The organism is Spirillospora sp. NPDC049024 (assembly GCF_040649235.1).
Classification (GTDB): domain Bacteria; phylum Actinomycetota; class Actinomycetes; order Streptosporangiales; family Streptosporangiaceae; genus Spirillospora.
Window position 1 is genome coordinate 228347 of the sequence record NZ_JBEZFD010000012.1, and the last position, 53577, is coordinate 281923.

Consider the following 53577-nt stretch of genomic DNA (forward strand, 5'->3'; position numbering starts at 1 on the left):
ATGCGGGGGAGGGGGCTGATGGGGTTGTTGCAGGAAGAAGTGGTGCGGAGCGGGACTTTTCACTGCCGAGAGTAGGAAACAATGGAAGATGTGACCCGCATCGTGATCATCGGAGGAGGCCCGGGCGGTTACGAGGCCGCGCTCGTCGCGGCGCAGCTCGGCGCCGACGTGACCGTCATCGAACGGGACGGTCCGGGCGGCGCGTGCGTGCTCACCGACTGCGTGCCCTCCAAGACGCTCATCGCCACCTCGACCCGCATCGCGGTCATGTCGGAGTCGGCCGGCCTCGGACTGCGCTTCAACGGCGGCCCGGACGGCATCGTCGGCGCCCTCGAGGCCGACATGGCCACCGTCAACAAGCGCGTGAAGGACCTCGCGCGGGCCCAGTCGTTCGACGTCGCCGAACGGCTCGCCTACGAGGAGGTCAAGATCGTCCGCGGCGAGGCGCGGCTGGTGGAGCCGCATGTCGTGGCGGTCGGCGAGCGCCGCATCCGCGCCGACATCGTGCTCATCGCGACCGGCGCGACGCCGCGCGTGCTGCCCGGCGCGGAGCCGGACGGCGAGCGCATCCTGAACTGGCGGCAGCTCTACGACCTGCCGGAGCTGCCCGAGGAGCTGATCGTGGTCGGCTCCGGCGTGACGGGCGCCGAGCTGGCCGGGGCGTACCTGTCGCTCGGCTCGAAGGTGACGCTGGTGTCGTCGCGGGACCGGATCCTGCCGACGGAGGACGCCGACGCCGCGGCCGTCCTGCAGGAGGTGTTCCTGCGGCGCGGCATGAACGTCATGTCGCGGTCCCGGGCGGCGGCCGTGGAGCGGTCGGGCAACGGCGTGATCGTCACGCTGGAGGACGGGACGAAGGTCGAGGGCACGCACTGCCTGATGACCGTCGGGATGGTCCCGAACACCAAGGGCATCGGCCTGGAGGAGGTCGGCGTGCGGTGCGACGCGCGCGGCTTCGTCGAGGTCGACAAGGTCTCGCGGACGTCCGTCCCGCACATCTACGCGTCCGGCGACTGCACGGGCGTGCTCATGCTGGCGTCCGTCGCGGGCATGCAGGGCCGCATCGCGATGTGGCACGCGCTGGGCGAGGCCGTGCAGCCGCTGAAGCTGGGCTGGGTCGCCTCCAACATCTTCACCGATCCCGAGGTCGCGTCGGTCGGCGTGACGCAGCACATGGTCGACTCCGGGGACGTCAACGCCCGGACGGTCATGCTGCCGCTGTTCACCAACGCGCGCGCCAAGATGCAGGGCTTCGAGGACGGCTTCGTGAAGCTGTTCTGCCGCCCGTCCACGGGGATCGTGCTCGGCGGCGTCATCGTGGCCCCGCGGGCGAGCGAACTGATCCTGGGCGTGTCGATCGCCGTCCAGCAGCACCTCACGGTCGACCAGGTGGCGCACACGTTCGCGGTGTACCCGTCGCTGTCGGGCAGCGTCACCGAGGCGTCCCGGCGGCTGATGTCCGAGCACGCCTACTGAGAGATCCGCCGCACGGACGCGGAGCCCGGTCCTGGGCCGTCACCGCATCGGACGTCCTCCTGTCCATGCGTGGCACGCCGCGCCCCGCCTGCATGGGTGACCCGAGCGCGCAGTTGCTCCGCCAGGGCGGGCCGGGGACGCCGGGGGAACCCGGCCATGGGGGCGCCCTTCAGTAGTGGCCGCCGTGCCCGCCCCCACCGAAGTCGCCGCCGTGCCCGCCGTGGCCTCCGCCTCCGTGGCCTCCGCCTCCGTAGTGCCCGCCGTGCCCGCCGCCTCCATAGTCGTGGCCTCCGCCCCCGCCGCTCCCGCCGGAGCCCGCCGTCACGTCGAAATCTGCCCCAAGCGCCGCGTCGGTGGCCGAGTCCCTCCCGGCGGAGTCGGAGGAACCGCGCGCGTTGGGAGAGGCGGGGGCTCCGGCGTTTCGGGAAGGCCGCCGTCCTCCGGGCCTCGGGATCACAGGGGCGTCCAGAGCGGCGCCACTTAGGACGGCCTCGGCGTCGGCTGCGCATGCCGGGACAGAGCGGACGGTGCCGCCGGGCGGTGCCCACACCACGTTCTGGACGGAGGGTCCGTGCTCGGGGTCGAAGAAGCAGGGCGCGCGCTCGGGCACCGGTTCCCCGGCGAGCCGGGCCCGGATCGCGGTCATGTAGTAGTGGCTGTCCTCCGCCGCGCTGACGACCTCCTCCATGTCCTCCAGGTCGGCGGCGCGCTCGGCCGCCTCCTTGGCCCGGTCGTAGCAGCTCATAGCGCGCTCGTAGTCGGCGCGCACGTCGGGATTCAGATCGCCGTCCGCCACGTCCAGGTCGAGGCGGGCGAGGTCCTCGCCGAGGTGCGCAACGGCCGCCTGGAGGTCGGCCATCTCGCGGGCCGCTCGTTTCCGCTGCTCTCTGCGGCGTTTGAGCCGGCCCCGCCCCCTGGACGCCGCTATCGGCCCCCCGAACAGCAAGAGCCCCGCGAACACCGCGAACAGCACGGCGAAAACGACGCCCTCGGCCGTGCCGTCGGGCTCGGGGACCAACGGGAGCACCGCCCGGATCGCCCGGGTCTCGGGGTTCATTTCCTCAGCATGCCTGCGCGGGCGCGCCCATGCCCGCCGGACGGCTTTGCGGACACCCTCGAACGGACGTCGCATCCCATCCGCTCCCGGAACCTCGTGGCTTACCGGTCGGGTGGGCGGAGGCCGCGGCGTCGCAGGCGGGAGCGGCGCAGTTCCTCGGCGCTGATCACGACCGTCGGGGCGCGCACCTCAGAAGCCGCCGAAGTCGCCACCTCCGCCCCCGCCGAAGTCGCCCCCGCCGCCGAAGTCTCCGCCGCCGAAGTCCCAGCCGCCGCCGATGTCGCCGTCGCCTCCGCCGCCGAAGTCTCCGCCTCCGCCGAAGCCGCCGCCCCAGCCGCCGCCCCACATCGAGCCGAGGGCGGTGCCGATCAGCATGCCGCTGAGCAGGTCCATCCCGCCGTAGCCGTAGTAGTAGCCGCCGGCGTAGGGCGCATAGGCGGGGCCGGCGTTCCAGTACGGCCGGCGTTCCCCGCCCACCGGGACCATGCGGACGTCCGGGTCGCCCCCGCGCAGGACGGCCTCGGCGTCGGCCGCGCACGCCGGGACGGAGCGGGCGACGCCGCCGGGCGGCGCCCACGTCACGTCCTGGACGGAGGGTCCGTGCTGCGGGTTGAAGAAGCACGGCGCGCGCCGCTCGGGCACCGGTTCCCCGGCGAGCCGGGCGCGGGTCGCGGTCATGTAGTAGCGGCCGTCCTCCAGCGCGGTCGTGACCTGCTGCATGTCCTGCGGGCGGGTGGCGCGCTCGGTCGCGGCCTTGGCCTGGTCGTAGGAGTTCATCGCGCGCTCGTAGTCGGCGCGGGTGTCGGGATCGAGGCCGGTGTCCATGACGTTCAGGTCGAGGCGGGCGATGTCCTCGCCGAGGAGCGTGACGTCCTCCTGCACGCCCGCCTTGAGGTCGGCCATCTCGCGGGCCGCGCGTTCCCGCCGCTTCTTGCGGACGCTGAGCATGACGCCCACGACCGCCGCCGCCACGAGCACCAGCAGGCCGAGCAGCACGTATCCGGCCGTCGCGCTGGACTTGGAGGCGCTGTCGACCTTCTTCTCGGCGAGGCCGCCGAACTGGATCAGCCGCTGCTTCAGCGGCGCGCCCTCGGTGCGGGTGACCAGCTGGTTGATCTCCGCGCGGTCCAGCTTCTTGGAGATCGCGCCCATCCGGGCGCCGTCGGCGGTGATCGCGACATAGGTCGCGCCCTTGCCGACGCGCTCGGCGACGGCCGGGAGCAGCTGCCTGACCTGGGCCGCCGTGATGTCGTTGCGGACGACGACGGCGCGGATGTCGGCGTCGCCGTCACCGCCCAGGGACGTCTCGATCTCGTTCCTGTCGGCGGGGGTCAGCGGGTTCCCGGCGCCGCTCGTCACGTAAAGGCGCGAGTCGATGAGGCCCTTGGCGATCTGGCCGACGGTGTCGTCGGCCGCCGCCCGCGGGACCGCGGCCTGCGCCCCGACCCGCACGGCCTCCCCCTGCACGGCCCCGGTCTGCGCCGTCGCGGTCCTCGGCGCCGTGGCCTGGGACGCGGCGGCGACCGCCGGGGCGGCGAGGGCGAACGCCGGCGCGGCGACGGCGACGGCGACCGCCGTTACGGCCCCGCCGCGAGCCGCCCGATTTGCCCGCTTCTCGGTGCTCATTCTCTCAGTCTGCCCACGTGGACGCGGCGATGCCTCGTTCGCGGGACGGATTTGGGACATCCCGAACGGGGACCGGGCCCCATCTGCTCCCATGGGTCCCCGTCTCGGGAGCGCCGAGGCCCGGCGGCGCCCTCGTCCCTACACCGGCCGAGGGCGCCGTACCGCCGGGCGGCGCGCGGTCAGGAGTCCTTGATCTCGCAGATCACCGCGCCCGCGGACACCGTCTGGCCCACCTCGGCGGACAGGCCGGTGAGCGTCCCCGCCTTGTGCGCGGTCAGCGGCTGCTCCATCTTCATGGCCTCCAGGACCACGATGGTGTCGCCGGCCGCCACGGTCGCGCCCTCCTCGACGAGGAGCTTGACGATCGTGCCCTGCATCGGGCTGACCAGGGAGTCGCCGGACACCTGCGCGGCGCCGCCCTTCTTGGCGCCGCGCCGCTTGGCGGGCGCCGCGCCGCCCGCGGCGGGGGCCGCGGAGGCGCCGAGCCCGGCGGGCAGCACGACCTCGATGCGGCGGCCGCCGACCTCGACGGTGACGTGCTCGCGCTCGCCCTCGGCCTCCTCGCCGGCCGGGGGAGCCTCGTAGGGCGGGATCTGGTTGTCGAACTCCGTCTCGATCCACCGGGTGTGGACGCTGAACGGGGTCTCGTCGTCCGCCGGGACGAACGCCGGGTCGTCCAGCACCGCCCGGTGGAACGGCAGGACGGTCGGCATGCCGTCGATGACGAACTCGGCGAGGGCGCGGCGGGACCGCTCGACGGCCTGCCGCCGCGTCGCGCCCGTCACGATCAGCTTGGCGATGAGGGAGTCGAACGCCTGCGGGACGGTCTGCCCGGCCTCGTAGCCGGCGTCCAGCCGGACGCCGGGGCCCGTCGGGGGGTGCCAGGCGGTCAGGGTGCCGACGGCGGGCAGGAAGCCCCGCCCGGCGTCCTCGGCGTTCAGCCGGAACTCGATCGAGTGGCCGCGCAGCTCCGGGTCGCCGTAGCCGAGCTCCTCGCCGTCGGCGACGCGGAACATCTCGCGGACCAGGTCGACCCCGGCGACCTCCTCGGTGACGGGGTGCTCGACCTGGAGGCGCGTGTTGACCTCCAGGAACGAGATCGTGCCGTCCTGGCCGACGAGGAACTCGCACGTCCCGGCGCCGACGTAGCCGGCCTCCTTCAGGATCGCCTTGGACGAGGAGTACAGCAGCTCCAACTGCTCCTCGGACAGGAACGGCGCCGGCGCCTCCTCGACGAGCTTCTGGTGGCGCCGCTGGAGCGAGCAGTCGCGGGTGGACACGACGACCACGTTGCCGTGCTTGTCGGCCAGGCACTGCGTCTCGACGTGCCGGGGCTTGTCGAGGTACCGCTCGACGAAGCACTCGCCGCGCCCGAAGGCGCCGACGGCCTCGCGGACGGCCGAGTCGTACAGCTCGGGCACCTCCTCCAGCGTCCGGGCGACCTTCAGACCGCGCCCGCCGCCGCCGTACGCGGCCTTGATCGCGATGGGCAGGCCGTGCTCCTCGGCGAACGCGACGACCTCGTCCGCGCCGGACACCGGGTCCGGGGTGCCGGCGACCAGCGGCGCGCCGACCCGCTGCGCGATGTGCCGGGCCTGCACCTTGTCGCCGAGCGCGGTGATCGCGGCGGGCGGCGGGCCGATCCAGGTCAGCCCCGCGTTCTCCACCGCCGCGGCGAAGTCGGCGTTCTCCGCCAGGAACCCGTAGCCGGGGTGGACGGCGTCGGCGCCCGACTCCGCAGCGATCTTCAGCAGCTTCTCGATGTCCAGGTAGCTCTCGGCCGCCGTCTGCCCGCCCAGGGCGAACGCCTCGTCGGCGACCCGAACGTGCAGCGCCTCCAGATCCGGCTCGGCGTACACCGCCACACTGGCCAGCCCCGCGTCGCGGCAGGCACGGGCGATACGGACCGCGATCTCGCCGCGGTTGGCGATCAGGACTTTGCGCACGTGGGTCTCCTCCTTCAACCTCGCAGGCAGTCTAGATAACCGCGATCCCAGGTTTTCGTAAGCCCCTCCTTATTGGGGGCGCGGTCCCGGATAGCGGGAGGTTTCCCGAGAAAGCGGTACCCCCGCGGGGATCCCGGCGGACGTCCGCTCCGTCTGATCCACGAACCCGCGGAACGACCCCCGTGCGGGTGTGAGAGGAGCCACCGTGGCCGAGAAGAAGACGTCCGCCGCCAGGGAGCGGGCCGGTGCGAGCCGGCTCTCCGGGGTGCGAGCGCCCAGCAGGCGCACCGCCATCGTCGCCGCCGTGCTGCTGGTCGTCGTGGGATGGCCGGTGCTGAGCGCGCTGCTCGGCGGCTACGAGCGGACCGGCGGCGGCGAGATCGCCGTCGTCCGCAACGGCGGGTTCTTCGACAACAACAGGATCCGGCAGGTCATCGACCCCGGCTCCGGCCGCGTCTGGATCGGGCTCTACTCGCAGGTCCACAAGTACCCCGCCCAGCAGCGCTTCTACACGATCACCTCGGACGCCGGGAAGGGCGACGAGTCCGGCGTGGACGTCGTGACCGTGCCGAGCTCGGACGGCGTCAACATGGGCATCGAGGGGACGCTGTACTTCACGCTCAACCAGGACCACAGCACGCTCAGGCAGTTCGACGACAAGTACGGCACCCGCAAGTTCCGCAGCGCGAGCGGCGAGACCTACAACGTCTACGACGGCGACAAGGGCTGGTCGGCGTTCCTCGACCAGATCGTCCGGCCGGTGATCGACAACGACCTGCGCAGCCAGATCAACAGCTTCCGCTGCGCCGAACTCGTCTCCTCCTGCGCCCTCGTGCAGAACTCCTCCGCGCCGCGCAACGTCCAGGCCGCCGGTCAGCAGGCGCAGAGCAACAACGGCAACATCGCCAAGGTGCAGAACGCGATCAACACGAGCCTGGCCGCGGACCTCAAGCAGACGCTCGGCGGCGAGTTCGTCACCAACATCCACTTCAACCTGGTGCGGATCACCCTGCCGTCCAAGGTGCAGGACGCGGTGGACCGCGCCCAGGCCGCGTTCGCGCAGATCAGCGAGGCGCAGGCGAAGGTCGCCTCGGCCAAGGCGGAGGCCGCCGCCAACAAGGCCCGCCAGGACGGCTACAACAAATGCCCGACCTGCGCGAGGATCGAGGAGCTGAAGGCCCTCCCGCAGGGCATCACGGTCTACGCGCCCGGCAACCCGAACGGCTCCCTCCTGAGGGACTGAGCGGGCACCGGGGCGGGACGAGCGGGCACCGGGGACGGGCCCGCCCCTGAGAGCGGGAGGCGGCGCGGTGGACGCGGGACGGAGGCGGTCGTGCGGTTCCTGATCGTTCTGGCGGAGCTGGCGGTGGTGGCCGCGGCGGCCGTCCTGCTGCTGTACGCGTTCACCGGCCGCTCGTCGCGGAGCCGGGCGCAGTTGGAGAGCGGCGCCCGGTGGGAGACGCACACCGAGTCGTCGGACGGCGTCACCACGGTCGTCGTCCGGCGCGTCTCCCGCGGCGACGGGGGCGACGTGCTCGCGGAGACCGGCCGCCAGACGGTCGCGGCCATCCCGGACGCCGATCCGCAGTGGGAGGAGCGCTACCACGAGGCCATGGCCCAGGCCCGCTCCCGCGTCGCCGCGCTGGAAAGCGAAGTGGACTGATCCGGCGTTCCGCCCGGGGTCCGGCCGTGTAATCTCGGCTCGGATCTACCAGCCCCTGATCATCGGGAGACGCCGATGGTTCGCCCGCGGCCCCGGGCCGGACTGGCGGTCGTCCTGGCCGCCTGCCTGCTGGCGCCCTCGTCCGGCGTGCGCGGGCAGCCCCCCGCCGTGGAGGACTACGTCACCCGCCAGCTCACCGTCGCCGCGAGCGCCTACCTGGAGCGCCGCTCCGAGGCCCTCGTGCACAGGGGCGACCGGGAGCGGCGCGCCGCGCCCACGGAGGTCCTCGGCGTGCGGATCTCCCCGACGTTGGTGCGGTCGCAGGAAAGGGCCGTCCGGGAGCTGGAGACCCGCAACCGCGCCCCCGTGGAGGGCGGCCCCGCCTACACCGGCGCCCGCACCCGCCTGGACGAGGGCCGCGCCGTCCGCACCGGGGACCGGATCACGCTGGAGGCGGTCGAGCACACCGAGATGCGCTACGGCAGCGGGAAGGTCACCCAGTCGGTGCGGCGCCGGTTCGAGTTCCGCGCGACCGGCGAGCAGATCACCATGGTCGGCGAGCACGTTCTGGACCCGGGGGCGCACCCGGTGAACGACCCGCTCGGCGACGGCCGCTGACACGCCGGATTTCCCTTTCCGCCGGCATCGGGCATTCGGTCGCGGAAGCCGCTCTGAAACTCCCTTGACGGGTAGTAATTATGCTCGTCACAAGCCATGCGGCTTGGCGTTGCTGGCCACATCCGGACAGGCCAGGATGGCGGGAATGTGGCCGTTTCGACGAGGGATTCGCGGGGTGCCTCTGGCTCGATGTGATCGGTGGGGCGTAGGCTTGCGCCATTCCTGCGGCAGAGCGTGGAAACGTTCCAACCGATCAGCGAGGAAAGGGCCGGGGCGATGGGTGACAAGCGCGGCGCCAACCTGGGCGAGCTAGAGGAACTGTCCCGCATCTTCAGCAAGCACTCCCGCAACCTCGACGCCCTCATCAAGGACCTCAACGGCCGCACCGTGAGCAGCAGCGCCGCCTGGTGGGGCCCCGGCGCCGACCGCTTCCGCGCCGCCTGGGCCGAGGCCAAGACCGCGTTCGACAAGATGGCCGTCGCGCTCGAACAGGGCAGCCAGGACATCCGCAGGTCCCAGCAGAACATCGAGGCCGCCACGCGCTGACGCGCCTCCCGCGAGCCGCGGGTCCCGGCCCATCCCCCCGAGGCCGGGACCCGCCTCTTTTTTGCCCGGACCTTTTGGCGCGCTGCGCCTCCGGCTCTGCGCGCCCGGCGCTGCGCCTCCGGCTCTGCGCGTCGCCTCTCGCGTCCGGTGGTGTCGCGCTCGCCGCTCGCGGCTGGGGTCAGTCGGGTCAGGGTGCGGTGGCGTCGGTGCCGGCCGGCGGAGGGAGGGCCACCTGGATCCGGGTGGTGACGCCCGCGGCGACGAACAGGCCGCGGCCGGTGGGGCCGCCCAGCGGCGCGTTGCGGGGCAGGCGGAGGCCGAACAGGTCGCCGTCGTCCGGCGAGTCCACCGACAGCAGCACCCCGGAGCGGGAGCGGCGGGTGTCGGACAGGAAGCCCCGGTAGCCGCGGCCCAGATCGTCGGTGGTGCCGCCGATGACGACGGCGTGCTCCCCGTCGCGCGCCGAGCGCAGGACGGCGCTCAGGGCGTCGTCCAGCTCCGTCTCGTCCAGCAGTTCGGCGTCGTCCACGACTACGGCGTAGCGGTGCTCGTCGCCGATCGCGCGTTCGAGGTCGTCGGCGTCGGAGTCGGACGTCAGCACCCCGAGCACACCGGGCCGGCCCGCCAGCAGCCGCAGCGGGGAGCGGCGCGGCGTCACCAGGACGACCGGGACCAGCCCGCCGCCGACCGCGGGGTCGAGCAGCGAGTGGACGATCGTCCGCAGCGTCGTCGAGCGGCCCGAGCGGGGCGGTCCCGCGACGGCGAACCCCGGGCCCTCGTTGAGCAGGTCGATCCCGACGGGGGCGAGCGTGTCGCCGCCGACGCCGACCAGCGCCCACAGCGCCGACGGGGCGAGGAACTCCGGGTCGAGCGACATCGCCTCCCGGTAGGTGACGCGGACGGGCAGCTCGTCCACGTGCAGCGGGCCCCGGCGGCGCGGCAGCCGGCCGTAGCGGGACACGCAGGTCCGGGCGATCTCCTGGAGGGCCGCGACCTGGGCCGCGCCGGACGCGTCGTCCCCGAGGACCGCGATCTGCGACTCGCGGGGCGGCGCGCCCGGCCCGGCCGGTTCGAGGGCGCGGCCGGGCGGCATCTCGGCGGGGATCTGCTTGTCCTGCAGGCCGCCGTAGCCGTAGTCGTTCGGGTCGGCCATGCGGAGGATGAGGCGGCGGTCGAAGACGGTGGAGACCTGGCCGCCGAGGCCGGAGCGGTCGCCGGTGAACACGGCGCGCAGGCCGGCCGCGGCCCCCTCGCGCAGCAGCCGGACGACCTGGTCCACGAGGCGCCCGTAGTCGTAGTGCTCGAACGCGCCGAGGAAGCCCTCCCAGCGGTCGAGCAGCAGGACCATCCACGGGAGGCGGTCGGTGGCGGCGACGGCGGCGCGCTGCTCGGCCACGGAGGAGAACCCCGCCTCGGCGAGCACCTGCTGGCGGCGGGCGACCTCGGCGGTGAGCGCGGTGAGGAGCCGCTCGCAGCGGTCGAGCTGTTCGCGGGTCACGACGGCGCCGCAGTGCGGCAGGGAGACCAGCGGGAGCAGCGCGTTCGCGCCGCAGTCGATCGCGTGGAGGTGGGCGTCGTAGGGGGAGCAGGCGCCCGCCAGCGACCCGGCGATCGTGCGCAGCGCCGTGGACCGGCCCGACTGCGCCGACCCGGCGATGTAGAGGTGGCCGCCCGCGGTGAGGTCGAGCGTCAGCTCCTCGCGGGACTGGACGGCGGGCAGGTCCGTGACGCCGAACGGGATCGGCGGGACGTCCACGACGGAGCCGCCCGCGGCGGTGCGGGGCGCCAGCGAGACCCGCTCGGGCAGCGGGCTCAGCCACGGCGACGGCTGCCGCGCGATCCCGGCGCGGCGCGCGGCCTCGTCGACGGCCTGGACGAGGACGCCGAGGTCGGTGGCGAGCACCGCGTCGTCGGCGGCCTCGCGCGGCCCTGGCAGCGGGTGGCCGAGGCCCTGCCAGGGGAGCGGGTGGACGGTCGGGCCGGCGGAGCCGGTTCCGGCCCCGGGGCGGCGGCCCCCGATCCGCGCCGACTGCACGGCCTGCGGCGCCGCGGCCCCGGAGCGGACGTAGCAGCGCCCGGGGGTGGCCTTGGAGATCTGCGCCGCGTCCGGCGAGTCGAGGACGTCGGCGGACTCGTCCGGGTCCGTGACGCGCAGCGCGATGCGCAGGTTGGTGTTGGCGCGGATGTCGGCGGTCACGACCCCGGCGGGACGCTGCGTGGCGAGGATGAGGTGGACGCCGAGGGACCGTCCCCGGCGGCCGATGTCGACCAGCCCGGCGACGAAGTCGGGCAGCTCGGTGACCATGGCGGCGAACTCGTCGATGACCAGGACGAGCCGCGGCATGGCCGCCAGCCCCGGATCGGACGGGCGCAGGTCGTTGTAGTCGTCGATGTCCTTGGCGCCCGCGCCGAGGAGGATCTCCTCGCGGCGGCGGAGCTCGGCGGCGAGCGACTCCAGGGCGCGTTCGGTGGCGTGGCCGTCCAGGTCGGTGACCATGCCGACGGTGTGGGGGAGGTTCGCGCAGTCCTTGAACGCGGCGCCGCCCTTGTAGTCGATGAGGACGAACGTCATCTCGTCGGGGCGGTTCGCGGCGGCGAGCGACGCGATCAGGGTCTGGAGGAGCTCCGACTTGCCCGCGCCCGTGGTGCCGGCGATGAGGCCGTGGGGGCCGTCCGCGCGCAGGTCGATCTCGTAGCGGCCGCCCGAGGCGAGGCCGATGGGGACGCGGGTCGTCCGCCCGCCCGTCCTGCTCCACGACTGGAGGATGTGCTCGGCCGTGGGCTCCGGCATGTCGAGGACGTCCAGGAGCCGCACGTCGGCGGGGAGCGAGTCCTCGGCGTCCTCGCGGGACACGTCCCGGACGGGGGCCAGAGCGCGCGCCACCCGGTCGGTCCAGGTCGTGGACACCTGGTCGGCCAGGACGGAGCCGACGGCGTCCAGGCCCTGCCCTCGGAGCAGGAGCGTCGAGTGCCGGTGCGTGTCCCATGCGGCGACGACGCTGCACTCCTCGGGGAGCATGCGTTCCTCGTCGTCCACGCAGATGGCGTAGAGCCCGTACTCGGCGCCGCGCGACAGCAGCATCGGCATGCCCGGTATGCGGCGCAGCGCGCGGGCCCCGTCCAGGACGATCAGGATGTTGTACGGGACGGCGTCGGCCGCCCGCGCGCCCTGCCCGAAGAACGACGACTCGGCCTGCGCCGCCCGCCGCCGCTCGGTGACCCGGATCGCCAGTTCGGTGACGCGGTGCGCCGCCGATTCGGGGTCGGTGCCGACGAGGGCCACGCAGTCCTCGCCCTCGCGCGGCGCGCAGTGCGGCAGCCAGCGCACCCAGTTCCACTCGTCGCCGGCGTCCTGGTCGGCGGACAGCACGACGATGGCCAGGTCGCGGGGGCTGTGCAGGGCGGCGGCCTGCGCGACCATCCAGCGGGCCAGGGCACGGGACGCGTGCCGGGGACCGGTCAGCCCGACGACGCCGAGCTCGGTGAGCGGCAGCGCCACCGGGACCTGCCGGGCCGCCGGGACCCGGACCGCGTCGCCCGCGCGGGAGGGCGGCCCCTCGCGTCCCGCGGGCTCGGCTCCGGCGGTCGGCACGGCGTTTCCGGTGGGCACGGCGTTTCCGGTGGGCACGGCGTTTCCGGCCGGTGCGGCGTCCCCGGTCAGCTCGATGCGGGCGGGCAGGTCGGCGAGGCCCAGCCGCAGGTGGAGGACGTCGGGGTCGTCGCGGCGGCGCTCCCACAGGCGGCGCCGCGGTCCGGTCGCGGTCAGCAGCACCTCGGCGGGGTCGGGGTGCAGCGCGCGGCGCTCGGCCTCGTCCTCGCGCCGCAGCCGCTCCAGCTCGCCGTCGAACTCGCCCGCCTTCTGGTGGTACTCCCTCAGCGAGCGCTTGTAGGACTTGCGGCCGTGCATCCGGTCGCCGAGCCACTCGCCGAGCGTCATCACGGGCCAGGCCAGCGCGAACAGCGCCCACCACCACTGGCCGAGCCCGAACGCCATGGCGAGCCCGAACGCCGAGAACAGCAGCGCGCCGAAGAGCCGGAGCCGCTCGCGCGGGTTGCGCTCGGGACGCTTCGGGACCTCAAGCGTCCGCGTCCGCGGCGGCCGGTTCAGCCGCGGCGGCCGGTTGAACGCGAGGCCGCCCTCCGGCATCGGCTCCAGGTGGGTGTCGGGGGCGGCGCACGGCGCGAGGGTCAGCACGCTGGCCCCCACCGTCAGCAGCGCGCCCATCGGCCACACCGTCTTCGCGCCCAGGGGCGTCCCGTCCAGGACGGCGGCCCCCTGCATCGTCATGGCGGACGCCTCGACCTGGACGGACGTGCGCCCGACCGTGAGCCGCAGGGACCGGGCCGGGACGGACGGGTCGTCCAGCACCACGTCGACGTCGGTCCCGGACCCGATCGTGCTGACGCCGAGCCCCAGCCGGTGCACGGACCCGGCCGCCGGGCCGCCGGCGACGCGGACCTCGACCAGCCCGGTCGGTTCGGTGAGCACGGTCGCGGCGGCGCCGCGCCGCTCGACCGCCACGACGGCGCCGTCCCGCAGCTCCTTCACCGCGAGCGCCTGCGGGTCGAGCATGCGGCCGTCCATCCAGAGCGCCTTGCGCGCGCCCCTGGACCGCAGCGCGTCCTTGGAGAAGCGCGGCGCGGGGACGGCCGGGCGGCCCTCCAGCGTGGCGGCGAGCGTCTGGGCGACCCCGTCCACGGTGGCCTCGGAGTCGACGTTCAGCACGACGTCGCGGGGGCCTCCGCCGGTCAGCGCCGTGAACGAGATCCGCATCCGAGCCCTCCGACGTCCTCGGGACAACCGGGCCTAGCTTAATTACCCGCCCCCTCCGCCATCCGGGAAGCGGCCACGACCGCCTTCAGGGCGTCGTCCATCGGCGTCGGGGCCATCCCGAAAGCCGACTCGAACGCCGAAGAGTCCAGCACGTACGGCTTGTCGAACTGGTACCGGGTCTCCCGCAGCTCCCTGGCCATCGGCGAGAAGAACCCGGCCGCGTGGAAGACCGCGCGCGGCACCTCGTAGATCCGCGGCGCGGGCGCCCCGGCGATCTCGCACAGCCGCTCGCCGACCTCCCGCGTGGACACCGCGGGGCCGGTGGGGATGTGCCAGGGCCGCCCCCAGGCGCGCTCGTCGGTCCCGGCGATGGCGAGGGCCTGCGCGACGTCCGGCAGGTACGTCCAGGCGTGCGGGACGGACGGGTCGCTGAAGTACGGGACGCGCTTGCCCGCCAGCAGCGGCTTCACGAACCGCGTCTCGCCGATGTAGGCCTGGTCGGTGCTGCCCGGCCCGTAGTAGTCGGATCCGCGCAGTTCGGTGGCCCTGATCCGGCCCGCCTTGTGCGCGGCCAGGGCGTCCCGCCACATCTTCGCCCGGACGCGTCCCTTGGTGCCGGTCGCGGCGAGCGGCAGGTCCTCGGTCATCGGCCCGTCGACCGGGCCGTACCCGTACAGGCAGCTCAGCGTGACGAGGGCGGCCCCGGTGTCCTCGGCGGCGCCGAGGAAGGACGCGGCCATCGGCGGCCAGTCCCGCGCCCACCGGTGGTACCGCGGGTTGACGCAGTTGTAGAGGGCGTCGGCGCCCTTGGCGACCCGGGTGAGGTGCTCCCGGTCGGCGACGTCCGCCGCGACCCGCTCGGCCCCCTCCGGTCCCGATCCCGAACGCGTCACGACGACGACGTCGTGGCCCCGTGCGGTCAGCAGTCCGGCGAGGTGCGTCCCCACCTGCCCGGCTCCGACGATCACGTGCTTGCCCATGGTGCTCTCCTGACGCTGGTGTGCTGCGGTTCTGTGCTCTGCGGTGTTCGTGCTCGGCCCGTTTTCAGGGCCCGTGCTCAGGGGCCCGTGCTCAGGGGCCCGTGCTCAGGGGGCTCGCGCTCCGGCTCAGGCGGAGCCCTCGATGTGGCTCTTCAGGGCGGCGAGGCGCTTCTCGTGGCCCGCGCGGAGCTTGGGCTCCCCGTAGATCAGCCGGATCAGGGGACCGCTCAGGGACTCCTCCGTGGTCACGCGGGTCCGGCCCCCCTCCTCGGCCAGGACGAGGCGGTCCACGGCCCGGTAGACGGCCAGGAAGGTGCCCGTCCAGCTGAGTTCCCGCCCCGGGTCGACCACGGCGAAGCGGGACCGCAGGGGCGTGCCGGCCTGGCTCCAGCGGAACTCCTTGCCCGGCTCCACGGCGTCCAGCGCGCGCAGCCGGAAGTCGGGCGACCAGGCCTCCCAGCCGCGCAGGTCGGCGAGGACCTCCCAGACCAGCGCGGCCGGCGCGTCGATCAGGACGCTGGAGGCGCTGGTGACGGGCGCGGCCTCGTCGATGCGTCCGCGCAGTGCGTAGTCGTCGTGCAGGGTGGCGAGGCTCGGCATGGTCACTCCTTGGTCAGTGCTCCGTTTCGAGAGCAATGCTCTCCTTGGAGAGCAGTGTTGTCAAGAGCACTGCTCTCGAATTAGCGCGGCGCTCTGCTAACCTCCCGGAGACGGGAACAGACCGGGGCGCGCGACCGCCCCGGAGGGGAGGCGGGCATGAGCACGGGGCGGACGGCGCGCGAACGGGTCCGGGCGGAGCTGGTCCGGGAGATCACCGAGATCGCGAAGCGGCAGCTCGCCACCGAGGGCGCCGCGGGGCTGTCGCTGCGCGCGGTCGCCCGCGAGATGGGCATGGTGTCGTCGGCGATCTACCGGTACTTCCCGAGCCGCGACGACCTGCTGACCGCGCTGATCATCGACGGCTACAACGCCGTCGGCGAGGCCGTCGAGCGCGCCGACGCGAAGGCCCTGGCCGACGCGAAGACCGGGTACGCCGGGCGCTGGCTCGCCGTGTGCCGGGCCGTCCGGGAGTGGGCTCTGGCGCACCCGCACGAGTACGCGCTGCTCTACGGCTCGCCGGTGCCCGGCTACAAGGCCCCCGAGGACACCGTCGCCGCCGCCGTGCGCGACACCCTCGTCATGTCGCGGATCGTCTCCGAGGCGCACGCGGCCGGGGCGCTCGACCCCGCCGGGCCGTGCCCGCCGGCGCCGCCCGCCATCGCCGAGGACTTGGCCCGCGCCCGCGCGATGCTCCCCCTGGACGTCCCCGACGACGTCATCGCGCGGGCGTTCACCGCCTGGGCCGCTCTGTACGGGACGGTCAGTTTCGAATTGTTCGGCCAGTACAACAACGTGATCGAGGAACGCGCCGCCTATTTCGACCACACGGCGGCTCTGCTCGGACGCCTCATCGGCCTGCAACCGTGACCCGGCGGGGCCTGCGGGCCGCCCGGCACGGGGGTCAGTGACAGATGTGACTGGTGGTAAGTAGCCATGTGATCCGTGAATTCGCAGGTCATCGCCTTCCGCTCGGATATGGAGGGGCTCGGCTCCACCGAATCCATTGACGTGACCTCGCCGCCCCCGCGAGCATGGATCGCCCGATGACGCGGACTCCGGTGGGACGGGGCCGGCGTCCGGGCGGGAAGGAGCGCGTGAGCAGCGCGATGAAGGCCAACCAGTCGACCATCTCCGGCGGCGGCGCGGCGGGCTCGTCCGGCGGGACGGCGGGGCTCGGCCGGTCGGGGCTCGGCACCTCGGGAGGGCAGCGGCTCCCGGCGTCCCCGCGCGAGCGCAAGCCGGCGCTCGCCGCCCTCGCGGTGCTGCTGATCCTCGGCGGCGCCCTCGCCAGCGCCTACCTCGTGATGGCGAGCGGCGAGCGGGTCTCGGCGATCCGGATCGCGCAGCCGGTCGCGGCCGGGCAGCGGATCCCGGCGAGCGCCCTCGAGGAGGTGCAGATCGGCGACACCGGCATCCAGTACCTCAAGTGGTCCGAGCGGGCGAAGGTGAGCCGGTACTTCGCGGCGGTGCCGCTGGTGAAGGGCGCGCTGCTGACCAACTCCATGATCAGCCCCGCCGACGCCCCGGCCAGCGGCCGGCTCGTCGTCGGGCTCGCGCTCAAACCGGGCCAGATGCCCTCCGGCGACGTCACCCGCGGCGCGCACGTCACCCTGTTCGCGGTCGGCGGCGGCACGGGCGGCGGGCCGCGCGCCGGGACCGTTCTCGCGCGGGACGCGGTCGTCCTGAACGTGGGGAGCGGGGACGCCGGCGGCCCGACGCGGCTGCGGTCCGAGCAGACGAGCGTCGACGTCGCCGTCCTCCCGGCGGAGGCGGCGCGGGTGACGCAGGCGGCCTCCGCCGGGACGGTCGCGCTCGCCCTGATCCCGCCCGGCACGAACGCCTCCGTGCCGCCCGCGCCGGAGGGGGACGGCGGCGGTTCGGGCGTCCAGCCCGTCCCGGGATCCGGCGCCCCCGGCCCGGGCACGGGCGGCGGCACCCCGGGCCCGGGCGGTACTCCGGGGCCCGGCGGTACACCAGGCACGGGCGGTAACTGACGGTGGCACTCATCGCGCTCGCGGCCGACAAGGGGGCGCCGGGCGTCACGACCGCGGCGGTCGCGCTCGGCGCGGTGTGGCCGCGTCCCGTGCTCGTCGCCGAATGCGACCAGGCCGGCGGCGACCTCGTCTACCGGCTCCCGGCCGCCCAGCCGGACGGCGACGCCGACGGCGGCATGCTCAACCCCTCGCGCGGGCTGCTCAGCCTCGCCGCCACGGCCCGCCGCGGGCTGCGCCCCGACCAGGTCGCCGAGCACTGCCAGCGGCTCGTCGGCGGCCTCGACGTGCTCGTCGGCGTCACCAACGCCGAGCAGGCCCAGGCGATGACGTGGCTGTGGGGGCCGCTCGGCCGGGCGTTCGCCGGCCTCGCCCCCGTCGACGTGATCGCCGACTGCGGGCGGCTCGGCGCGGCCAGCCCGCTGATCGACCTGATGCACGAGGCCGACCTCGTCGTCCTGCTCACCAGGGCCACCCTGGAGCAGGTCGCCCACCTGCGCGAACGCGTCGCCGCGCTGACCGCGGAGCTGCGCGGCGGGCCGCCGGTCGGGGTGCTGGTGCTCGCCGACCCGCGCGACTTCCGCGGCTCCATCGCCGAGGTCGACCGGATCCTCGCGGGCGTCCGCGGCCGCGCCGCCGACGCCGCGCAGGGGCCCCCGCCGCCGGACGTCACCGTCCTCGGCGGCCTGGCCCTCGACCCGAAGGGCGCCGACCTGCTGTCGGGGAGCTGGGGCGGCCGGCTGGACCGGTCGCTGCTGATCCGCTCGGCACGCGAGGTCGCGGCCGACCTCGTCGGACGCCTCCCCGCCGCGCCGCCCGGACCGCAGCCCGCCCGGCAGGACGGCCCGCCCGCGCCGCGGCCTGCCGAGCAGCCGCCGCAGGCCCAGCAGCCGTCACAGCAGGCACCACAGCAGGCACCGCAGCAGGCGCAGCAGCAGGGGCCGCACGTGCCCGCGGGCGGCGGGCACGAGGAAGGGAGGCGCTAGATGGACCACGCACTCGTCAAACGCCTCCGCCAGGAGGTCGGCGACCGGCTGGCCCGGCAGCGCCGGCTGGACGCCGCGAACGGGCTGCCGCCGATGTCCGGCGAGGACGAGCGGCAGTTCGCCCGCGCGCTGATCGGCCAGGTGCTGGAGGAGTTCGCGCGCGGCGAGATCACCTCCGGGCGCCGCCCGCCGAACGCAGAAGAGGAGGAGGCCCTCGCCGCCGGGGTGCACGCGGCGCTGTTCGGCGTCGGCCGGCTCCAGCCGCTGCTGGAGGACCCCGAGATCGAGAACATCGACGTCAACGGCTGCGACCGCGTGTTCATCGGCTACGCCGACGGCCGCGAGGTGATGGGCGAGCCGGTCGCCGAGAGCGACGAGGAGCTGGTCGAGCTGATCCAGATCCTCGCCGCCTACAGCGGGCTGTCCTCGCGCCCGTTCGACACCGCGAACCCGCAGCTCGACCTGCGGCTCCCGGACGGGTCGCGGCTGTCGGCGGTGATGGACGTGACCGTCCGCCCCGCGCTGTCGATCCGCCGCGCCCGCCTCGGCAAGGTGTTCCTCGCCGACCTGGTCGGCAACGGCACGTTCACGCAGGAGCTCGGGCAGTTCTTCCGCGCCGCCGTGCACGCCCGCAAGAACATCATGATCGCCGGGGCGACGAACGCGGGGAAGACGACCCTGCTGCGCGCCGTCGCCAACGAGATCCCGCCGCACGAGCGGCTCATCACCGTCGAGCGCGCCCTCGAACTCGGCCTCGACGCGTTCCCCGAGCTGCACCCGAACTGCGTGGCGTTCGAGCAGCGGCTGCCGAACTCCGAGGGCCAGGGCGCGATCTCGATGGCCGAGCTGGTCCGCAGGTCGCTGCGGATGAACCCGTCCCGGGTGATCGTCGGCGAGGTGCTCGGCGACGAGATCGTCACGATGCTGAACGCGATGACGCAGGGCAACGACGGGTCGCTGTCCACGATCCACGCCAACTCCTCGGCCGAGGTGTTCAACCGCGTCGCCACCTACGCGATCCAGTCGGAGGAGCGGCTGCCGGTCGAGGCGACCCACATGCTGATCGCGGGCGCGATCGACTTCGTCGTGTTCATCGAGAAGCGCAACGACTACGCCTCAGGCGGCCGGCTGCGCCGCTACGTGGCCAGCGTCCGGGAGGTCACCGGCGTGGACGGGCGCGTCCTGTCCTCGGAGGTGTTCGCGCTCGGACCGGCCGGCTACGCCGTCCCCGCGGCGCCGATCGCCTGCATCGCCGACCTCGCCGAGCACGGCTACGACCCGTCCGCCGGGGGTGTCTGGTGACGCGCGGGGGAGGTGGATGATGTACGCGCCGGACGTGCTGCTCGCCGTCCTGACCGGCGCCGCGGTCGGCGGCGGCGTCCTGCTGCTGGTCGTCGCGCTGCGCGGGCTGCCGCCGAGCCGCCGGCCCGCCAGGGGCCGCAGCCGCGAGGACCTGGTCCGCACCCTCACCACCCGCACCGCCCTCGCCGTCATCACCGGCACCGTCGTGCTGATCGTGACGCGCTGGCCGATCGCCGCAGCCGGCACCGGCGCGCTCGTCCTCGCCTGGAACGGCCTGGCGGGCGGCGCCGCCGAGGAGCGCAGGGGCATGGCGCGCCTGGAGGCCCTCGCCGCCTGGACCGAGTCGCTGCGCGACACCATCGCCGGGGCCGTCGGGCTGGAGCAGGCCATCCCCGCCTCCCAGCGCGCCGCCGCGCCCGCCCTGCAGCAGCCGCTGCGCCACCTGGTCGACCGGCTGCACACCCGGGTCCCGATGCCCGAGGCGCTGCGCCGGTTCGCCGACGACCTGGACGACCCGTCCGCCGACCTGGTGATCGCCGCCCTCATCCTGAACGCCAAGCTGCGCGGCCCCGGCCTGCGCGACATGCTCAGCGCCCTCGCGAACTCGGCCCGCGCCGAACTGGACATGCGGCGCCGCGTGGAGGCCGACCGCCGCGCGACCCGGCGCAGCGTCCGGATCGTCGTCGCCGTCTCCGTCGGGACGGCCCTGGCGCTCGCCGTGTTCAACCACTCCTACGTCGAGCCGTACGACGACGTGCTCGGGCAGCTCGTCCTGTGCATCGTCGTCGCCCTGTACGGCGCCGCGTTCCTGTGGCTTCGCCGCCTCTCGCGGTACGAGCTGCCCGGCCGGTTCCTCAGCGAGCCGCGCAGGGCCGCGCAGCCGGGCGTGCCCGCCGAGGTGCCGAGCACCGTCGCGGGCTGGCAGGGCCGCGCCGCCGAGGGCGGTGGCGCCCCGTGAACGCCGCGATGATCGCCGGCGCCGTCGTCGGCCTCGGCCTGTACGTGCTGGTCCGGGCGCTGTTCCCGCCGCGTCCCGGCCTCGCCGCGCGGATGGCCGCGCTGGACGCCGCCCGCCGCCGAGACCTGGAGGCGCAGCGGGCCGGGACGGCGTCGCCGACGCTGGAGCGGGTCGGCGGGACCCGCGCGAAGATCGGCCGGGAGCTGGCGCGGTTCTGCGAGTCGCGCGGCTGGCGGCTGCGGTCCGTCCGCGCCGACCTCGCGATCACCGAGCGGTCGCTGGAGGCGTTCCTCGCGACGAAGTTCCTGCTGCCCGCCGCCGCGCTGCTGTTCATCCCGCTGATCGTCGCCTACTTCGCGCTGCTCGGGCTCGGCTCGTCCGTCGCCGTCCCGGTGTGGATCTGCGTGCTGTTCGCCGCCCTGTTCTTCTTCTTCCCCGACATGCAGCTCCGGCAGGAGGCGCAGGCGCGCCGGCAGGACTTCCGGCACGTCGTCGGCGCCTTCCTCGACCTGGTGTCGATGAACCTCGCGGGCGGCCGCGGCGTCCCCGAGGCGCTGATGACCGCCTCGAACGTCGGCGAGGGCTGGGCCATGCACCGCATCCGGGACGCCCTGTCCAACGCCCGCATCACCGGCCAGACCCCGTGGCAGGCGCTCGGCGGGCTCGGCGAGGAGCTCGACATCGCCGAGCTGCGCGATCTCGCCGGGGCGCTCGCGCTCGTCTCCGACGACGGCGCCCAGGTCCGCAAGTCCCTCGCCGCCCGCGCCGCGTCGATGCGCAGCCGCGAGCTGTCGGAGCTGGAGGGCAAGGCGGGCGAGCGCTCCCAGTCGATGCTGATCGCGCAGTTGTTCCTGTGCGCCGGCTTCCTGATCTTCCTCGCCTATCCGGCCCTGATGCGGGTGCTCGCCTCATGACCGCGACCCCGCCGGTCCCGGACCGCACACCGCGAACCGTCCCCGCCGTACGCCCCCTGGAGGTGTCACGATGAGTCCGCTCAACCCCCTGAACGACCCGGCCGTCGTCTACTTGCGCGCCCTGCTCGGCACCCGCCTGGCGCGGCTGCGGGACGAGGAGGAGCGCTGCCGGGGCGCGTCCGCGATCGAGTGGGCGATCATCACCGCGATCCTCGCGCTGATCGCGATCACGATCGGGGCGGTGATCCAGAAGAAGATCCAGGACAAGGCCGACAGCATCAACACGGGCTGACCGCCGTGCGGCCCCGGGAACCCGACGTCTCCTCCGACGCGGGTGCTTCGTCGATGGAGTGGGCGCTGCTCACCCCCGTCCTCATCCTGATGATGCTCGTCGCGGTGCAGTTCGCCATGGTCTTCCACGCCCGGCACGTCGCGCTGGCGGCGGCGCAGTCGGGCGCCCGTGTCGCCCGCACGTCGCCGGTCGGCGGCGGCTGGGAGGGCGCGGCGACCGCCAAGGCGGCCGGCAGCGTGCGCGAGATCGGCCCCGACCTGCTCAGCGGACTCCAGGTCCGGGCGGGGGAGGACAACGACGAGCGCTGGGTCGAGGTCAGCGGCGAGGCCGTCCAGGTCGTCCCGTTCATGACGTTCCACGTGTCGCAGCGCTCGCAGGGCCCGATCGAGTGCTTCCGCCCCGACGTCGGCTCCGGGACGGCCTGCCAGCGGGGAGCCGGGTGATGAGGGCCCGCGTCCAGCGTCCGTGCGCCGACGGGGGCTCCATGTCCCTGGAGATGGTCCTCGTCACGCCCGTCTTCGTCGCGTTCCTGCTGTTCCTCGCCGGCGCCGGACGGATGGTCGACGCCAAGAGCCAGGTAGACGGCGCCGCCCGGGACGCCGCCCGCGCCGCGTCCATCGCCCGCAGCGCGGGTTCCGCGCAGAGCCTCGCCGCCGAGACGGCGTCCGCCGGGCTGCGCGGCACCGCCTGGTGCTCGGGCGGCCCCACCGTGCAGACCGACGTGTCCCGCTGGGGGCCGGGCGGCAGCGTCGGCGTGACCATCACCTGCGACGTCGACCTCGGCGACCTCGCGTTCATCGGGCTGCCCGGCAGCAAGCGGCTCCAGGGCCGCGCGATCGCACCCGTCGACACCTTCACCTACCGCGGAACCGACGGCGACCAGCCGGAGGACGCGCCATGACAAGAGCACCTGCCGTGAACAGGACACGCGCCGGGGGAGACCGGGGCACGATCGCGATGTACACGGTGCTGTTCACGCCGATCGTCATCCTGCTGGCGGGGCTGCTCGTCGACGGCGGGCTCGCCATCCACGCCCGGCAGCGCGCCGCGGACATGGCCGAGCAGGCCGCCCGCGCCGGGGCGAACCAGATCGACACCGACGCGCTGCGCGAGACCGGCGAACCCGTCCTCGACCCGGGCCGGGCCCGGGCGGCGGCGTGCGACCTGATCGCCTCCTACAGCGACCAGGTCACCGGGTCCCAGTGCGACGCCGACGAGCAGGAGGTCGCGGTCAGCGTGCGGATCAGCGTCAAGCCGCAGCTGCTCGGGATCATCCCGGGCTTCGGCGAGTTCGAGATGACCTCCAGCGCGACCGCCCGCCCCGTCACGGGCGGACCGGGAGGAATCAACCCGTGAGCATCAGCGAGAACGCATCTACGATGAGGACGACGTCCGGAGACCGGCGAACGGCAGGGGCGCGATGGTGACGCGGCAGGGGCGCAGGACACCCGTCCGGGTGGGCAGGCACCGCAGCACGGGCGACGTACTGGCCGGGATCGGGGCGCTCGTCGCGCTCACCGCGCTGCTGGCCGGCGTACCGCTCGCGCTGCTCACGATCTTCGGTTCGCCGCTGCCGGACCATGTGCCGTCCGCGTCCGACCTCACGCACAAGGTGGGCCCCGGCTCGCTCATCGCGATCCTCGTCGTGCTGGTGTGGCTGGCCTGGATCCAGCTCGCGGCGTGCGTGGTCGTCGAGGTGTACGCGGGGATCCGCGGCGTCGGCGTGCCCGCGCGGGTGCCGCTCGCGGGCGGGACGCAGTCGCTCGTGCACCGGCTCGTCGTGGCCGCGCTGCTGCTGTTCACCGCCACCACCTCGATCATGCCGGCGCTGGCCGGCGGGCTGTCCCAGCGGCCGCCCGTGGTGCAGATGCAGATGCAGCCGCAGGCGCAGGAGTTCCACCAGGTTCCCGAGGCGCCGGAGCGCCCCGCCGCCGTTCCCGTCGCCGCCGTGGAGGACCTCGCCGAGCACCCGGCGGAGAAGGGCGCCACCACCAAGATCTACCGGGTGCACCCGCCGGACGGCCGGCACCACGAGTCCCTCTGGGAGATCGCCGAGAAGTGCCTCGGCGAGGGCCGCCGCTACAAGGAGATCTACTCCCTGAACAAGGGGCACATCCAGCCGGACGGGACGCGGCTGACGATCGCGAGCCTCATCCGCCCCGGCTGGATCCTGGAAATGCCCGCGGACGCCAAGCACGCGCAGGTCATCCCCGCCAAGGACCTCCACGACTACTTCCGGCACGGGCACGCCGTCCCCGACGCGCCCGCGAAGCCGCGGAACCCGGCCCCGCCCGCGACGCCGAAGCCCACCCCGCCCGCGCAGCAGACGCCGCCGCAGCAGCAGACCCCGCCGCAGCAGCAGACCCCGCCGACGCACGAGGCGCCGCCCACTCAGCCGCCCGCCTCCCAGGCGCCGCCGACCGCTCCGCAGCCGTCCGTCTCGCAGGCGCCGCCGACCGCTCCCCAGCCCTCGGTCTCGCAGAGCCCGGCGCCCAAGCCCAGCCATGAGCAGGCGCCCGCGCCGGAGAAGTCCGAGACCGCGCGGCCGCCCGCGCACGGCGGCGGGCCGTCCGGCGAGATGGGCGGCCACGCGGGCAGCGGCGGCGCCGAGGTCCCCGGCCAGGGCTCGGAGCACGAGGACGGCGGCGGCGCGTTCGACGTCGGCTGGCCGCACGGCCTCGCGGCGGCGTCGCTGCTCGCCGCCGGGCTGCTCGGCGCGCTCGGCCGGCGGCGCCGCACCCAGATGTGGAACCGCGCGTTCGGGCACATGATCGTCCGGCCGCGGGGGGAGGCAGCGGAGGCGGAGCGGGCGCTGCGGATCGGCGCCGACGACGACGCGGCGCGGCTGCTCGACCTCGGCCTGCGGCACATGTCCAAGTCGATGGCGGCGGGCGGGCGCGCCCTGCCGACCATCTACGGCGTGCACCTCGGGCACAGCAGCCTGGACCTGTGGATCGCGCCCGCCGACCGGAACCCGCCCGCCCCCTGGCAGGCGTTCGACGACGGGCAGGTGTGGCGGCTGAGCGCCGACGCGCTGCCCGGCCTGGAGGCGTCCGACCTCGCGGACGTCCTCGCCCCCTACCCCGGCCTGGTCTCGATCGGCACGAACGACAACGGCCGCATCCTCGTCGACCTGGAGGCCGCGCACGGGCTCATCGCCCTGCGCGGGCCCGAGGACACCCGCCGCGCCGTGCTGTCCGCGGTCGCGCTGGAGCTCGCGACCAACCGCTGGTCCGACCACATGCGGATCACGCTCGTCGGGTTCGACGCCGAGCTCGGCGAGGGCCTGGCGGAGATCGCCCCGGACCGCGTCCGGTCCGTCCCGACGCTCGCGGACGCGCTGCCCGAGCTGGAGGGGCGCAGCGAGGAGGTGCGGCAGGCGCTCGCCGCGTCCGGCGTCGACTCGGTGCTCACCGGACGCTGCCGCGGCGTGTTCGGCGAGGCGTGGATGCCGCACTACCTGATCATGGCGGACCAGCCGCCGGAGTGGGAGGCCGACCGGCTCGTCGCGCTGGCCCGCACCGGCACCCGGATGGCCGCCGGCTACCTCGTGCCCGGCGACGTGCAGGGCGCCACCTGGACGTGGGACGTCGACGCCGCCGGGCGCCTGCAGGCCGGCGTGCTCGGCTTCGACGTCGAGGCGCAGCTCGTCGGGGACGACGACTACCGGGGCGTGTTCGAGCTGTTCCGGACGTCCGCGCGGCTGGCGCCGGTGGAGCTGCCGGGCCTCGCCGGCGGCGACGAGCCGCCGACCGCGCAGGAGTCGTCGGTGGAGGTGCGGCTGCTCGGCCCGATCGAGGTCGAGGCGCCGGGGCCGATGGACGAGAGCCGCCGCGAGCTGTGCACGGAGCTGCTGGTGTACCTGGCGGCGCACCCGGAGGGCGTCCACCCGACGGTGCTGTCCGGCGCGATCTGGCCGCGCGGCGCCAGCGCCGGGGTCCGCGACGCGTGCGTGGCGCGCGTGTCGGACTGGCTCGGCCGGGACGCGCGCGGCCGCCCCAACCTGTACTACGACGACCGGGGCCGGATCCGGCTCGGCTCCGAGGTGCGCGTCGACCTGAACGTGTTCCGCTGGCTGGTGTGGCGGTCGGCGGCCGAGCCCGCGTCCGAGACCGCGTACATGGCGTACGCGCTCGACCTCGTCCGCGGCCCGCTCCTCGCCGACCGGCCGCGCGGCCGGTACGCCTGGCTCGCCGACCACGACCTGGAGTACGAGGCGCCCGCGCGGGTCATCGACGTCGCGCACCGGCTCGTCGTGCTGCGGCTGGAGGAGGGCGACCCGCGCGGCGCGGTGAGCGCGGCCCGCGCCGGGCTGCGGCTCGCTCCCGAGGACGAGGGCCTGTGGCGCGACCTGCTCCGCGCCACCCACGCGACCGGCGACGTGGCGCAGGTCCAGGTGGTGGTGGACGAGCTGCGCGGCCGCGTCGGCCGTGACCCGATGTTCGACCGGCTCCAGCCCGAGACGGAGGCGCTCGTCGAGGAACTGCTCCCCGACTGGCACCACGTCGGCTCGCACTAGGGGCGCCGCGCTAGCGGTACAGGCCGGTGCCGCCCAGCGAGTAGCGGCCGGGCTGCGGATGCACGCACAGCCCCGACGGGCGTCCCGGCACCCTGAGGGACTGGAGCACGCGCCCGTTGCGGGTCGAGAGGGCGTAGACGAACCCGGCCGGGTCGGCGAGCCACAGCGACCTCCCGTCCGAGGAGACCCCGCCCGGTACCGCCGAGCGGCCGGGCAGCGGCCAGCGGGACGCGATCCGCCGCGAGCCGAACTCGACGGCGGTGACGGCGCCGCGGCCGACGACGAAGAGCCGGCGCGCGTCCCGGCTGATCGCGAGGCCCCGCGCGCCGGGCCCCGTCCGGACGAACCCCAGCAGGGTGAAGTGCCGGGCGTCGACCAGCCACACCCCGCCGTGGCGGGCGTCCGCCACGTAGAAGGCGGACCCGTCGGGGGACAGCCGCAGGTCGCCGGGCCGCGCCCCCTCCGGCAGCCGGATGGTGCCGGAGACGGTGCGGCTCGGGAGGTGGACGCGGACGAGCACGCCGGCGGCGGTGCACGTCGCCACGAGGGACGCCTCGTCCGGGGTGAAGTCGGCGTGGCCCGCCGCGCAGGGCATGGGCGTCGACGCCCGCGGCGCCATCGTGCGCGGGTCGCGCAGGTCGATCCGCTCCGGATGGCGCGCGAGGACCAGCGCGTCGCGCCCGTCGGGGGAGAAGTAGAGCCCGGTCGGCGCGGTCACCCCGACCGGGCGGCCCCGCCTCCCGCTGCGCGGCCCGAGCGGGACGAGCAGGCCGTGCACGCGGTCGGTGGCCCACAGCCGCCGCAGGTCCCAGGACGGCGTCACCCGCGACGCCGCCGCCCCCGTGTGGAACCGGCCGACGATCCGGAGTCCGGCGGGGTCGAGGACGTCGATGTAGGGGCCGTCCGGCACGTACAGCCGCGGCGGCACCCCCCGCGCGGCCGGTGCGAGCATGCCGGGGCCGGTGGCCGCGTAGACGCGCCCGCCCGCGGGCGCGACCGGCACCCCGCCGGGCGGCCCGGACTCGGACGCGCGCGGAGCGGGGGCGCCGGGACGCGCCGGCAGGTACGGCGTCGGCCCGCCGAGCCCGACCACCGGGTCGTCCGGGGAGCCCTCCCCGGGCTGGTAGAAGGGGACGGGCGACTCGCATCCCGCCAGGCAGGTCAGCGCGAGCGCCGCGGCGAGCGGGAGCACGGCGGCCCGTGATCGTCGCCTGTGCGGTCGCTTACGTGGTCGTTCGTGAGGTTCCATGCGCGGTCTCCCCCCATCACGGCGGGGACGTTACCGAGGGGCGACGCACGGTACCCGGCTAATTGCCAAACGTGTCCAGTGCGGCGAAGAGATCGAGGAATCGTCTAGTCGGACTTGCCGATGCCTATGCCGAACTCGCGGTAGACGCGCTCCCAGAAGCCGTCCCGCAGCCAGGTGCGGGCCTCCTGGTAGGGGCGCAGTGAGCCGCCGAGCTCCTTCTCGGCCTCGATCAGCAGCTCCTTGTCGATGACGGGCGGCAGGATCGGGCCGGGCAGCAGGTCGCGGATGTTGTCCCGGCCCCGCTCGAAGATCCACTTCTGGGCGACGTGCTCGCCGATCTCCAGCATGTGGTCGCGGTCGGGCCCGAGCTTGCCGTCGGACGGCGCGGCCGTGGTGGAGTTCAGCGACGCGGCCACCGTGGCGGGCGTGGCGCCGCCCGGCACCGGGACGGTCGCGCGGGCGGCCGCGGGCGTCGGCTTGACCGCCGGGGGGCGCCCCGCGAAGACCTGCGACGGGGACGGGACGGGGCTCGTGCGCTGCGCGGCGGCCGCGGCGTCGCGGACCGCGGCGGCGGTGCCGGGCGCGGGCACCGGCAGGACCTTGGCCTTGGTGAAGTACGGGCGCAGGAACTCGGCGGGCAGCACCTCGACCGTGTCGGACTCCCACACCAGCCACTCGGCCTGGTTGGAGCCGTGCGTCGGCTCCACGCCCCACAGGTGCACGCGGACGCCGTAGCGCTGCGCGGCCTCCACGGCGGGCAGCATGTCCTCGTCGCCGGCCAGCAGCACCGCGTCGGTGATGGCGCGGTGCCGGGCGAGGGCCTCGAGGTCGGCGCGCAGCTGGGCGTCCACGCCCTTCTGCTGGCCCTGCGCGTTCAGGTTCCCGAGGCGGAGCTTCACCAGCGGGAGGTTGGCGATGACGCGCTGGTCGACGGTCGGCTGCCGCTTCGGCGCGGCGTCGAACCAGTACACCCGCAGCAGTTCACCGCGCCGCTGCTCGTCGGCGTGGTCGGTGAGCGCCTTGATGAGCTTCTCCGCGGCGACCCGGTACTCCCGCCGGGAGCCGCAGCCGAGCAGCAGGGCACCGGAGGCCGCGTAGAGGTACCCCGCGTCGACGAAGATCGCGTAGCGCGCGGGCTGTGGGACGTACTCCGAGGTGGCCATGGCCTTCCACCTTATTCGTGCGGAGCGCCCCGCCGGGTGCGAACCACGGTTACATGTCGCGGGGGCCGCCCCGGCGAGGCCCCCGTCGGACGTCAGCGCGGCAGGCCGCTGGCCTTCCACGCGCCGGGCCCGCGCGGCCTCGGCGCGCCCCCGAGCGGGGCGCGGACGAGCCGGGAGCGGTCGGCCCAGCGCGACGGCGGGGCTCCGGGGCCCGCGGCGGCCCGGGACGCGGCGGCGGCCCGGGCCCGGGCGGTCAGCACGGCGACGAGCGCCGCGAGCTCCTCCGGGCTCGGGTCGCCGCGGACGACCCGCAGGAACGGCTTGCTGTCGGCGGTCACGAAACCTCCCACCTTCCGGGCGTGTCCCCGCTAGAGCGGGATGTTCCCATGCTTCTTCGGCGGGAGCGTCTTGCGCTTCTCTCGTAGTGCTCTGAGCGCCCGGACCACCTGCCCGCGCGTCTCGGACGGCTTGATCACGTTGTCGATGTAGCCGCGGTCTGCCGCGATGTAGGGGTTGGCGAGCGCGTCCTCGTACTCGGTGATCAGCTCGGCGCGGCGGGAGTCGGGGTCGTCCGCGGCGGCCAGCTCGCGCCGGTACAGGATGTTGACCGCGCCCTGCGCGCCCATGACGGCGATCTGCGCGGTCGGCCACGCCAGGTTGATGTCGGCGCCGAGGTGCTTGGACCCCATGACGTCGTAGGCGCCGCCGTAGGCCTTGCGGGTGATGACCGTGACGAGCGGGACGGTGGCCTCGGCGTAGGCGTACAGCAGCTTCGCGCCGCGCCGGATGATCCCGTTCCACTCCTGGTCGGTGCCGGGCAGGAAGCCGGGGACGTCCACGAACGTCAGCACCGGGATGTTGAACGCGTCGCAGGTCCGGACGAACCGGGCGGCCTTCTCGGAGGCGGCGATGTCGAGCGTCCCGGCGAACTGCATCGGCTGGTTCGCGACGATGCCGACCGAGTGGCCCTCGACCCGGCCGAACCCGACGATGATGTTGGGCGCGTACTGGGCCTGGACCTCCAGGAACTCGCCGTCGTCCAGCACGTGCTCGATGGCGGTGTGCATGTCGTACGGCTGGTTCGGCGAGTCGGGGATGAGGGAGTCGAGCTCCTCGTCCGTCTCGGACGGGTCGACGGGCACGTCGAACGCGGGCGGGTCGGACAGGTTGTTCGACGGCAGGTACGACAGCAGCGCCTTGACGTACTCGATCGCGTCGTCCTCGTCCGAGCCCTGGTAGTGGGCGACGCCGGACCGCGAGTTGTGCGAGTGCGCGCCGCCGAGCTCCTCCATGGTCACCTCCTCGCCGGTGACCGTCTTGATCACGTCCGGCCCGGTGATGAACATGTGGGACGTCTGGTCCACCATGACGATGAAGTCGGTGATCGCCGGGGAGTACACGGCCCCGCCCGCGCACGGCCCCATGACCAGCGAGATCTGCGGAATGACGCCGGAGGCGTGCACGTTCCGCTTGAAGATCTCCGCGTACAGGCCGAGCGCGACCACGCCCTCCTGGATCCGCGCGCCGCCGGAGTCGTTGATGCCGATCACCGGGCAGCCGGTCTTGACCGCGTGGTCCATGACCTTGCAGATCTTCTCGCCGAAGACCTCGCCGAGGGAGCCGCCGGAGACCGTGAAGTCCTGGCTGAAGACCGCGACGGGACGCCCGTCGACCGTCCCGTACCCGGTGACGACGCCGTCGCCGTAAGGGCGGTTCTTCTCCATCCCGAAGTTGGTGGAGCGGTGCCGCGCCATCTCGTCGAACTCGACGAACGAGCCGGGGTCGAGCAGAGCGTCGATCCGCTCCCGGGCCGTCATCTTGCCCTTGGCGTGCTGCTTCTCCACGGCGCGGGCCGAGCCGGCGTGCACCGCCTCGTACCGGCGCCGTTCCAGATCCGCGATCTTTCCCGCCGTGGTGTGGACGTCGTAGTCCACCGGGGGTTCAGGGGCTTCCATCGCCATGCGCGCCAGGGTAACCGCCCGCTGATACCGCGCTCGCGGCCGGGGCCCGCTGACCGGGACGGCGCCGGCCGGGGCGGTCCCGGGCCAGGTGGGAGGCACGGGCCGGTGGAGGGCCGCCGCGCGGCGGCTCGTTACGCTTGGGCGGGTGGCCACGAAGACGCGAGACATCCTCCGCCAGGACATGCCGGAACCGCTGCGCCGCGACGTGCGGCTCCTCGGCGCCATGCTCGGCGACTCCCTCGTGGAGTACGGCGGCCAGGGGCTGCTGGACGACGTCGAGCGGCTGCGCCACGCGGTGATCGCGGCCCGCCGCGGCGAGACCGGCGGCGACGAGGTCGCCGCCCTCGTCGACGGCTGGTCCCTGGAGCGCGCCGGGCAGGTCGCCCGCGCGTTCACCGTGTACTTCCACCTCACGAACCTCGCCGAGGAGCACCACCGCATCCGGACGCTGCGCGAGCGCGACACCGGCGGCACCGTCCCCGGGTCCGTCGCCGCCGCGGTCGAGGACATCCGCGCCGCGGGCGACGGGCGGCTGGAGGCGATCGTCGACGGCCTGGAGTTCCGCCCCGTCTTCACCGCGCACCCCACCGAGGCCCGCCGCCGCGCGGTCGTCACCGCCATCCAGCGGATCAGCGACCTGCTGGCCCGGCTGAACGGCGACCCGGGCGCGAGCGAGCGCGAGGAGACCGAGCGCAGCCTCCGCGAGGAGATCGACCTGCTCTGGCGGACCGCGCTGCGCCGGGGCACGCAGATGGACCCGCTGGACGAGGTCCGCACCGCGATGGCCGCGTTCGACGAGACGATCTTCCGGGTCGTCCCGCACGTCTACCGGGCCCTCGACCGCGCCCTGGAGGGCGGGGCCGGCGGCGAGGAGTCCGGCGCCCGCCCGCCGAAGGCCCGCCCGTACCTGCGGTTCGGCAGCTGGATCGGCGGCGACCGCGACGGCAACCCCTACGTCACCGCGCAGGTCACCCGGGACGCCGTGATGATCCAGGCGGACCACGTGCTGCGCGCCCTGGAGGCGGCCTGCGCCCGGATCGGCCGGGAGCTGACCGTCCACGAGTCGACCACCCCGGCGTCCGGCGCCCTGCTGAACGCGCTCGCCGCCGCCCGCACCGCCCACCCACGGCTGGTCGGGGACATGGCCAAGCGCTCGCCCGGCGAGCCGCACCGCCAGTTCCTCCTGCACGCCGCCGCCCGCATCGCCGCGACCCGCGAGCGCGACGCCGACCTCGCCTACTCCTCCCCGGAGGAGCTGCTCGCCGACCTGCGCACCGTCCAGGACTCCCTCGCCGCCGCGGGCGCCCCCCGGCAGGCCTACGGGCGCGTCCAGCAGCTCGTCTGGCAGGTCGAGACGTTCGGCTTCCACCTCGCCGAGCTGGAGGTCCGCCAGCACTCCGAGCTGCACGAGAAGGCGATCGAGGAGGTCCGCTCCGGGGGCGCGCGCTCGGACATGACCGAGGAGATCCTGGAGACGCTCCGGGTCATCGCGTGGATCCAGCGGCGGTTCGGCGTCCGCGCCTGCCACCGCTACATCGTCTCCTTCACCCGCTCCGCCGAGGACATCGCCAACGTGCACGCCCTCGCGGAGTCCCTCGGCGAGGGCGCGCCCGTCCTGGACGTCATCCCGCTGTTCGAGACGGGCGAGGACCTGGAGCGCGCCCCGTCCGTCCTCGACGGCATGCTGGGGATCCCGGCCGTCCGGCGCCGCCTGGACGACACCGGCCGCCGCCTGGAGGTCATGCTCGGCTACTCCGACTCCGCCAAGCAGCTCGGCCCGACCAGCGCCACCCTGCGGCTGTACGACACGCAGGAGGCCCTCGCCGCGTGGGCGGCCCGGGCCGACGTGAGGCTGACGCTGTTCCACGGCCGCGGCGGCTCCCTCGGCCGCGGCGGCGGCCCCGCCAACCGCGCGATCCTCGCGCAGGCGCCGGGCTCGGTCGCGGGCCGTTTCAAGGTCACCGAGCAGGGCGAGGTCATCTTCGCCCGCTACGGCCACGCCGAGATCGCCAAGCGGCACGTCGAGCAGGTCACCAGCGCCGTCCTGCTCGCCTCGACCGACGCCGTGCAGGACCGCGCCCGCGAGGCCGCCGCGCGGTTCCGCCCGCTGGCCGACAAGATCAGCGAGGCGGCCAGGGCCGCGTTCCGGAGCCTCATCGAGACCGAGGACTTCGCGCTCTGGTTCGCCCGGGTCAGCCCCCTGGAGGAGATCGCCGAGCTGCGGATCGGCTCCCGCCCGGCCCGCCGCAAGGCCGCCCGCGGCCTGGAGGACCTGCGCGCCATCCCCTGGGTGTTCGCCTGGACGCAGACCCGCGTCAACCTCCCCGGCTGGTACGGCCTCGGCAGCGGCCTCGCCGCCGTCTCGGACGACGGCCGCGACCTCGCCGAGCTCCGCGAGGCCTACGAGGCGTGGCCGCTGTTCAACACCCTCCTCGACAACGCCGAGATGAGCCTCGCCAAGTCCGACCGGGCGATCGCCGAGCGCTACCTGGCCCTGGGCGAGCGGCCCGAGCTCTCCGAGACCGTCCTGACCGAGTACGACCGCACCCGCCGGCTCGTCCTGGCGGTCACCGGCCACGGCCGCCTGCTGGAGAACCGCAAGGTCCTCTCCCGGGCCGTCGAGCTCCGCAACCCCTACGTGGACGCCCTCTCCCACCTCCAGTTGCGGGCCCTGAAGGCGCTGCGCGCGGGCGTGGAGGACGAGACGGAACGCGCCCACCTGGAGGACCTGCTCCTCCTGTCCGTCAACGGGGTGGCCGCCGGCCTCCAGAACACGGGATGACGGTGGTCAGGCTCGCCGCCCCGGCCGACCGCCCGCGCGTCGAGGAGATCGTCGAGGCGGCCTACACCCCCTGGGCCGAGATCATCGGCATCCGTCCGATCCCCATGGACGCCGACTACGGGGCCCTGATCGGCGCGGGGCTGGTCCACGTGACCGGCCCGCGCCCGGACGGGCTGATCGTCCTCATCCCCGAGGACGGGACGCTCCTGGTCGAGAACGTGGCCGTCGCCCCCGACCGGCACGGCCGGGGCATCGGCCGCGCCCTCATGGCGTTCGCCGAGGACCGCGCCCGCGCGCTCGCCCTGCCCCGCCTGCGCCTCTACACCAACGCGCTGATGACCACCAACATCGCCCTCTACGAACGCCTCGGCTACCGCGAGACGGGCCGCGAGACCGTCGGCGGCCGCAACGTGGTCCACATGGCCAAGGAGGTCCCCGCCCAGGGAGAAGGCTTCCCGGGCTAGCGGATCGGCCGGGTCGGGTGGGGCAGAATCAGGCGCATGAAGTACGGGCTGCTGATCTGCGACGACGAGTCGGCGTCGCCGAGCAACGAGGAAATCGCGGCCGATCCGGCGCACCGGGCATGGCTGGCCGATCTGGAGCGGACCGGAGCCAAGCTGCTCGGCGTGCGGCTGCGGCCGGTGGCGGAGGCGACCACGGTCCGCGTCCGCGACGGCGAGACCCTGGTCTCCGACGGCCCGTTCGCCGAGACCAAGGACTTCGTCGGCGGCTTCATGGTCATCGAGTGCGCGGGCCTGGACGAGGCGGTCCGGATCGCCGCCGGGCACCCCTACGCGCGCCGGGGCAGCGTCGAGATCCGCCCCCTCTGGGAGTGACCGCGCCCGGCGACCCGGTGCGCGCCGCGGTCGACGCGGCGTACCGGGACGAGTGGGGCCAGGTCGTCGCGACGCTGATCGCGGCGACCGGGGACTGGGACCTGGCCGAGGACTGCGCGCAGGACGCGTTCGCCGCCGCGCTGGCGACCTGGCCGCGCGACGGCGTCCCGCGCCGCCCGGGCGCGTGGCTCACGACGGCGGCCCGCAACCGCGCGCTCGACCGGCTGCGCCGCGACGCCGCGGGCGCGGCCAAGCTGCGCCTGGTCGCGGCGGACGGCGCGCGGGAGCCCGCGGAGGAGGACATCCCGGACGAGCGGCTCAGGCTGATCTTCACCTGCTGCCATCCGGCGCTGCCGTTCCCGGCCCGGGTCGCGCTCACCCTGCGCACGCTGGCCGGGCTGAGCACCGCCGAGATCGCCCGGGCGCTGCTGGCGGCCGAGCCCGCGATGGCGCAGCGCCTCGTCCGGGCCAAGCGCAAGATCCAGGAGGCCGGCATCCCGTACCGGGTGCCGCCCGCCGAGCAGCTCCCCGAACGGCTCGCGGCCGTCCTCGCGGTCCTCTACCTGATCTTCAATCAGGGCTACGGCGAGGAGGACCCGGGCCGGGCGCTGAACGCCGAGGCGATCCACCTGGCCCGCGTGCTCGTCCGGCTCATGCCGTCCGAGCCCGAGCCGAGCGGCCTCCTCGCGCTGATGCTGCTGCACGAGGCCCGCCGCCCCGCGCGCATGGAGGGCGGCGTCCTCGTCCCGCTGGAGGACCAGGACCGCTCCCGCTGGGACCGGGACCTCATCGGCGAGGGCGTGGCCGTGCTCGACCGGGCGCTCGCCCTGCGGCGCGGCGGGCCCTACCAGGTGCAGGCCGCCATCGCCGCCTGCCATGCCACCGCGCCGGACACGGCGAGCACCGACTGGCCGCAGATCGCGGCCCTGTACGGCGCGCTGGCCCGGCTGGCGCCGTCCCCGGTGGTGGACCTCAACCGCGCCGTGGCGGTCGCGATGGCCGAGGGCATCCCGTCCGGCCTCGCCCTGGTCGAGGAACTCGCGGCGTCCGGACGCCTGGACGGATACCACCTGCTCCCCGCGACCCGCGCCGACCTGCTGCGCCGCGCAGGCCGCAAGGCCGAGGCCAAGGCGGCGTACGAGGAGGCGCTGGAAATGGCGCCGACCGAGCCCGAGCGCCGCTACCTCGCCGGACGGCTCCAAGAGCTCTGATCTCCACCAAAGAACTCGGCGGCGATGTCGATCCGGGGCGGGCGCCCTTCGTCGGTGGGGTGAAGGTCCACCGGAAGGAAGGGAAGATCCATGAGCACCGACACGACGCTCCCGACCCCCGAAGTGGTCGACCGGGCCGCGTTCCAGGCCGAACTGGACGCGCTCCGCGTGCGGGAGAAGGCGCACACACGCGCGGGGGACGCGGTCGCGGCGGCCCGCCGCCGCCTGCCGATGGTGGAGGTGGACGCCTCGACCCCGCTGACCGGCCCTGACGGCCCCGTCACGCTCCTCGACACGTTCGAGGGCCGCCGGCAGCTGGTCGCGTACTACATGATGTGGTTCACCGGCCGCCCCGCGGCCGAGCAGTGCCCGGGCTGCACGTTCTTCAACGGGCAGGTCCGCGAGCTGTCCAACCTGCACGCCGCCGGGATCACCTACGCGACGTTCTGCCAGGGCCCGTACGAGGAGAGCGTCCGGTACCGCGACTTCATGGGCTGGGACATGCCCTGGTACTCCGCCCGGGACTCCGCCGAGACGCTGCTGACCGGCCGCCAGGTCGGCATGTTCCACCTGGTGTGCTACCTGCGTGACGGCGACCGCGTGTTCGAGACGTACTGGACGAACGGCCGTGGCGTCGAGGCGATGGACATCGCCTACTCGCTGATGGACCTCACCGTCTACGGACGCCAGGAAGACTGGGAGGACTCACCCCCCGCCTGGCCCCGAGCCGGCTCCGTAGACGGCGGCTTCTCCAGCACCAACGGCCGCCCCACCACCCAATGGCCCCGCCTGAACCAAGGCCACCCCGACGACTTGGGCTAGGACGGCCAGTTGGGCTTTCGCTTTTCGTTGAAGGCGGCGATTCCCTCGCGGCGGTCTGCGGAGAAGGCGACTGTGCGCCAGGCGTTCTCTTCGAGGTCGAGGGCGGCGTCCAGGGCGGTGCCGCCGCCCAGGCGCATGGCGCGTTTGGCGGCGCGGACGGCGGTGGGGGAGTTGCGGGCGATCACCTCGGCGATGCCGAGGGCCTCCTCGCGGGCGGTGCCCGCGGGGACCCTGCGGTCGGCGAGGCCGTAGGCGAGGGCCTCCTCGATGCCGAGGCGGCGGCCGGTGAACACCAGGTCGGCGGCCTTGCCGGGGCCGAGGCGGCGCAGCGCGAGCTGGGTTCCGCCGCCGCCGGGGACGAGGCCGACGCTCACCTCGGGGAGGCCGAACACGGCCGACTCGTCCGCGACGATGATGTCGGCGGACAGCGCGAACTCGCAGCCGCCGCCGAGGGCGTAGCCGTGCACGGCGGCGACGACGGGTTGCGGCAGGTTCAGGACGCCGCCGAACGCGGCGCGGAAGACGGGGCGCTGCGCGAGGATCTCCTCGTCGGTCATCGCGTTGCGCTCCTTGAGGTCGGCGCCCACGCAGAACGCCTTCTCACCGGCGGCGGAGAGCACCACCGCGCGGACCGAGGCGTCCGCCGCGACCTCGGCGCACACGTCGGCGAGGCGCCGCGCCATCGCGGTCGACAGGGCGTTGAGGGCCTCGGGCCGGTCCAGCACGATCTCCGCGACGTGCCCGTCGCGCCGCAGCGTCACACCATCCATGTCACACCCTCCATATGGGGCACCCTAACGAGCGGGTTCCCCGCGGCCGGATGCCGGTCCCAAGATCGAACTCGTTATGGGGTTGGATTGGTGGTGTGACCGACTCACGGTATGGGGACCTGGACCGGCCGCCGCTGCACGAGGCCGCGCTGCGGCGCGCGCTCGTGCGGGAGGACGGGCTGTGGCGGGACGTCCGCGTGGTGGAGGAGACCGGCTCCACGAACGCCGACCTCGCCGACCGGGCGCGGGAGGGCGCGCCGGAGGGGACCGTGCTGGTCACCGAGCTCCAGACGGCCGGCCGCGGCCGGCTCGGCCGGACCTGGACGGCGCCGCCGCGGTCCGGGCTGACGTTCTCCGTGCTCCTGCGCCCGCGGGTGCCGCAGTCGCGGTTCGCCTGGGCGTCGCTGCTGACGGGGGTGGCGGTCGCCACCGCCCTCCGGCGGATGACCGCCTGGTCGCAGGCGGGGGAGGGGTTCCTCGGGGAGGGCGGCGACGTCGCGGTGGACGTGCGCCTGAAGTGGCCGAACGACGTGCTGGTCGGGGACCGCAAGCTCGCCGGGATCCTCGCCGAGATGGTCGACGGCGGCCTCGTGGTCGGGGTCGGGCTGAACGTCGGGCTGCGCGAGGACGAGCTGCCGGTGCCGACCGCGACGTCCCTCGCGATCGAGGGCGCGCCGCTCAGCGACCGGGCGCCCCTGCTGCGCGCGATCCTCCGCGAGTTCGCCACCTGGTACCGGGAGTGGACGGCGCTCGACGGTGATCCGGAGAGCAGCGGGCTGCGTACCGCGTACCGCGACCTGTGCGCGACCCTGGGCCGCGAGGTCCGGGTGGAGCTGCCCGGCGGCGAGCGGCTCGCCGGGACGGCGCGGGACGTGGACGAGACGGGGCGGCTCGTGGTGGCCGGACCGGGCGGCGAGCGCGCGGTCAGCGCCGGAGATGTGGTGCACGTCCGATGAACGGGACGGGACGATCCGCCATCCGGCCGCTGAAGTTGATGCTGATCTGCGACGATATGTTCGGGTACCGATCCACGACGCCGGCGCCACGGCCCATGGCGGCGGCGGACTGAGGGGCGGATGATGGCGGCCGGATTGCCGGATCCGAAGGAGATCGAAGAGCTCCTGCTCGGAGGCGAGCTGCGGTACAACCGCGTCGAGGCCGTCCGGCAGTCCGGGGTCTCCCGGGACTTCGCCGGACGGATCTGGCGCGCGTTCGGCTACCCGTCGATGCCCGACGAGACGATCGCCTACACCGAGGGCGACGTGGCGGCGCTGGACCGGCTCCGCAGGCTCGTCGACGACGGGATCCTGGACGAGGACGGCGTGATCCGGCTCGTCCGGGCGTTCGGCCAGACGATGACGCGGCTCGCCGAGTGGCAGGTCAACCTCCTGCGCAGCATGCTGACGCAGGACCTGAACGACGCGCCGTCCGCGCAGGCCGTGGACACGGTCGTCGACATCGCCGAGAAGCACATCGGCGACTTCGAGCCGCTGGTGGTGCACGCCTGGCGGCGGCAGCTCGCGGCGGCCGGGACGCGGGCGCTGGCCGCGGCGGCGAGCCGGGAGAACGGCGATTCCGCGGGCCGGCCGATGACCACGGTCGGTTTCGCGGACATGGTCTCCTTCACCCAGGTCAGCCGGGAGCTGGAGGAGATCGAGCTCGCCCGGGTGGTGGAGTGGTTCGAGGAGACCGCCGCCGACATCATCGCCTCCTGCGGCGGCCGGCTGGTGAAGACGCTCGGCGACGAGGTGCTGTTCAGCGCGGAGACGCCGGAGGTCGGCGCGGAGATCGCGCTGACGGTGGCGTCGGCGATCCAGGACGAGACGGAGGTCCCGGACGTGCGGGTCGGCGTCGCCCACGGGCCCGTCCTGCCGCTGATGGGCGACGTGTTCGGCACGACCGTGAACCTCGCGGCCCGGCTCACCTCCCTCGCCCGGCCGGGTTCGGTGGTGATCGACGCCGAGTTGGCGGCGTGCCTGGAGAAGGCGCCGGGCTACGAGGTCACCCGGATCGTCAGGCGCCCGGTCCGCGGCCTCGGCATCGTCCAGCCGTACGTGCTGCGCAGGAGCGGCGGGCAGGCGCCGTAGGCCTCAGACGGGGTTCGGGCCGCCCTCGCCGGGCGAGTCGGTGAGGCGCTGGAGGTAGTTCTGCTCGCCGAGGGCCTGGACGAGGCTCAGCTCGGTCTCCAGGTAGTCGATGTGCTCCTCCTCGTCGGCGAGGATGTCCTCGAAGATCCGTGCGGAGGTGACGTCGCCGCGCGAGCGCATGAGCTCGATGCCGGGCCGCAGCCGGGCAACGGCCTCCATCTCGATCTCCAGGTCCGCCTTGAGCTGCTCGACGATGGTCTGCCCGATGCGCAGCGTGCCGAGCTTCTGGTAGTTCGGCAGCCCCTCCAGGAACAGGATCCGGTCGGTGAGCCGCTCCGCGTGCCGCATCTCGTCGAAGGACTCGTCGCGGGTGTGCTTGGCGATGCGGGTGAAGCCCCAGTTCTCCTGCATCTTGGAGTGCAGGAAGTACTGGTTGATCGCCGTGAGCTCCGCGGTGAGCTGCTCGTTCAGCAGCGCGATGATGTCGTTGTCGCCTTCCATGGCCCCCATGCTTCCATGCCGGACCGGATCCGGGACAGTACCGAACCCCGCACGGTGCGTGCCCGATTCGTGACGCACCGTGCGGAACAGGGTGCTGACCGGAGGGCGGAAAGGGGGCCTCAGGCGGCGGTCGAGGACGCGGAGCCGCCGTCGGCGCGCTGCCCCATGGCCTGTGCGGGCTCCGGGAGCCGGGAGGCCTCGAGGGGCGCCTCGGGGACGGCCGCGAGAGGGTGCGGGCCGCCGTTCAGGGCGTCCGCGAGGGCCGCGGAGGCGCGGTACTCGCTGACCATCGTGTGGATGCGCTTGGTGCACAGGCCGCAGCCGGGCTTGAATCCGCAGGCCGCCTTGACGGCCTTGGCGGTCGTGCAACCGCTCGCCATGCAGCCGTGGACGTCGTCCTCCGTGACGGCGTTGCAGATGCAGACGTACATTCCGGTGGGAGACCTTCCGTGCGGCTCGTCCTGCTCGTGGCGTCCTGTTCGCAGCGTGCCCGACCGGGGCCGGTAAGGGCGCCCTCATTAAGGTTAGGCTCCCCTAACGTAACGCACCGATGTCCGTTCTGGCCAGTGGGGTCCCGATCGGTGTGATCTATCCCCCAGGGGGAAGGGCATCCCGGGTGCGGCCCCCGGTACGTGCGCGGTCGGGCGCCCCGGTGCCGCACCCTTACGAAGGGCGGAACAATTGGCTCAGGTTTGGCCGGGTGACGCCTACCCCCTGGGGGCCCGGTTCGACGGCGCGGGGACGAACTTCGCCGTCTTCTCCGAGGCGGCCGAGAAGGTGGAGCTGTGCCTGTTCGACGGCCCGGCGGGCGACGGTGAGGAGACGCGGCTGACGCTGCCGGAGGTGGACGCCTTCGTGTGGCACGCCTACCTGCCGGGCGTCATGCCGGGGCGGCGGTACGGGTTCCGGGTGCACGGCCCGTACGACCCGTCGCGCGGCCTGCGCTGCAACCCCGCGAAGCTGCTGCTGGACCCCTACGCCCAGGCCGTCGAGGGCCAGGTCGACTGGGACGAGGCGTGCTTCGGCTACGACTTCGGCGACCCGTGGTCGCGCAACGACGCCGACTCGGCGCCCCACACGATGCGGTCGGTGGTCGTCAGCCCCTACTTCGACTGGGGGGACGACCGCCCGCCCCGCACCCCGTACCACGAGACGGTGATCTACGAGGCGCACGTCAAGGGGCTCACCGCCCGGCATCCGGACATCCCGCCCGCGCTGCGCGGCACCTACGCGGCGCTCGGCCACCCCGTGATCACCGATCACCTGCGCTCGATCGGGGTGACGGCGGTGGAGCTGATGCCCGTCCACCAGTTCGTCCACGACGACGCGCTGACGAGCCGCGGGCTGCGCAACTACTGGGGCTACAACACCATCGGCTTCTTCGCGCCGCACAACGAGTACTCCTCGTCCGGGCAGCGCGGCGAGCAGGTGCTGGAGTTCAAGGCGATGGTGAAGTCGCTGCACGAGGCCGGGATCGAGGTGATCCTGGACGTCGTCTACAACCACACCGCCGAGGGCAACCACCTCGGGCCGACGCTGTCGTTCCGCGGCATCGACAACGCCTCGTACTACCGGCTCACGGAGGACGACCCCCGCTACTACATGGACACCACGGGCACCGGCAACAGCCTGCTGATGCGCAGCCCGCACGTCCTGCAGCTGATCATGGACTCGCTGCGGTACTGGGTGACCGAGATGCACGTGGACGGGTTCCGCTTCGACCTCGCCGCGACGCTGGCCCGCGAACTGCACGCGGTGGACCGGCTGTCGGCGTTCTTCGACCTCGTCCAGCAGGACCCGGTGGTCTCGCAGGTCAAGCTGATCGCCGAGCCGTGGGACGTGGGCGAGGGCGGCTACCAGGTCGGCAACTTCCCGCCGCTGTGGACGGAGTGGAACGGCCAGTACCGCGACACGACGCGCGACTACTGGCGCGGGCAGCCGGGCGCGCTGCCCGACTTCGCGTCCCGGCTGACGGGCTCGTCCGACCTGTACGCCGACGACGGCCGCCGCCCGCTCGCCTCGATCAACTTCGTGACGTGCCATGACGGCTTCACGCTGCACGACCTGGTCTCCTACGACGGCAAGCACAACGAGGCCAACGGGGAGGGCAACCGCGACGGCACCGACGACAACCGGTCGTGGAACTGCGGCCACGAGGGCGCGACGGACGATCTGGAGATCATCTCGTTGCGCGAGCGGCAGAAGCGCAACTTCCTGGCCACGCTGTTCCTGTCGCAGGGCGTGCCGATGCTCCTGCACGGCGACGAGATCGGCCGGACGCAGAGCGGCAACAACAACGCCTACTGCCAGGACACCGAGCTGTCCTGGGTCGACTGGACGGGCCTGCGCGACGAGACGTTCTTCGACGAGCGCGGCCCGCTGCTCGACTTCGTCCGCCGCCTCTCCGAGCTGCGGACCGAGCACCCGGTGTTCCGCCGGCGGCGCTTCTTCAGCGGCGGCGTCGAGGGCTCCAGGCGCACCCGCGCGGGGACGCGGCCCGAGGACCTGCCCGACCTCGTGTGGTTCACCCCCGGCGGAGTGGAGATGACCGACGAGGACTGGTCCGCAGGGTTCAACAAGTCGCTGACCGTGTTCCTGAACGGCGACGCGATAGGGGAGCCGGACCGGCGCGGACGGCAGGTCAGGGACGACTCGTTCCTGCTGCTGTTCAACGCCCACGAGGGGGACCTGCCGTTCACGCTTCCGCCCGCGCGTTACGGGCAGATGTGGATGAAGGTGCTGGACACCGCCGATCCGCTGCTCGCCGAGGAGGAGTCGCCCGTCGTGAAGGCCCGCGAGAACGTGCCGGTCGCCGCTCGCTCCGTCCAGGTCATCCGCCGGCTCTGAGGCAGGACGGGCAGATGGACGACGACGCGCAGACAGCACCCGCGTGGGTAGACCTCAGGCAGGCGGACGCCGCGCAGGCGGACGCCCACACGCAGGCCGAGCCCGTCCCCGAGGAACCGCTTCCCGCCGCCGAACCCCCCGAGGAAACCGTGTCCGAGGACCACATGCCCGAAAGGGCGGACAGACCCGAACAGGCCGACAGACCCGTCCCCGAGGAGGACGCCCTCCCCGTGCCGCCGACCGGCACCTACCGCCTCCAGCTCCGCGGGACGCCCGAGGAGCACTTCGGATTCGCCGAGGCCGCCGCGCTGGCCCCCTACCTGGCGGCCCTCGGCGTGTCGCACGTCTACCTGTCGCCGATCCTGCAGGCCGCGCCTGGCTCCACGCACGGCTACGACGTCGTCGACCACTCCCGGCTGTCGGAGGAGCTCGGCGGTCCCGAGGCGTTCGGGGCCATGGCGACCCGGTTCCGGGCGCACGGGCTCCGGGTGCTGGTGGACGTCGTCCCGAACCACATGGCGATCCCTGAGCCGCCCGAGCTGAACCTGCCGTTCGCGGACGTCCTGGCGGAGGGGCCGCGGTCGCGGTTCGCCCGCTGGTTCGACGTCGACTGGGAGGCGGGCGGCGGGCGGATCGTGCCGCCCGGCGAGGGCGAGCCCAACTACCGCCGCTTCTTCGACATCTCCGGCCTGATCGGGCTGCGGCAGGAGGACGCGGAGGTCTTCGAGCGCACGCACGCGCTGCTGCTGAGCCTGGTCCGGGACGGCCTGGTGGACGGGCTGCGCATCGACCACCCCGACGGGCTCGCCGACCCGCGCGGCTACCTGCGGCGGCTCGCCGAGGCCGCCCCGGGCCGCCGGCTGCTCGTCGAGAAGATCACCGAGGGGGAGGAGCGGCTGCCGGCGGACTGGCCGTGCGCGGGCACCACCGGCTACGACGCGCTCGGCATGATCGGCGGGCTGTTCGTCGACCCGGCCGGGGAGAAGCCGCTGACCGACTACTACGTGTCGCTCACGGGCAACCCGGCCTCCTTCGAGGAGGTCGAGCGCGACGCCCGGATGCACGCCGCGACGCACAGCCTCAAGCCCGAGATCGAGCGGCTCCAGCGCGTCCTTCACCGGGTGGTGGGCGAGCGCCGCCCCGGCCTGGAGCGGGCCCTGGTCGAACTGCTGGTCGCCATGCCCGTCTACCGCGCGTACGTCGTGCCTGGGGAGGACGCACCCCAGCAGGCCGTGGACGTCGTGGACGAGGCCGCCCGCCGCGCACGCGCGCACTTGCCAGAGGACATGCACGGCGACCTGGAAACCATCGTGGACCTGGCCCTCGGACGCGGCGAGCGCACCGACGCCGAGTTCATCGTCCGGTTCCAGCAGACGTCGTCTCCGCTGGCCGCCAAGGGCGTGGAGGACACGGCGTTCTACCGGTGGAACCGCATGGCCGCCCTGAACGAGGTCGGCGGGGCGCCAGGCCGGTTCAGCGTCGGCGAGCCGGAGTTCCACGCGTTCTGCATACGGCTCGCCCGCGACTGGCCGTTGACGATGACCACGCTCTCCACGCACGACACCAAGCGCGAGGAGGACGTGCGCGCCTGGCTGGCCGTGCTGTCGGAACTGCCCGGCGAGTGGGTCGAAGCCGTGGAGCGGTGGCGTGACTGGGGTCCCGGCACATCTCCCCTGGAGCCGGACCTGGAGTACCTGCTCTGGCAGACGCTCGTGGGTGCCTGGCCGCTCACCAGCGGCAGGCTGGAGGAGTTCCTCACCAAGGCGATGCGGGAGGCCAAGACGCGCACCTCCTGGGCCGATCAGGATCCCGAGTACGAGCAGGCCGTTTTGGAGTACGCGCGCGGCGTCCTGGCCGACGCCGACCTCGTGACCGACATGACGTCGTTCGTCGCGAAGCTGGCCCCCTACGCCCGCGTGAACACGCTCGGCCAGAAGCTCGTCCAGCTGGCGATGCCGGGCGTCCCCGACGTCTACCAGGGCTGCGAGATGACCGGCCTGTCGCTGGTCGACCCCGACAACCGGCGGCCCGTCGACTACGGGCGGCGCCGCGAGCACCTGTTCCGGCTCGACACCGGCCGGCAGCCGAAGGAGGTCGACGACGAGAAGCTGCTGGTCACGTCGCGGGTGCTGCGGCTGCGCCGGTCCCATCCGGAGTGGTTCGGCCCCGGCTCCCGGCACGAGCCGGTCACCGCGCGCGGGCCCGCCGCCGAGCACGTCGTGGGGTTCGCCCGGGGCGAGGCCGTCGCGCTCGCCACCCGGCTCCCCGTGGGCCTGGAGCGCCGCGGCGGCTGGAAGGGAACGCGCGTGGACGTGCGCCGCCAGGGCTGGCGGGACGTCCTGACGGGCTGCACGCACATGGGCCCGATCCTGGACGCCTCGCGCCTGTTCGAGCACCTTCCCGTCGCGCTGCTCGTCCCCCGGGAGATCGATCGGTGAGCGCCCGTTTCGAGGTGTGGGCACCCGCCGCCGGCCGCGTGGACGTCGTGGCCGGCGGCGCCCGGCACCCCATGGAGGCGCGGCCCTCGGGATGGTGGGAGGCCGAGGTCGCGGACGCCTCCCACGGGACCGACTACGGGTTCGTCCTGGACGGGGCCGACGAAGTGCTGCCCGACCCGCGTTCCCCCTGGCAGCCCGAGGGCGTCCACGGCCGCAGCCGCCTCTACGACCACGGACGGTTCGCGTGGACCGACCGGCACTGGCACGGCCGCCCGCTCGCCGGCAGCGTCCTCTACGAGATGCATGTGGGGACGTTCACGCCCGAGGGCACGTTCGACGCGGCGATAGAGCGTCTCGACCACCTGGTGGCGCTCGGCATAGACGCGGTGGAACTGCTGCCGGTCGCGTCCTTCCCCGGCCGGCACGGCTGGGGTTACGACGGGGTGCACCTATGGGCGCCGCACGAGCCCTACGGCGGCCCGGACGGGTTGAAACGCTTCGTGGACGCCGCCCATGCCCGCGGTCTGGCCGTCGTCCTGGACGTCGTCTACAACCACCTCGGGCCGGACGGGAATCGCCTGGGAAGCTACGGGCCGTATTTCACGAGCGCCCACGCCACGCCTTGGGGCGACGCCGTGAACTTCGACCAGGAGGGATCGGACGAGGTCCGCGCATTCGTCGTCCAGAACGCGCTGATGTGGCTGCGCGACTACCACCTGGACGGGCTGCGCCTCGACGCCGTCCACGCCTTCACCGACCACAGTGCGGTGCACATCCTGGAAGAGCTGGGACGCGCCGTGTCGGCGCTTTCCGCTCACCTCGGCAGGGAGCTTTTCCTCATCGCCGAATCGGACCTGAACGACCCGCGCCTGGTGACGTCCCGGGAAGCCGGCGGATACGGTCTGGACGCCCAATGGAGCGACGACTTCCACCACGCGCTGCACGCCGCGCTCACCGGTGAGAGGCAGGGATATTACTGCGACTTCGGCTCCCTGGAAACGCTGGAGAAGGCCTTCACCAAGGCCTTCGTCCACGACGGGACCATGTCGACCTATCGGGGGCGGCACCACGGCCGCCCGGTCAATGTCAGGGAAACGCCCGCGCACAGATTCCTCGGCTTCCTGCAGAACCACGACCAAGTCGGCAACCGCGCGGCGGGCGACCGCATAGGTGCCCTTGTGCCGTCCCCCGGGCTGCTGAAAGCCGGCGCGGCGCTGCTCCTGCTCGGACCGTTCACGCCCATGCTCTTCATGGGTGAGGAATGGGGCGCGTCGACCCCGTGGTGCTATTTCACCGACCACCAGGATCCGGAACTGGCGCGCGCGGTCAGCGAGGGGCGGCGGCGCGAGTTCTCCCGGCACGGCTGGAGCGGCGAGGTCCCCGATCCACAGGCTGTGGACACGTTCCGGCGCTCGGTCCTCGACTGGGCCGAACCGGACCGGCCCCCGCACCGCGACCTGCTCGAATGGCACCGCGACCTGATCGCTCTGCGCCGCTCCCGGCCCGAGTTGAACGACCCCCGGCTGACCGCCGTGACGGTCGAGACGCATGGCGAGACGGGCGGCGAGGAGGCCGGCGGGGCGGCGGGCGAGGCGGTGCGCGCGCTGGTCCTGCGGCGCGGCCCGGTGTGCGTGGCGGCGAACCTCGGCGACGGGTCCGTCCTGCTCCCGATGCCCGGTCCCGGCGGGCCGGCCCCGCGGCTCCTGCTCGCCTCGGATCCGGCGATTGGCATTGAATCGGTCAACTTCGGCGATTCCGGATCGGTCGCGGTGGCGCTGCCGGGCGCCTCGGCCGCCGTCCTCGACCTGGCGGCCGCCCCCGCCTGGGGACGTGACTAGGGCCACATCCGCGACGCGTCGGCAAAACCGTGTTCGCTGTTGTACTACGAGTGGCAAACCGCAGGTCAAGAGCGCGGCGGGAGCCGGGCAATGGTCAAGTTTGGTCATACGATCGGTTCATGACCTCAGTACTGCTCGCCGAGGACGACACGTCCATCTCCGAGCCTCTCGCCCGCGCGCTGCGTCGCGAGGGGTACACCGTCGAAGTCAGCCCCGACGGCCCGCAGGCGCTGGAGCGGGCGCTCGGGGGCGGCGTGGACCTGATCGTCCTTGATCTCGGCCTGCCCGAACTGGACGGCCTTGAGGTGGCCCGCCGGGTGCGGGCGGAAGGGCACGGCGTGCCCATCCTGATCCTGACCGCCCGGGCCGACGAGGTCGACACCGTCGTCGGGCTGGACGCCGGCGCCGACGACTACGTGACCAAGCCGTTCCGGCTGGCGGAGCTGCTCGCGCGGGTGCGCGCCCTGCTGCGCCGGGGCAGCACCGAGACCCCGATCGTCCAGGGCGTGCGGATCGACGCCGAGTCGCGCCGCGCCTGGATGGGCGACCAGGAGTTGCAGCTCACCACCAAGGAGTTCGACCTGCTGCGCGTCCTCGTGCGCGACGCGGGCAAGGTCGTGACCCGCGAACAGATCATGCGCGAGGTGTGGGACACCAACTGGTGGGGTTCCACGAAGACCCTCGACATGCATATTTCCTGGCTGCGCCGCAAGCTCGGCGACGACGCCGGCAGTCCCCGCTACATCACCACGGTGCGGGGCGTCGGCTTCCGGTTCGAGCGCGGCGACTAGCACCGGCCGCCGCGGTCGTGCGGGACGCCGGGGGCCTTCCCGAGAGGCCTCCGGGGCGAGTGCCGCACGCTCCGCGGCCCCACCCTCGAAACCCTCGAAGGAGCCCCCATGAGGCGCCGACTGCTCCTGTCGACGCTCGCGGTGGCGGTGGTCGCGCTGCTCCTGCTCGGCATACCCCTCGCCTACGCCGCCCACAAGCTCGTGTACGAGGAGGCCAGCCGGTCGCTCGACCGGGAGGCGTCCTCCATCGCCGGCGGCGTCGGCTACAGCCTGGAGGCGCACCAGCCCGTCACCGGCACGGTCCTCGCCCGGGAGTACCCGGGCCGGCACGTGTCGATCACACTGCCGGACGGCCGGACCGTCACCGCCGGGCCGCCCGCGCGCGGGCGCGTCCTGTCGGCGACCGCCACCCACGGCCGGGTCAGGGTGCGCGTGTCGCGCCCCGAGGCGCAGGTCCGCGACGCCGCGCTGCGGCTGCTCCTGCTGGTCGGCAGCCTGGCCCTGCTCTGCGTCGCCGTCACGGTCGGCCTGGCGATGGTGCAGGCCCGCAAGCTGACGCTGCCGCTGGTCGACCTCGCCGAGACCGCCGACCGGCTCGGCAGCGGAAACGCCCGGCCGCGCCCGCGCCGCTACGGCATCCCCGAGGTCGACCGGGTCGCCGAGGTGCTGGACCGCAGCGCCGTCCGCATCACCGACCTGCTGGTCGCCAGCCGCGAGTTCGCGGCCGACGCCAGCCACCAGCTCCGCACCCCGCTGACCGCGCTGTCCATGCGGCTGGAGGAGATGATCGAGGCCGCCGACTACCCCGACGTCGTCCGGGAGGAGGGCGCGGCGGCGGTCGCGCAGGCCGAGCGGCTCGTCGCGGTCGTCGAGCAGCTGCTCGCCCGCGCCCGGCACGACCGGACCGGCGGCGCCGTCCCGTCCCCGATCGACGAGATCATCGCCCAGCAGGTCGAGGAGTGGCGGCCGAGCTTCCGCAAGGCCGGCCGGGACGTGCGGATCATCGGCGAGCAGGGCCTGGTCGGCATGACCCACCCCGAGGGCTTCTCGCAGATCGTCGCCACGCTCCTGGAGAACTCGCTCGTGCACGGCGCCGGCACCGTGACCATCCACACCAAGCCGGGCGCGAGCTCGGTGGTGGTCGAGGTCGGCGACGAGGGCGAGGGCATCCCGGCGGGGCTGGAGCCCCGCATCTTCGAGCGCAGCGTCTCCGGCGGCCACGGCACCGGCCTCGGCCTCTACCTCGCCCGCTCGCTGGCGGTGGTGGACGGCGGGCGGCTTGAGCTCCTGCACTCCCGGCCCGCGGTCTTCGGGGTCTTCCTGCGCCAGGCCGCAGAGGTCCGCCTGGCCGCCGAACGCGTGGTCATGGGGCCCGCCTGACGCGGGAAGCCGGGGCCCCGCGCTTCAAGCCAGGTGCCCGGGACGGGAGCTCAGATCTCGGCGTAGTCCTCGGCGGCGCGGTCGAGGGGGTGCAGGAGCCGGGGCGCCGGGGCGGGACCGCCCTCCGGCGCGCGGGTCGCGCCGGGGCCCCCTGCGGCGGGCTCCGCGGCGGGCTCGCCGGTGAGGTCGTCCGAGGGCGCCTCGGGCAGCCCGGAGGCCGGGTCGACGGGCGGGGCGCTCGCCGGCAGGAACACCCACTTCTTGTACGACCAGAAGCGGAACAGGGTCGCCACCCCGGTGCCGACGACCAGCGCGAGGTTGTAGAACACCGCGCCGTCGAGGCCGAGGACGTAGTGCGAGAAGCCGATGAACAGCTCGGTGATCACCAGTCCGACGCCGTTCAGCGCGAAGAACAGCACGTACTCGCGGCCGAGGCCGGTGCGGTCGCGGTGCCGGAACGTCCAGTAGCGGTTCGCCAGGTAGGAGAACGTCGTCGCGATCACCGTGGCGACGCCGTTGGACGTGAGCGGGCCCACCCCCATGCCGGTGTGCAGGCCGTTGCCGATCGCGAACGTGATCACGAACGCGATGGCGCCCACGCTGCCGAACTGCGCCAGCTCCCGCACGAGGTGCGCGAACCGCCGGTGGATTTTGGCGACCAGGCTCACGAAGGGGATCCGTCCTTCCGGGCTTGCGGGGAGGAACAACGAGGATAGACGCCCGCGGCGCCTGGGACGCTGGAACACGAAGCTTTCACGGCCACCCCCCGTTCGGTGCCCATTGTCCCGTGCCCACTGCCGAGGGTCCCACACACCTTCGACGCGGGCGCCGCGTGATCCGTTCGGCCCGGCCGCCCGATAGCCTTTCGACGTGAAGGTTCGTGACATGCCCGTGGTCGGGATGGCGGGCGGCGGGCAGCTCGCCCGGATGACCCAGCAGGCCGCGATCGCGCTCGGCGTCCCGCTGCGCGTGCTCGCCGGAGCGCCGGACGACTCGGCCGCCAAGGTCGTCTCGGACGCGCGGGTCGGCAACGACCGCGCCCTCGACGATCTGCTGGCCTTCGCCCAGGGCTGCGACGTGGTCACCTTCGACCACGAGCACGTCCCGGGGCCGCACATCCAGAAGCTGGAGGCCGCGGGCGTCCCGTGCCGGCCCGGGTCGGCCGCGCTCGCGCACGCCCAGGACAAGCTCGTCATGCGCGAGCGGCTGAGCGGCCTCGGCGTCCCCTGCCCCGCCTACGCGCCCGTCCCGTCGCCCGACCCGGCGGCGTTCCTGGAGGCGTTCGGCCGCGAGCACGGCTGGCCGCTGGTCCTGAAGTCCACGCGCGGCGGCTACGACGGCAAGGGCGTCTGGGTGGCCGGCGACCCGGAGGAGGCCCGCGTCGCCGACCGGCTGCAGGCCGAGGGCGTCGACCTCCTGGTGGAGGAGCACGTCCCCTTCCGGCGCGAGCTGGCCGCGCTCGTCGCGCGCTCCCCCTACGGCCAGGGCGCCGCGTACCCGATCGTGGAGACCGTCCAGGAGGGCGGGATCTGCGTCGAGGTGATCTCGCCCGCGCCCGGCCTCTCGAAGGACCTGGCCGCCGAGGCGCAGAGCCTCGCCCTCCGCGTCGCGGAGGAACTGGGCGTCGTGGGCCTCCTCGCCGTGGAGCTGTTCGAGACCGAGGGCGGGCTGCTGGTGAACGAGCTCGCCATGCGCCCGCACAACTCCGGTCACTGGACGATCGAGGGCGCCCGGACCTCGCAGTTCGAGCAGCACCTGCGGGCCGTCCTCGACCTGCCGCTCGGCTCCACCGAGCCCACCGCCCCGTACGCGGTGATGGCCAACGTGCTCGGCGGCGACGACCCGGAGGTCTACCCCCGCTACATCCACGTGATGGCCCACGACCCGGGCGTCAAGGTGCACATGTACGGCAAGGAGTCCCGCCCCGGACGCAAGATCGGGCATGTGACCGCGCTCGGCGCCGACCTCGCCGAGGTCCGCGAGCGCGCCCGGCACGCCGCCGACTACCTGCGGTGGGGTCCCGCCATGAAGGACCGCGCGCGATGAGGACACCAGTGAGCGAGATCAACGGGAGGCACGCGTGAACGCCCCGGTCGTCGGCGTGGTGATGGGCAGCGACTCGGACTGGCCCGTGATGGAGGCCGCGGCCCAGGCGCTGGAGGAGTTCGGCGTCCCCTACGAGGCCGACGTGGTGTCCGCGCACCGCATGCCGCACGACATGATCGCCTACGGGGAGGACGCGGCGGCCCGCGGCCTCCGCGTGATCATCGCGGGGGCGGGCGGCGCCGCGCACCTGCCGGGCATGCTGGCGTCGGTGACGCCGCTGCCGGTGATCGGCGTGCCCGTCCCGCTGAAGTACCTGGACGGCATGGACTCGCTGCTCTCGATCGTGCAGATGCCCGCGGGCGTCCCGGTCGCGACGGTCGCGGTCGGCGCGGCCCGCAACGCCGGGCTGCTGGCCGTCCGGATCCTGGCCGCCTCCGACGAGGACCTGCGAGCCAAGATGACGGTCTTCCAGCAGGACCTCTACGGTCAGGCCAAGGCGAAGGGCGCGCGGCTGCGAGAGCGGCTCTGAGGGACCCCCGGCGCCGCCGGGGCCTCGGAGGCCCGCCCGGGGCCGTCAGTGGCGCAGGGACCACTCGACGGCCGGGCAGCGGTCCATGACGACGTCGAGCCCGGCGTCCCTGGCGCGCCGGGCCGCCGCCTCGTCGACCACCTGGAGCGGCAGCCACACGGCCTTCGCGCCCGCCGCGATCGCCTCGTCCACCGCCTGCCCGGCGTGCTCGGCGCGGCGGTAGACGCCCACCACGTCCACCTCGGAGGCGTCCGGGACGTCGGCGAGGGAGGCGTACCCCTTCTCACCGAGCACCTCCCGCGCCTCCGGATGCACCGGGATGATCCGCTTCCCGCGCCGCTGCAGCAGCCGGGCCTGGTTGTAGACCTCCCGCGACGGGGCGTCCCCGAGCCCGACGAAGGCCCACGTCCTCGACTCGTCCAGCAGGCGGGTGATCACGTCCGGGTCGGCGAAGTCAGCGCTCATGCCCGCCACAACACCGCCTCCGGCCGCTTTAGTTCCCCGTCACGGACGCCCCAGCGCCCGGTAGTTCCACCCGGCCGCGCGCCACCGCTCGGGGTCGAGCGCGTTGCGCCCGTCCACGATGTTGCGCTCGGCGACGGCCTCGGCGACGGTTGCGGGGTTCATGTCCCGGAACTCCGCCCACTCGGTCAGCAGCAGGACGGCGTGCGCGTCCCGGACGGCGGACATCGCCGAGTCGCCGTACTCCAGCGTCGGGTGGGCGCGGCGCGCGTTCCGCATGGCCTGCGGGTCGTAGACGGTCACCCTGGCGCCCTGGGCGCGGATGGACGCGGCCACGTCAAGCGCGGGGGAGTCGCGCACGTCGTCGGAGTTGGGCTTGAACGCGGCGCCGAGGACGCCGACCGTCCGGCCGGCGAAGGAGCCGCCGAGCAGCTGCCGGGCGAGGTCCACCATCCGGATCCGGCGGCGGATGTTGATCTCGTCGACCTCGCGCAGGAAGGTGAGCGCCTGGTCGGCGCCGAGCTCGCCCGCCCGGGCCATGAACGCCCGGATGTCCTTCGGCAGGCAGCCGCCGCCGAACCCCAGCCCCGGGCCCAGGAACTTCCCGCCGATCCGGTCGTCGTAGGACAGCGCCTCCGAGAGCTTCGTCACGTCCGCGTGCGCGGCCTCGCACACCTCGGCCATCGCGTTGATGAAGGAGATCTTGGTGGCGAGGAACGCGTTCGCCGACACCTTGACCAGCTCGGCGGTGGGGAAGTCGGCCGTGATGAAGGGCACCCCCTCGGCGATCATCGTCCGGTAGATCTCGCGGAGCACCTTCTCGGCGTGCTCGGCGGCGCCCTGGTCGGCGGGCAGCCCGGCCACGATCCGGTCGGGGTGCAGGGTGTCCTGGACGGCGAAGCCCTCGCGCAGGAACTCGGGGTTCCACGCGAGCACGGCGTCCCCGCCCACCGGCGCCGCCTTGGCGAGCGCCTCGCCCAGCCGCGCGGCCGTCCCGACCGGCACGGTCGACTTGCCGACGACCAGGCAGGGCCGCTCCAGCAGCGGCGCCAGCGACGCGATCGCGTCGTCGACGTAGGTCAGGTCGGCGGCGTACTCCCCGGCCTTCTGCGGGGTGCCGACGCACAGGAAGTGGACGTCGCCGAACTCCGCGACCTCCTCGTAGGACGTGGTGAAGCGCAGCCGCCCGGTCTCCAGCCCCCGGCGCAGCACGGGCTCGAGCCCCGGCTCGTACACGGGGAGGTCGCCGGCCGAGAGCCGCGCGATCTTCTCCGCGTCCACGTCGAGTCCGAGGACCTCGAAGCCGAGGTCGGCCATGCACGCCGCGTGGGTGGCGCCGAGGTAACCGGTTCCGATGACCGTCAGCCGGTAGGACAAGGCCTGCTCCTCTCCGTTCGCTCTGGCCGACGAGCGGCCCTACTTACGTGCCCGCTGCGGGCGGGTACCTGCGTCGGCCGCCACTGCCTACTGGCCGGTAGCATCTGCGGCATGAGTGCTGACTTTCCCACGTACGCGCCGTCCGAGGAGCATGAGCTGCTGCGGCGTACGGTGCGTGAGCTGGCCGAGGCCAAGATCGCTCCTTTCGCGGCGGAGGTGGACGAGGAGTCGCGGTTCCC

Annotated in this window: 46 protein-coding genes; 30 read left to right on the forward strand and 16 right to left on the reverse strand. The window is 73.9% G+C overall.

Annotated features, from left to right (window positions below):
• Window positions 1-90 precede the first annotated feature (90 nt).
• Complete coding sequence (locus tag AB0C21_RS23500; RefSeq protein WP_149259544.1) at window positions 91-1476, forward strand: NAD(P)H-quinone dehydrogenase; 1386 nt, start codon at window positions 91-93, stop codon at window positions 1474-1476.
• A gap of 169 nt (window positions 1477-1645) precedes the next feature.
• Here the strand turns inward: AB0C21_RS23500 and AB0C21_RS23505 are convergent, their stop codons facing one another.
• The 3 genes from AB0C21_RS23505 to AB0C21_RS23515 all read right to left on the reverse strand — a co-directional run bounded on the left by AB0C21_RS23505 (window position 1646) and on the right by AB0C21_RS23515 (window position 6105).
• Window positions 1646-2533, reverse strand: coding sequence for a hypothetical protein (locus tag AB0C21_RS23505; protein ID WP_500206895.1), 888 nt, complete (start codon window positions 2531-2533; stop codon window positions 1646-1648).
• A 189-nt stretch (window positions 2534-2722) separates the two neighbouring features.
• On the reverse strand, window positions 2723-4159 hold the full coding sequence (locus AB0C21_RS23510; protein WP_500206897.1) for a hypothetical protein: 1437 nt from the start codon (window positions 4157-4159) through the stop codon (window positions 2723-2725).
• A 179-nt stretch (window positions 4160-4338) separates the two neighbouring features.
• Window positions 4339-6105: an acetyl/propionyl/methylcrotonyl-CoA carboxylase subunit alpha gene (locus AB0C21_RS23515; RefSeq protein ID WP_500206899.1), complete on the reverse strand. Its 1767-nt coding sequence runs from the start codon at window positions 6103-6105 to the stop codon at window positions 4339-4341.
• Window positions 6106-6310: 205 nt separating this feature from the next.
• On the opposite strand from AB0C21_RS23515, the gene AB0C21_RS23520 reads away from it, so the two are divergent.
• The 4 genes from AB0C21_RS23520 to AB0C21_RS23535 all read left to right on the forward strand — a co-directional run bounded on the left by AB0C21_RS23520 (window position 6311) and on the right by AB0C21_RS23535 (window position 8932).
• A complete protein-coding gene (locus tag AB0C21_RS23520) occupies window positions 6311-7348 on the forward strand; it encodes an SPFH domain-containing protein (protein WP_500206901.1) in 1038 nt (345 codons plus the stop codon).
• Between the two features lie 90 nt (window positions 7349-7438).
• Window positions 7439-7768, forward strand: coding sequence for a hypothetical protein (locus AB0C21_RS23525; protein ID WP_149259066.1), 330 nt, complete (start codon window positions 7439-7441; stop codon window positions 7766-7768).
• Between the two features lie 75 nt (window positions 7769-7843).
• A complete protein-coding gene (locus tag AB0C21_RS23530; RefSeq protein ID WP_500206903.1) occupies window positions 7844-8386 on the forward strand; it encodes a hypothetical protein in 543 nt (180 codons plus the stop codon).
• A gap of 276 nt (window positions 8387-8662) precedes the next feature.
• The gene (locus AB0C21_RS23535; protein ID WP_141580969.1) at window positions 8663-8932 is read left to right on the forward strand and encodes a WXG100 family type VII secretion target; all 270 of its coding nucleotides are present in this window, start codon (window positions 8663-8665) and stop codon (window positions 8930-8932) included.
• 187 nt (window positions 8933-9119) lie between these two features.
• Here the strand turns inward: AB0C21_RS23535 and AB0C21_RS23540 are convergent, their stop codons facing one another.
• The 3 genes from AB0C21_RS23540 to AB0C21_RS23550 all read right to left on the reverse strand — a co-directional run bounded on the left by AB0C21_RS23540 (window position 9120) and on the right by AB0C21_RS23550 (window position 15286).
• Entirely contained in the window at window positions 9120-13706 is a 4587-nt protein-coding gene (locus tag AB0C21_RS23540; protein ID WP_500206905.1) for an FtsK/SpoIIIE domain-containing protein, read from the reverse strand.
• 38 nt (window positions 13707-13744) lie between these two features.
• On the reverse strand, window positions 13745-14686 hold the full coding sequence (locus AB0C21_RS23545; RefSeq protein WP_500206907.1) for an NAD-dependent epimerase/dehydratase family protein: 942 nt from the start codon (window positions 14684-14686) through the stop codon (window positions 13745-13747).
• A 126-nt stretch (window positions 14687-14812) separates the two neighbouring features.
• On the reverse strand, window positions 14813-15286 hold the full coding sequence (locus AB0C21_RS23550; RefSeq protein ID WP_500206908.1) for an SRPBCC domain-containing protein: 474 nt from the start codon (window positions 15284-15286) through the stop codon (window positions 14813-14815).
• A gap of 156 nt (window positions 15287-15442) precedes the next feature.
• Here AB0C21_RS23550 and AB0C21_RS23555 point away from each other — a divergent pair, with 156 nt between their 5' ends.
• The 11 genes from AB0C21_RS23555 (at window position 15443) to AB0C21_RS23605 (ending at window position 26248) form a co-directional block, all read left to right on the forward strand.
• On the forward strand, window positions 15443-16153 hold the full coding sequence (locus AB0C21_RS23555) for a TetR/AcrR family transcriptional regulator (RefSeq protein ID WP_500206909.1): 711 nt from the start codon (window positions 15443-15445) through the stop codon (window positions 16151-16153).
• Between the two features lie 227 nt (window positions 16154-16380).
• Window positions 16381-17280: a CpaB family protein gene (locus tag AB0C21_RS23560; protein ID WP_500206911.1), complete on the forward strand. Its 900-nt coding sequence runs from the start codon at window positions 16381-16383 to the stop codon at window positions 17278-17280.
• 2 nt (window positions 17281-17282) lie between these two features.
• Entirely contained in the window at window positions 17283-18263 is a 981-nt protein-coding gene (locus AB0C21_RS23565) for a hypothetical protein (protein WP_500206912.1), read from the forward strand.
• On the forward strand, window positions 18264-19565 hold the full coding sequence (locus AB0C21_RS23570) for a TadA family conjugal transfer-associated ATPase (RefSeq protein ID WP_500206914.1): 1302 nt from the start codon (window positions 18264-18266) through the stop codon (window positions 19563-19565).
• 16 nt (window positions 19566-19581) lie between these two features.
• Window positions 19582-20523 carry a type II secretion system F family protein gene (locus tag AB0C21_RS23575; protein WP_500206916.1) on the forward strand — a complete coding sequence of 314 codons (942 nt, stop codon included), beginning with the start codon at window positions 19582-19584 and terminating at the stop codon, window positions 20521-20523.
• Window positions 20520-21437, forward strand: coding sequence for a type II secretion system F family protein (locus AB0C21_RS23580; RefSeq protein ID WP_200841839.1), 918 nt, complete (start codon window positions 20520-20522; stop codon window positions 21435-21437). Before AB0C21_RS23575 ends, AB0C21_RS23580 begins: the two co-directional genes overlap by 4 nt.
• A gap of 70 nt (window positions 21438-21507) precedes the next feature.
• The gene (locus AB0C21_RS23585) at window positions 21508-21729 is read left to right on the forward strand and encodes a Flp family type IVb pilin (protein WP_500206918.1); all 222 of its coding nucleotides are present in this window, start codon (window positions 21508-21510) and stop codon (window positions 21727-21729) included.
• Between the two features lie 5 nt (window positions 21730-21734).
• Entirely contained in the window at window positions 21735-22172 is a 438-nt protein-coding gene (locus AB0C21_RS23590; protein ID WP_500206920.1) for a TadE/TadG family type IV pilus assembly protein, read from the forward strand.
• Window positions 22172-22630 (forward strand): TadE family protein, encoded by a 459-nt coding sequence (locus AB0C21_RS23595; protein WP_500206922.1) that lies wholly within the window; start codon window positions 22172-22174, stop codon window positions 22628-22630. The genes AB0C21_RS23590 and AB0C21_RS23595 overlap by 1 nt, the downstream gene beginning before the upstream one ends.
• Before the next feature lie 14 nt (window positions 22631-22644).
• Window positions 22645-23085, forward strand: coding sequence for a TadE/TadG family type IV pilus assembly protein (locus tag AB0C21_RS23600; RefSeq protein ID WP_500206923.1), 441 nt, complete (start codon window positions 22645-22647; stop codon window positions 23083-23085).
• A 64-nt stretch (window positions 23086-23149) separates the two neighbouring features.
• Entirely contained in the window at window positions 23150-26248 is a 3099-nt protein-coding gene (locus tag AB0C21_RS23605) for a BTAD domain-containing putative transcriptional regulator (protein ID WP_500206925.1), read from the forward strand.
• Window positions 26249-26258: 10 nt separating this feature from the next.
• Here the strand turns inward: AB0C21_RS23605 and AB0C21_RS23610 are convergent, their stop codons facing one another.
• The 4 genes from AB0C21_RS23610 to AB0C21_RS23625 form a co-directional block, all read right to left on the reverse strand.
• On the reverse strand, window positions 26259-27440 hold the full coding sequence (locus AB0C21_RS23610; protein WP_500206927.1) for a YncE family protein: 1182 nt from the start codon (window positions 27438-27440) through the stop codon (window positions 26259-26261).
• A gap of 161 nt (window positions 27441-27601) precedes the next feature.
• Complete coding sequence (locus AB0C21_RS23615; protein WP_500206929.1) at window positions 27602-28660, reverse strand: NYN domain-containing protein; 1059 nt, start codon at window positions 28658-28660, stop codon at window positions 27602-27604.
• A 92-nt stretch (window positions 28661-28752) separates the two neighbouring features.
• Window positions 28753-28998: an acyl-CoA carboxylase subunit epsilon gene (locus AB0C21_RS23620; RefSeq protein WP_500206931.1), complete on the reverse strand. Its 246-nt coding sequence runs from the start codon at window positions 28996-28998 to the stop codon at window positions 28753-28755.
• A 30-nt stretch (window positions 28999-29028) separates the two neighbouring features.
• The gene (locus AB0C21_RS23625; RefSeq protein ID WP_500206933.1) at window positions 29029-30621 is read right to left on the reverse strand and encodes an acyl-CoA carboxylase subunit beta; all 1593 of its coding nucleotides are present in this window, start codon (window positions 30619-30621) and stop codon (window positions 29029-29031) included.
• 181 nt (window positions 30622-30802) lie between these two features.
• Here AB0C21_RS23625 and AB0C21_RS23630 point away from each other — a divergent pair, with 181 nt between their 5' ends.
• The 5 genes from AB0C21_RS23630 to AB0C21_RS23650 all read left to right on the forward strand — a co-directional run bounded on the left by AB0C21_RS23630 (window position 30803) and on the right by AB0C21_RS23650 (window position 36272).
• The gene (locus tag AB0C21_RS23630) at window positions 30803-33403 is read left to right on the forward strand and encodes a phosphoenolpyruvate carboxylase (RefSeq protein ID WP_500206962.1); all 2601 of its coding nucleotides are present in this window, start codon (window positions 30803-30805) and stop codon (window positions 33401-33403) included.
• Entirely contained in the window at window positions 33400-33867 is a 468-nt protein-coding gene (locus AB0C21_RS23635; RefSeq protein WP_500206935.1) for a GNAT family N-acetyltransferase, read from the forward strand. The genes AB0C21_RS23630 and AB0C21_RS23635 overlap by 4 nt, the downstream gene beginning before the upstream one ends.
• A 36-nt stretch (window positions 33868-33903) precedes the next feature.
• Window positions 33904-34239 (forward strand): YciI family protein, encoded by a 336-nt coding sequence (locus tag AB0C21_RS23640; RefSeq protein WP_353821572.1) that lies wholly within the window; start codon window positions 33904-33906, stop codon window positions 34237-34239.
• On the forward strand, window positions 34236-35450 hold the full coding sequence (locus tag AB0C21_RS23645) for an RNA polymerase sigma factor (RefSeq protein WP_500206937.1): 1215 nt from the start codon (window positions 34236-34238) through the stop codon (window positions 35448-35450). Before AB0C21_RS23640 ends, AB0C21_RS23645 begins: the two co-directional genes overlap by 4 nt.
• Before the next feature lie 90 nt (window positions 35451-35540).
• Window positions 35541-36272: a DUF899 family protein gene (locus tag AB0C21_RS23650; RefSeq protein ID WP_500206939.1), complete on the forward strand. Its 732-nt coding sequence runs from the start codon at window positions 35541-35543 to the stop codon at window positions 36270-36272.
• On the opposite strand, the gene AB0C21_RS23655 is transcribed toward AB0C21_RS23650, so the two are convergent.
• Window positions 36269-37042: an enoyl-CoA hydratase/isomerase family protein gene (locus AB0C21_RS23655; protein WP_500206940.1), complete on the reverse strand. Its 774-nt coding sequence runs from the start codon at window positions 37040-37042 to the stop codon at window positions 36269-36271. The genes AB0C21_RS23650 and AB0C21_RS23655 overlap by 4 nt on opposite strands.
• Window positions 37043-37137: 95 nt before the next feature.
• On the opposite strand from AB0C21_RS23655, the gene AB0C21_RS23660 reads away from it, so the two are divergent.
• Both AB0C21_RS23660 and AB0C21_RS23665 read left to right on the forward strand, forming a co-directional pair.
• On the forward strand, window positions 37138-37998 hold the full coding sequence (locus AB0C21_RS23660; RefSeq protein WP_353821576.1) for a biotin--[acetyl-CoA-carboxylase] ligase: 861 nt from the start codon (window positions 37138-37140) through the stop codon (window positions 37996-37998).
• A gap of 123 nt (window positions 37999-38121) precedes the next feature.
• Window positions 38122-39129, forward strand: a complete 1008-nt coding sequence (locus tag AB0C21_RS23665; RefSeq protein WP_149259085.1) for an adenylate/guanylate cyclase domain-containing protein — start codon at window positions 38122-38124, stop codon at window positions 39127-39129.
• Window positions 39130-39132: 3 nt separating this feature from the next.
• Here the strand turns inward: AB0C21_RS23665 and bfr are convergent, their stop codons facing one another.
• A complete protein-coding gene (bfr, locus tag AB0C21_RS23670) occupies window positions 39133-39630 on the reverse strand; it encodes a bacterioferritin (protein ID WP_500206942.1) in 498 nt (165 codons plus the stop codon).
• Between the two features lie 119 nt (window positions 39631-39749).
• Window positions 39750-40061 carry a (2Fe-2S)-binding protein gene (locus AB0C21_RS23675; protein ID WP_500206944.1) on the reverse strand — a complete coding sequence of 104 codons (312 nt, stop codon included), beginning with the start codon at window positions 40059-40061 and terminating at the stop codon, window positions 39750-39752.
• A 250-nt stretch (window positions 40062-40311) separates the two neighbouring features.
• Between AB0C21_RS23675 and glgX the strand changes: the two genes are divergently transcribed.
• The 5 genes from glgX (at window position 40312) to AB0C21_RS23700 (ending at window position 48924) form a co-directional block, all read left to right on the forward strand.
• On the forward strand, window positions 40312-42477 hold the full coding sequence (glgX, locus tag AB0C21_RS23680; protein ID WP_500206945.1) for a glycogen debranching protein GlgX: 2166 nt from the start codon (window positions 40312-40314) through the stop codon (window positions 42475-42477).
• A gap of 14 nt (window positions 42478-42491) precedes the next feature.
• Window positions 42492-44915: a malto-oligosyltrehalose synthase gene (gene treY, locus AB0C21_RS23685; protein WP_500206947.1), complete on the forward strand. Its 2424-nt coding sequence runs from the start codon at window positions 42492-42494 to the stop codon at window positions 44913-44915.
• A complete protein-coding gene (treZ, locus tag AB0C21_RS23690; protein WP_500206948.1) occupies window positions 44912-46753 on the forward strand; it encodes a malto-oligosyltrehalose trehalohydrolase in 1842 nt (613 codons plus the stop codon). Before treY ends, treZ begins: the two co-directional genes overlap by 4 nt.
• 119 nt (window positions 46754-46872) lie before the next feature.
• Window positions 46873-47544: a response regulator transcription factor gene (locus tag AB0C21_RS23695; protein ID WP_019629095.1), complete on the forward strand. Its 672-nt coding sequence runs from the start codon at window positions 46873-46875 to the stop codon at window positions 47542-47544.
• 108 nt (window positions 47545-47652) lie between these two features.
• The gene (locus tag AB0C21_RS23700) at window positions 47653-48924 is read left to right on the forward strand and encodes an ATP-binding protein (RefSeq protein WP_500206950.1); all 1272 of its coding nucleotides are present in this window, start codon (window positions 47653-47655) and stop codon (window positions 48922-48924) included.
• Between the two features lie 50 nt (window positions 48925-48974).
• Here the strand turns inward: AB0C21_RS23700 and AB0C21_RS23705 are convergent, their stop codons facing one another.
• Window positions 48975-49592, reverse strand: coding sequence for a GtrA family protein (locus AB0C21_RS23705; protein WP_353821582.1), 618 nt, complete (start codon window positions 49590-49592; stop codon window positions 48975-48977).
• A 217-nt stretch (window positions 49593-49809) separates the two neighbouring features.
• On the opposite strand from AB0C21_RS23705, the gene AB0C21_RS23710 reads away from it, so the two are divergent.
• Window positions 49810-50970, forward strand: a complete 1161-nt coding sequence (locus AB0C21_RS23710; protein WP_149259552.1) for a 5-(carboxyamino)imidazole ribonucleotide synthase — start codon at window positions 49810-49812, stop codon at window positions 50968-50970.
• 61 nt (window positions 50971-51031) lie between these two features.
• The gene (gene purE, locus AB0C21_RS23715; RefSeq protein WP_149259553.1) at window positions 51032-51499 is read left to right on the forward strand and encodes a 5-(carboxyamino)imidazole ribonucleotide mutase; all 468 of its coding nucleotides are present in this window, start codon (window positions 51032-51034) and stop codon (window positions 51497-51499) included.
• Window positions 51500-51544: 45 nt separating this feature from the next.
• On the opposite strand, the gene AB0C21_RS23720 is transcribed toward purE, so the two are convergent.
• Both AB0C21_RS23720 and AB0C21_RS23725 read right to left on the reverse strand, forming a co-directional pair.
• Complete coding sequence (locus AB0C21_RS23720; RefSeq protein WP_149259091.1) at window positions 51545-51964, reverse strand: CoA-binding protein; 420 nt, start codon at window positions 51962-51964, stop codon at window positions 51545-51547.
• 39 nt (window positions 51965-52003) lie between these two features.
• Entirely contained in the window at window positions 52004-53338 is a 1335-nt protein-coding gene (locus tag AB0C21_RS23725) for a UDP-glucose dehydrogenase family protein (RefSeq protein ID WP_500206952.1), read from the reverse strand.
• Window positions 53339-53577: the final 239 nt, after the last annotated feature.

What these genes read in the sequence shown, in the direction of transcription:
- AB0C21_RS23650 (WP_500206939.1), top strand. Translation starts at nt 35,541, where the DNA reads ATGAGCACCGACACGACGCTCCCGACCCCCGAAGTGGTCGACCGGGCC.
- AB0C21_RS23640 (WP_353821572.1), top strand. Translation starts at nt 33,904, where the DNA reads ATGAAGTACGGGCTGCTGATCTGCGACGACGAGTCGGCGTCGCCGAGC.
- AB0C21_RS23655 (WP_500206940.1), bottom strand. Translation starts at nt 37,042, where the DNA reads ATGGATGGTGTGACGCTGCGGCGCGACGGGCACGTCGCGGAGATCGTG.
- AB0C21_RS23570 (WP_500206914.1), top strand. Translation starts at nt 18,264, where the DNA reads ATGGACCACGCACTCGTCAAACGCCTCCGCCAGGAGGTCGGCGACCGG.
- AB0C21_RS23535 (WP_141580969.1), top strand. Translation starts at nt 8,663, where the DNA reads ATGGGTGACAAGCGCGGCGCCAACCTGGGCGAGCTAGAGGAACTGTCC.
- AB0C21_RS23630 (WP_500206962.1), top strand. Translation starts at nt 30,803, where the DNA reads ATGCCGGAACCGCTGCGCCGCGACGTGCGGCTCCTCGGCGCCATGCTC.
- AB0C21_RS23505 (WP_500206895.1), bottom strand. Translation starts at nt 2,533, where the DNA reads ATGAACCCCGAGACCCGGGCGATCCGGGCGGTGCTCCCGTTGGTCCCC.
- AB0C21_RS23550 (WP_500206908.1), bottom strand. Translation starts at nt 15,286, where the DNA reads ATGCCGAGCCTCGCCACCCTGCACGACGACTACGCACTGCGCGGACGC.
- AB0C21_RS23510 (WP_500206897.1), bottom strand. Translation starts at nt 4,159, where the DNA reads ATGAGCACCGAGAAGCGGGCAAATCGGGCGGCTCGCGGCGGGGCCGTA.
- AB0C21_RS23575 (WP_500206916.1), top strand. Translation starts at nt 19,582, where the DNA reads ATGATGTACGCGCCGGACGTGCTGCTCGCCGTCCTGACCGGCGCCGCG.
- purE (WP_149259553.1), top strand. Translation starts at nt 51,032, where the DNA reads ATGGGCAGCGACTCGGACTGGCCCGTGATGGAGGCCGCGGCCCAGGCG.
- AB0C21_RS23530 (WP_500206903.1), top strand. Translation starts at nt 7,844, where the DNA reads ATGGTTCGCCCGCGGCCCCGGGCCGGACTGGCGGTCGTCCTGGCCGCC.
- AB0C21_RS23635 (WP_500206935.1), top strand. Translation starts at nt 33,400, where the DNA reads ATGACGGTGGTCAGGCTCGCCGCCCCGGCCGACCGCCCGCGCGTCGAG.
- AB0C21_RS23540 (WP_500206905.1), bottom strand. Translation starts at nt 13,706, where the DNA reads ATGCGGATCTCGTTCACGGCGCTGACCGGCGGAGGCCCCCGCGACGTC.
- AB0C21_RS23615 (WP_500206929.1), bottom strand. Translation starts at nt 28,660, where the DNA reads ATGGCCACCTCGGAGTACGTCCCACAGCCCGCGCGCTACGCGATCTTC.
- AB0C21_RS23625 (WP_500206933.1), bottom strand. Translation starts at nt 30,621, where the DNA reads ATGGCGATGGAAGCCCCTGAACCCCCGGTGGACTACGACGTCCACACC.
- treY (WP_500206947.1), top strand. Translation starts at nt 42,492, where the DNA reads ATGGACGACGACGCGCAGACAGCACCCGCGTGGGTAGACCTCAGGCAG.
- AB0C21_RS23605 (WP_500206925.1), top strand. Translation starts at nt 23,150, where the DNA reads ATGGTGACGCGGCAGGGGCGCAGGACACCCGTCCGGGTGGGCAGGCAC.
- AB0C21_RS23595 (WP_500206922.1), top strand. Translation starts at nt 22,172, where the DNA reads ATGAGGGCCCGCGTCCAGCGTCCGTGCGCCGACGGGGGCTCCATGTCC.
- AB0C21_RS23710 (WP_149259552.1), top strand. Translation starts at nt 49,810, where the DNA reads ATGCCCGTGGTCGGGATGGCGGGCGGCGGGCAGCTCGCCCGGATGACC.
- AB0C21_RS23700 (WP_500206950.1), top strand. Translation starts at nt 47,653, where the DNA reads ATGAGGCGCCGACTGCTCCTGTCGACGCTCGCGGTGGCGGTGGTCGCG.
- AB0C21_RS23665 (WP_149259085.1), top strand. Translation starts at nt 38,122, where the DNA reads ATGGCGGCCGGATTGCCGGATCCGAAGGAGATCGAAGAGCTCCTGCTC.
- bfr (WP_500206942.1), bottom strand. Translation starts at nt 39,630, where the DNA reads ATGGAAGGCGACAACGACATCATCGCGCTGCTGAACGAGCAGCTCACC.
- AB0C21_RS23720 (WP_149259091.1), bottom strand. Translation starts at nt 51,964, where the DNA reads ATGAGCGCTGACTTCGCCGACCCGGACGTGATCACCCGCCTGCTGGAC.
- AB0C21_RS23545 (WP_500206907.1), bottom strand. Translation starts at nt 14,686, where the DNA reads ATGGGCAAGCACGTGATCGTCGGAGCCGGGCAGGTGGGGACGCACCTC.
- AB0C21_RS23585 (WP_500206918.1), top strand. Translation starts at nt 21,508, where the DNA reads ATGAGTCCGCTCAACCCCCTGAACGACCCGGCCGTCGTCTACTTGCGC.
- AB0C21_RS23675 (WP_500206944.1), bottom strand. Translation starts at nt 40,061, where the DNA reads ATGTACGTCTGCATCTGCAACGCCGTCACGGAGGACGACGTCCACGGC.
- AB0C21_RS23555 (WP_500206909.1), top strand. Translation starts at nt 15,443, where the DNA reads ATGAGCACGGGGCGGACGGCGCGCGAACGGGTCCGGGCGGAGCTGGTC.
- AB0C21_RS23695 (WP_019629095.1), top strand. Translation starts at nt 46,873, where the DNA reads ATGACCTCAGTACTGCTCGCCGAGGACGACACGTCCATCTCCGAGCCT.